General features: G+C 45.1%; 59 protein-coding genes. 43 read left to right on the plus strand and 16 right to left on the minus strand.

Going from position 1 to position 43,632, the window contains the following annotated elements; genetic code table 11:
- Window positions 1–194: 194 nt before the first annotated feature.
- The 4 genes from QT974_RS03035 (at window position 195) to QT974_RS03050 (ending at window position 4,144) form a co-directional block, all read left to right on the plus strand.
- Entirely contained in the window at window positions 195–1,487 is a 1,293-nt protein-coding gene (locus tag QT974_RS03035) for an ABC transporter substrate-binding protein (protein ID WP_333467052.1), read from the plus strand.
- A gap of 99 nt (window positions 1,488–1,586) precedes the next feature.
- Window positions 1,587–2,558 carry a branched-chain amino acid ABC transporter permease gene (locus QT974_RS03040; RefSeq protein ID WP_442933143.1) on the plus strand — a complete coding sequence of 324 codons (972 nt, stop codon included), beginning with the start codon at window positions 1,587–1,589 and terminating at the stop codon, window positions 2,556–2,558.
- A 46-nt stretch (window positions 2,559–2,604) separates the two neighbouring features.
- A complete protein-coding gene (locus QT974_RS03045) occupies window positions 2,605–3,174 on the plus strand; it encodes a GNAT family N-acetyltransferase (RefSeq protein ID WP_333467053.1) in 570 nt (189 codons plus the stop codon).
- A gap of 34 nt (window positions 3,175–3,208) precedes the next feature.
- Entirely contained in the window at window positions 3,209–4,144 is a 936-nt protein-coding gene (locus QT974_RS03050) for a branched-chain amino acid ABC transporter permease (RefSeq protein WP_333467054.1), read from the plus strand.
- Window positions 4,145–4,184: 40 nt separating this feature from the next.
- Here QT974_RS03050 and QT974_RS03055 read toward each other — a convergent pair whose 3' ends face one another.
- Both QT974_RS03055 and QT974_RS03060 read right to left on the minus strand, forming a co-directional pair.
- On the minus strand, window positions 4,185–4,454 hold the full coding sequence (locus tag QT974_RS03055) for a hypothetical protein (RefSeq protein ID WP_333467055.1): 270 nt from the start codon (window positions 4,452–4,454) through the stop codon (window positions 4,185–4,187).
- 16 nt (window positions 4,455–4,470) lie between these two features.
- The gene (locus tag QT974_RS03060; RefSeq protein WP_333467056.1) at window positions 4,471–4,902 is read right to left on the minus strand and encodes a DUF4329 domain-containing protein; all 432 of its coding nucleotides are present in this window, start codon (window positions 4,900–4,902) and stop codon (window positions 4,471–4,473) included.
- Window positions 4,903–4,964: 62 nt separating this feature from the next.
- On the opposite strand from QT974_RS03060, the gene QT974_RS03065 reads away from it, so the two are divergent.
- Genes QT974_RS03065 through QT974_RS03075 form a run of 3 tightly spaced genes read left to right on the plus strand, consistent with a single transcriptional unit; the run spans window position 4,965 to window position 5,683 of the window.
- The gene (locus tag QT974_RS03065; protein ID WP_293354415.1) at window positions 4,965–5,183 is read left to right on the plus strand and encodes a hypothetical protein; all 219 of its coding nucleotides are present in this window, start codon (window positions 4,965–4,967) and stop codon (window positions 5,181–5,183) included.
- 26 nt (window positions 5,184–5,209) lie between these two features.
- A complete protein-coding gene (locus tag QT974_RS03070) occupies window positions 5,210–5,509 on the plus strand; it encodes an aspartyl protease family protein (protein ID WP_333467057.1) in 300 nt (99 codons plus the stop codon).
- Window positions 5,510–5,524: 15 nt separating this feature from the next.
- Window positions 5,525–5,683 (plus strand): hypothetical protein, encoded by a 159-nt coding sequence (locus tag QT974_RS03075; RefSeq protein ID WP_333467058.1) that lies wholly within the window; start codon window positions 5,525–5,527, stop codon window positions 5,681–5,683.
- Here QT974_RS03075 and QT974_RS03080 read toward each other — a convergent pair.
- Window positions 5,668–6,153 carry a hypothetical protein gene (locus QT974_RS03080; protein ID WP_333467059.1) on the minus strand — a complete coding sequence of 162 codons (486 nt, stop codon included), beginning with the start codon at window positions 6,151–6,153 and terminating at the stop codon, window positions 5,668–5,670. The two genes, QT974_RS03075 and QT974_RS03080, sit on opposite strands and share 16 nt — an antisense overlap.
- Before the next feature lie 527 nt (window positions 6,154–6,680).
- Here QT974_RS03080 and QT974_RS03085 point away from each other — a divergent pair.
- Both QT974_RS03085 and QT974_RS03090 read left to right on the plus strand, forming a co-directional pair.
- Window positions 6,681–7,187 carry a hypothetical protein gene (locus tag QT974_RS03085; RefSeq protein ID WP_333467060.1) on the plus strand — a complete coding sequence of 169 codons (507 nt, stop codon included), beginning with the start codon at window positions 6,681–6,683 and terminating at the stop codon, window positions 7,185–7,187.
- 32 nt (window positions 7,188–7,219) lie between these two features.
- Entirely contained in the window at window positions 7,220–7,861 is a 642-nt protein-coding gene (locus QT974_RS03090) for a Uma2 family endonuclease (protein ID WP_333467061.1), read from the plus strand.
- Between the two features lie 139 nt (window positions 7,862–8,000).
- On the opposite strand, the gene QT974_RS03095 is transcribed toward QT974_RS03090, so the two are convergent.
- From QT974_RS03095 to QT974_RS03110, 4 genes are all read right to left on the minus strand, one after another.
- Window positions 8,001–9,872 carry a serine/threonine-protein kinase gene (locus QT974_RS03095; protein WP_333467062.1) on the minus strand — a complete coding sequence of 624 codons (1,872 nt, stop codon included), beginning with the start codon at window positions 9,870–9,872 and terminating at the stop codon, window positions 8,001–8,003.
- Window positions 9,873–10,065: 193 nt separating this feature from the next.
- Window positions 10,066–10,320, minus strand: coding sequence for an aldo/keto reductase (locus QT974_RS03100; RefSeq protein ID WP_333467063.1), 255 nt, complete (start codon window positions 10,318–10,320; stop codon window positions 10,066–10,068).
- Window positions 10,321–10,452: a hypothetical protein gene (locus QT974_RS03105; RefSeq protein WP_333467064.1), complete on the minus strand. Its 132-nt coding sequence runs from the start codon at window positions 10,450–10,452 to the stop codon at window positions 10,321–10,323.
- Window positions 10,449–11,603, minus strand: a complete 1,155-nt coding sequence (locus QT974_RS03110; RefSeq protein WP_333467065.1) for an RNA-guided endonuclease InsQ/TnpB family protein — start codon at window positions 11,601–11,603, stop codon at window positions 10,449–10,451. The genes QT974_RS03105 and QT974_RS03110 overlap by 4 nt, the downstream gene beginning before the upstream one ends.
- A 55-nt stretch (window positions 11,604–11,658) precedes the next feature.
- Between QT974_RS03110 and QT974_RS03115 the strand changes: the two genes are divergently transcribed.
- On the plus strand, window positions 11,659–11,799 hold the full coding sequence (locus QT974_RS03115) for a ribbon-helix-helix protein, CopG family (RefSeq protein ID WP_333467099.1): 141 nt from the start codon (window positions 11,659–11,661) through the stop codon (window positions 11,797–11,799).
- Here QT974_RS03115 and QT974_RS03120 read toward each other — a convergent pair.
- A complete protein-coding gene (locus QT974_RS03120) occupies window positions 11,796–12,449 on the minus strand; it encodes an aldo/keto reductase (RefSeq protein ID WP_442933144.1) in 654 nt (217 codons plus the stop codon). The two genes, QT974_RS03115 and QT974_RS03120, sit on opposite strands and share 4 nt — an antisense overlap.
- Window positions 12,450–12,574: 125 nt before the next feature.
- Here QT974_RS03120 and QT974_RS03125 point away from each other — a divergent pair, with 125 nt between their 5' ends.
- The 3 genes from QT974_RS03125 (at window position 12,575) to QT974_RS03135 (ending at window position 16,798) form a co-directional block, all read left to right on the plus strand.
- The gene (locus tag QT974_RS03125; RefSeq protein ID WP_333467066.1) at window positions 12,575–13,186 is read left to right on the plus strand and encodes a DUF1802 family protein; all 612 of its coding nucleotides are present in this window, start codon (window positions 12,575–12,577) and stop codon (window positions 13,184–13,186) included.
- Window positions 13,187–13,283: 97 nt separating this feature from the next.
- Entirely contained in the window at window positions 13,284–13,481 is a 198-nt protein-coding gene (locus tag QT974_RS03130) for a hypothetical protein (protein ID WP_333467067.1), read from the plus strand.
- Entirely contained in the window at window positions 13,478–16,798 is a 3,321-nt protein-coding gene (locus QT974_RS03135; RefSeq protein ID WP_333467068.1) for a PAS domain-containing protein, read from the plus strand. The genes QT974_RS03130 and QT974_RS03135 overlap by 4 nt, the downstream gene beginning before the upstream one ends.
- A 149-nt stretch (window positions 16,799–16,947) precedes the next feature.
- On the opposite strand, the gene QT974_RS03140 is transcribed toward QT974_RS03135, so the two are convergent.
- The 3 genes from QT974_RS03140 to QT974_RS03150 form a co-directional block, all read right to left on the minus strand.
- Window positions 16,948–17,625 (minus strand): ABC transporter permease, encoded by a 678-nt coding sequence (locus tag QT974_RS03140; protein WP_333467069.1) that lies wholly within the window; start codon window positions 17,623–17,625, stop codon window positions 16,948–16,950.
- Window positions 17,626–17,639: 14 nt separating this feature from the next.
- Entirely contained in the window at window positions 17,640–18,377 is a 738-nt protein-coding gene (locus QT974_RS03145; RefSeq protein WP_333467070.1) for an ATP-binding cassette domain-containing protein, read from the minus strand.
- Between the two features lie 88 nt (window positions 18,378–18,465).
- Entirely contained in the window at window positions 18,466–19,050 is a 585-nt protein-coding gene (locus QT974_RS03150; protein ID WP_333467071.1) for an NUDIX hydrolase, read from the minus strand.
- Between the two features lie 687 nt (window positions 19,051–19,737).
- Here QT974_RS03150 and QT974_RS03155 point away from each other — a divergent pair.
- The gene (locus tag QT974_RS03155) at window positions 19,738–20,004 is read left to right on the plus strand and encodes a hypothetical protein (RefSeq protein WP_333467072.1); all 267 of its coding nucleotides are present in this window, start codon (window positions 19,738–19,740) and stop codon (window positions 20,002–20,004) included.
- 325 nt (window positions 20,005–20,329) lie between these two features.
- Here QT974_RS03155 and QT974_RS03160 read toward each other — a convergent pair whose 3' ends face one another.
- Window positions 20,330–20,749, minus strand: a complete 420-nt coding sequence (locus tag QT974_RS03160; RefSeq protein ID WP_333467073.1) for a hypothetical protein — start codon at window positions 20,747–20,749, stop codon at window positions 20,330–20,332.
- A gap of 158 nt (window positions 20,750–20,907) precedes the next feature.
- Between QT974_RS03160 and QT974_RS03165 the strand changes: the two genes are divergently transcribed.
- The 26 genes from QT974_RS03165 (at window position 20,908) to QT974_RS03285 (ending at window position 33,981) form a co-directional block, all read left to right on the plus strand.
- Entirely contained in the window at window positions 20,908–21,150 is a 243-nt protein-coding gene (locus tag QT974_RS03165) for a hypothetical protein (protein WP_333467074.1), read from the plus strand.
- A gap of 108 nt (window positions 21,151–21,258) precedes the next feature.
- Window positions 21,259–22,170: a GTPase Era gene (gene era / locus QT974_RS03170; protein WP_333467100.1), complete on the plus strand. Its 912-nt coding sequence runs from the start codon at window positions 21,259–21,261 to the stop codon at window positions 22,168–22,170.
- 174 nt (window positions 22,171–22,344) lie between these two features.
- Window positions 22,345–22,632: a type II toxin-antitoxin system Phd/YefM family antitoxin gene (locus QT974_RS03175; RefSeq protein WP_293187165.1), complete on the plus strand. Its 288-nt coding sequence runs from the start codon at window positions 22,345–22,347 to the stop codon at window positions 22,630–22,632.
- Window positions 22,616–22,972, plus strand: a complete 357-nt coding sequence (locus QT974_RS03180) for a type II toxin-antitoxin system RelE/ParE family toxin (protein WP_333467075.1) — start codon at window positions 22,616–22,618, stop codon at window positions 22,970–22,972. The genes QT974_RS03175 and QT974_RS03180 overlap by 17 nt, the downstream gene beginning before the upstream one ends.
- A 33-nt stretch (window positions 22,973–23,005) precedes the next feature.
- Window positions 23,006–23,590, plus strand: coding sequence for a Uma2 family endonuclease (locus QT974_RS03185; RefSeq protein WP_333467076.1), 585 nt, complete (start codon window positions 23,006–23,008; stop codon window positions 23,588–23,590).
- A gap of 82 nt (window positions 23,591–23,672) precedes the next feature.
- Window positions 23,673–24,260, plus strand: a complete 588-nt coding sequence (locus QT974_RS03190) for a Uma2 family endonuclease (RefSeq protein WP_333467077.1) — start codon at window positions 23,673–23,675, stop codon at window positions 24,258–24,260.
- A gap of 102 nt (window positions 24,261–24,362) precedes the next feature.
- Window positions 24,363–24,689, plus strand: coding sequence for a helix-turn-helix domain-containing protein (locus QT974_RS03195; protein WP_333467078.1), 327 nt, complete (start codon window positions 24,363–24,365; stop codon window positions 24,687–24,689).
- Between the two features lie 67 nt (window positions 24,690–24,756).
- Window positions 24,757–25,032, plus strand: a complete 276-nt coding sequence (locus tag QT974_RS03200; protein WP_333467079.1) for a BrnT family toxin — start codon at window positions 24,757–24,759, stop codon at window positions 25,030–25,032.
- Entirely contained in the window at window positions 25,001–25,267 is a 267-nt protein-coding gene (locus tag QT974_RS03205; RefSeq protein WP_333467080.1) for a hypothetical protein, read from the plus strand. The genes QT974_RS03200 and QT974_RS03205 overlap by 32 nt, the downstream gene beginning before the upstream one ends.
- 43 nt (window positions 25,268–25,310) lie before the next feature.
- Window positions 25,311–25,652 carry a type II toxin-antitoxin system VapB family antitoxin gene (locus QT974_RS03210; RefSeq protein ID WP_333467081.1) on the plus strand — a complete coding sequence of 114 codons (342 nt, stop codon included), beginning with the start codon at window positions 25,311–25,313 and terminating at the stop codon, window positions 25,650–25,652.
- Window positions 25,649–25,879, plus strand: a complete 231-nt coding sequence (locus QT974_RS03215) for a DUF433 domain-containing protein (RefSeq protein ID WP_096829650.1) — start codon at window positions 25,649–25,651, stop codon at window positions 25,877–25,879. The genes QT974_RS03210 and QT974_RS03215 overlap by 4 nt, the downstream gene beginning before the upstream one ends.
- Complete coding sequence (locus tag QT974_RS03220) at window positions 25,876–25,962, plus strand: DUF5615 family PIN-like protein (RefSeq protein WP_333467101.1); 87 nt, start codon at window positions 25,876–25,878, stop codon at window positions 25,960–25,962. The genes QT974_RS03215 and QT974_RS03220 overlap by 4 nt, the downstream gene beginning before the upstream one ends.
- A gap of 62 nt (window positions 25,963–26,024) precedes the next feature.
- A complete protein-coding gene (locus tag QT974_RS03225; protein WP_333467082.1) occupies window positions 26,025–26,210 on the plus strand; it encodes a DUF5615 family PIN-like protein in 186 nt (61 codons plus the stop codon).
- A gap of 226 nt (window positions 26,211–26,436) precedes the next feature.
- Window positions 26,437–26,895, plus strand: a complete 459-nt coding sequence (locus tag QT974_RS03230) for a GNAT family N-acetyltransferase (RefSeq protein ID WP_333467083.1) — start codon at window positions 26,437–26,439, stop codon at window positions 26,893–26,895.
- A gap of 482 nt (window positions 26,896–27,377) precedes the next feature.
- Window positions 27,378–28,928 carry an ATP-binding protein gene (locus tag QT974_RS03235; RefSeq protein ID WP_333467084.1) on the plus strand — a complete coding sequence of 517 codons (1,551 nt, stop codon included), beginning with the start codon at window positions 27,378–27,380 and terminating at the stop codon, window positions 28,926–28,928.
- Between the two features lie 81 nt (window positions 28,929–29,009).
- Window positions 29,010–29,765, plus strand: coding sequence for an SDR family oxidoreductase (locus tag QT974_RS03240; RefSeq protein WP_333467085.1), 756 nt, complete (start codon window positions 29,010–29,012; stop codon window positions 29,763–29,765).
- Window positions 29,766–29,997: 232 nt separating this feature from the next.
- Window positions 29,998–30,264: a DUF4258 domain-containing protein gene (locus QT974_RS03245; protein ID WP_255699703.1), complete on the plus strand. Its 267-nt coding sequence runs from the start codon at window positions 29,998–30,000 to the stop codon at window positions 30,262–30,264.
- 2 nt (window positions 30,265–30,266) lie between these two features.
- Window positions 30,267–30,482 (plus strand): YgiT-type zinc finger protein, encoded by a 216-nt coding sequence (locus tag QT974_RS03250; RefSeq protein ID WP_255699702.1) that lies wholly within the window; start codon window positions 30,267–30,269, stop codon window positions 30,480–30,482.
- Between the two features lie 333 nt (window positions 30,483–30,815).
- Window positions 30,816–31,031 carry a hypothetical protein gene (locus QT974_RS03255; protein WP_333467086.1) on the plus strand — a complete coding sequence of 72 codons (216 nt, stop codon included), beginning with the start codon at window positions 30,816–30,818 and terminating at the stop codon, window positions 31,029–31,031.
- Entirely contained in the window at window positions 31,028–31,456 is a 429-nt protein-coding gene (locus QT974_RS03260; RefSeq protein WP_333467087.1) for a type II toxin-antitoxin system VapC family toxin, read from the plus strand. The genes QT974_RS03255 and QT974_RS03260 overlap by 4 nt, the downstream gene beginning before the upstream one ends.
- Before the next feature lie 69 nt (window positions 31,457–31,525).
- Entirely contained in the window at window positions 31,526–31,642 is a 117-nt protein-coding gene (locus QT974_RS34705) for a DUF6888 family protein (RefSeq protein WP_442933145.1), read from the plus strand.
- On the plus strand, window positions 31,642–31,884 hold the full coding sequence (locus QT974_RS03265) for a DUF6887 family protein (protein WP_333467088.1): 243 nt from the start codon (window positions 31,642–31,644) through the stop codon (window positions 31,882–31,884). Before QT974_RS34705 ends, QT974_RS03265 begins: the two co-directional genes overlap by 1 nt.
- 148 nt (window positions 31,885–32,032) lie before the next feature.
- Window positions 32,033–32,254, plus strand: coding sequence for a hypothetical protein (locus QT974_RS03270; protein ID WP_333353752.1), 222 nt, complete (start codon window positions 32,033–32,035; stop codon window positions 32,252–32,254).
- Window positions 32,247–32,669 carry an aspartyl protease family protein gene (locus QT974_RS03275; protein WP_333467089.1) on the plus strand — a complete coding sequence of 141 codons (423 nt, stop codon included), beginning with the start codon at window positions 32,247–32,249 and terminating at the stop codon, window positions 32,667–32,669. The genes QT974_RS03270 and QT974_RS03275 overlap by 8 nt, the downstream gene beginning before the upstream one ends.
- A 219-nt stretch (window positions 32,670–32,888) precedes the next feature.
- Window positions 32,889–33,830 (plus strand): Fic family protein, encoded by a 942-nt coding sequence (locus tag QT974_RS03280; RefSeq protein WP_333467090.1) that lies wholly within the window; start codon window positions 32,889–32,891, stop codon window positions 33,828–33,830.
- Window positions 33,831–33,855: 25 nt separating this feature from the next.
- Window positions 33,856–33,981: a hypothetical protein gene (locus tag QT974_RS03285; RefSeq protein WP_333467091.1), complete on the plus strand. Its 126-nt coding sequence runs from the start codon at window positions 33,856–33,858 to the stop codon at window positions 33,979–33,981.
- Between the two features lie 81 nt (window positions 33,982–34,062).
- Here QT974_RS03285 and QT974_RS03290 read toward each other — a convergent pair whose 3' ends face one another.
- From QT974_RS03290 to petM, 3 genes are all read right to left on the minus strand, one after another.
- Entirely contained in the window at window positions 34,063–34,980 is a 918-nt protein-coding gene (locus tag QT974_RS03290; RefSeq protein ID WP_333467092.1) for an NAD(+) kinase, read from the minus strand.
- A 1-nt stretch (window position 34,981) separates the two neighbouring features.
- Complete coding sequence (locus tag QT974_RS03295) at window positions 34,982–35,959, minus strand: NmrA family NAD(P)-binding protein (RefSeq protein ID WP_333467093.1); 978 nt, start codon at window positions 35,957–35,959, stop codon at window positions 34,982–34,984.
- Between the two features lie 823 nt (window positions 35,960–36,782).
- Window positions 36,783–36,938 carry a cytochrome b6-f complex subunit PetM gene (petM, locus tag QT974_RS03300; protein ID WP_442933146.1) on the minus strand — a complete coding sequence of 52 codons (156 nt, stop codon included), beginning with the start codon at window positions 36,936–36,938 and terminating at the stop codon, window positions 36,783–36,785.
- Window positions 36,939–37,490: 552 nt separating this feature from the next.
- Between petM and pdxA the strand changes: the two genes are divergently transcribed.
- Together pdxA and QT974_RS03310 are read left to right on the plus strand one after the other, a co-directional pair.
- Window positions 37,491–38,555 (plus strand): 4-hydroxythreonine-4-phosphate dehydrogenase PdxA, encoded by a 1,065-nt coding sequence (gene pdxA, locus QT974_RS03305; protein WP_333467094.1) that lies wholly within the window; start codon window positions 37,491–37,493, stop codon window positions 38,553–38,555.
- Between the two features lie 123 nt (window positions 38,556–38,678).
- On the plus strand, window positions 38,679–42,287 hold the full coding sequence (locus QT974_RS03310; RefSeq protein WP_333467095.1) for a BON domain-containing protein: 3,609 nt from the start codon (window positions 38,679–38,681) through the stop codon (window positions 42,285–42,287).
- Window positions 42,288–42,432: 145 nt separating this feature from the next.
- Here the strand turns inward: QT974_RS03310 and QT974_RS03315 are convergent, their stop codons facing one another.
- On the minus strand, window positions 42,433–43,251 hold the full coding sequence (locus QT974_RS03315) for a biotin--[acetyl-CoA-carboxylase] ligase (protein WP_333467096.1): 819 nt from the start codon (window positions 43,249–43,251) through the stop codon (window positions 42,433–42,435).
- A gap of 8 nt (window positions 43,252–43,259) precedes the next feature.
- Here QT974_RS03315 and QT974_RS03320 point away from each other — a divergent pair, with 8 nt between their 5' ends.
- Entirely contained in the window at window positions 43,260–43,397 is a 138-nt protein-coding gene (locus tag QT974_RS03320; protein ID WP_333467097.1) for a hypothetical protein, read from the plus strand.
- Window positions 43,398–43,632: the final 235 nt, after the last annotated feature.

Here is a 43,632-nt window from a genome sequence, read left to right on the forward strand (position 1 = left end):
GTCAAGCTTTTTGCGAAAGTATTTTTGACTTTTTTTGAACCCATACACCGCAAGGGCTCTGGCTGCTGAGACCGACTCTTTCATCCCCTCCCCCCATCTGCTTTTCCGGATTTCACTTGTTTGGGGCGTAATTCTAAGGTTTTTTCTGGGGACTGGGACGCTAATGGGTAGAATATCTCTACAGACACAGACAGATGTTCTATATATATGTGTTCGATCGCCCGCCCATGAAAAAACCTACTGCTCGTCCTACTGCCTTGTTCCTTACCTGCGCCTCACTGCTGCTGGCTTGCAGTCAGACCAATACTCCCCAGACTGGTACTAATACAGTATCTCCAGGTACTTCACCAACTCCCACAGCTACGCCACAGGCTTCGGCTGCGGGGAACTCTACGACTATTCCGGTTGGGGTTGGGGTGGCGCAAACTAGCAATGTGGCTTTACTCGGTCAGGAACAGGTGGCTGGGGCGAAAATTGCTGAGAAGTATTTCAACGATAAGGGCGGTGTGGATGGGACGCCGATTAAACTGGTTTTCCAAGATACGGGTGGAGATGAACAAGGGGCGATTAATGCGTTCAATACTCTGATCAATCAGGATAAGGTGGTGGGGATTGTGGGCCCAACTCTATCACAGCAGGCTTTTGGTGCCGATCCGATCGCCGATCGCGCCAAAGTACCGGTTCTCGCACCGTCCAACACGGCTAAAGGCATTCCCCAGATTGGCGATTATGTAGCCAGAGTCTCCGCGCCTGTCGCCGTGGTGGCACCTAATGCAGTTAAAGCGGCCCTGAAGCAAAATCCCAATATCAAGAAAGTAGCCGTGTTTTTTGCTCAGAATGATGCTTTCAGCAAATCTGAGACTGAAACTTTTCAGAAAACCGTTAAAGAGATGGGGCTGGAATTGGCAACAGTCCAAAAATTCTTGACTACTGATACAGATTTCCAATCTCAAGCCACTAATGGGATCAATGTCAAGCCCGATTTGATAATTATTTCTGGGTTGGCCGCAGATGGAGGCAATTTAATTAAGCAATTGCGGGAGTTGGGCTACAAAGGCGTTATTATTGGCGGCAACGGTTTGAATACTTCCAATGTATTTACTGTTTGCAAGGCTCTTTGCGATGGGGTTTTGATTGCCCAAGCATACAGTCCGGAATATCAGAATGAAATTAATAAGGCTTTCCGCGATGCTTATCGCGCTCAATTTAAGAAGGAACCGCCTCAGTTTAGCGCTCAAGCTTTTACTGGCGTACAAGTTTTTGTGGAGTCATTAAAGGCAATTAATGCTCAGTCTAAGGTTAGCGAAAAGACTTTGGCAGAATTGCGTACAAAGCTTAATGAGCAGTTGTTGACTGGCAAGTATGATACGCCTTTGGGGGAAATTTCTTTTACGCCGGAAGGTGAAATAAATCAAAAAGACTTTTATGTGGCGCAAATTAAAATGGATGCGGGTGGAGTTAATGGGAAGTTTGAATTTTTGAAATAAAGGAAGTTGGGCAATGGATTTTGTACGGATTTAACGGATGCAGTCAAAAAATAGGACAGTAGTTTTTTAGCCTATTTGTAATTGAATGATTTAATTTTGATGCCAAATTCGTTACTGGCTATGGACTTAACTCTGTTTCTGCAACAATTTTTGAATGGTTTGTCGATCGGCAGCGTGTATGCTATTTTTGCTCTGGGATATACGCTGGTGTTTTCGATTCTGGGAATTATTAATTTTGCTCACGGTGCGGTATTTACCTTGGGTGCTTATTTTACTTATGCGCTGATGGGAGGTGCTTTCGGTTTTAATGGGTTGTGGGCTAATGCTCGAATTCCGGTGCAGTTGCCTTTTGCTGCGGCGTTAATTTTGGGAAGTGTGATGGCTGGTTTGGTGGGAGTAATTGTTGAACGAGTTGCTTTTTTGCCTTTGCGCCGCCGACACTCAGATCCTTTGTTGACGGTGGTTTCTAGTTTGGGTGTAGCAGTGGCGATCGCGAATATCATCCAATATCTAGTCGGTGCGGAGATTTACACTTTTCCTGCTAATACTTACGGCTATTTGCCTGCGGCAATTAACTTCGGAACAGCGGATAAACCTATTCCGATTCGGACTGTTCAAATAGTAATTTTTGCGGTATCAGTTGCGATCGTAGCTGTCTTAACTTATTTAATAAATTTTACTAAGTTTGGCAAAGCAATGCAGGCTGTGGCTGAAGATGCTACTACTTCTAGTTTGTTGGGGATTGATACTGACAGGTATATTGTGCTGACGTTTTTTGTGAGTAGTTTTCTGGCTGGTTTGGCGGGGAGTTTGGTGGGTTCTAGCGTGAGTATTGCTGGGCCGTATTTTGGTATTGCTTTTGGTTTGAAGGGTTTGGCGGTGATTGTGCTTGGCGGGTTGGGGAGTATTCCTGGGGCAGTTTTGGGCGGGTTTATCATTGGTTTGGTGGAGGCTTTTGTACCGGGAGATTTTTCGGCTTATAAGGATGCTGTGGCTTTTGCGATATTGTTTATTATGCTATTGGTTAGGCCACAGGGTTTGTTTGGACGACGTTTGATTCAAAAGGTCTAGGATGATTTGTAATAAGTCTAGTGCATGAGTAGCCAAGGGATTTTATATGAAAGTAGAAGTTCCATTAATGGTAAGCGATCGCCTTTTATTGCGATTGGGTAATCAAGACGACATCTGCAAAATTATTAAATTTTACAGTGACAACCAAAGATTTTTCACTCCGTGGCATCGACAATGGGGAGAGGATTTTTTAACTGAAAGTTATTGGCAAAAACAAGTAGAGAAAGATTTCCAAGGATTCGAGTCGGACAAATCTTTAAAGCTGTGGATTTTTGAGAAGGCGAATCCTGAGTATATTGTCGGCAATGTTAACTTTGATAATTTTGTACGAGGTGCCGGTCATTTCTGCTTTTTGGGATATAATCTGGCAGAAGCGCAACAAGGTAAAGGTTATATGACTGAAGCTGTGCGAGTGGCGATTCAATATGTCTTTGAAGAGTTGAATTTACATCGCATTATGGCAAATTATATGCCTCACAATCAACGCAGCGGCAATCTACTTAAAAGATTGGGATTTTTGGTGGAAGGTTACGCTAGAGACTATTTGTTCATAAATGGTCGATGGGAAGACCATATTCAGACTAGCTTAATCAATTCTAATTGGAAACGAAGTTAACCGGATTTTTCCTAATTTTATAATCTAAAATCAAATGGCTGCATTTTTTACTACTTATGGGTTTCTGATTGTCTCGATGTTGCTGGGTGCAATGTTGGGAATGTCGCTTTATTTGCCTTTGATGACTGGTCAGTTGTCTCTGGCTAGCCCGGGTTTTTATGCCTTGGGTGGGTATATTGCGGCGATTTTGTCTACGACGGTGTTTAAGCCGACAGGGGGTTTGTTTCCTCTGCCGTTGCTGTTGGTGGAGATGATAATTGCAGGGGTTGTTTCGGGGTTGTTGGGGATTTTGGTGGGAATTCCGGCGCTGAGGTTGAGTGGGATTTATTTGGCGATCGCAACTATTGCTTTTGTGGAAATTTTGCGGGTATTATCGCTGAATCTGGACATCACTGGCGGGGCTGTGGGGATTTTTGGGATTCCACAACCGTTTGGGACGCCGATCGAGTATTTGTGGATTGTACTGCCTTTACTGTTGGTAAGTATGGCGATCGTCTATCGGCTGGAACGGATTCGGGTGGGGCGGGCTTTTGCGGCGATTCGGGCTGATGAGTTGGCGGCGGATGCGATCGGCATTAACCCAACTTTTTATAAGGTTTTGGCTTTCACGTTAGGTGCTATTTTAGCTGGAGTTGTGGGTGCTGTTAGCGCTCATTTTCTGAATACTTGGAACGCGCGTCAAGGGACTTTTGATGCTAGTATTATTTACTTGACTTCTGTGTTGATTGGTGGTAGTAGAACGTTTTTGGGAGCAGTTTTGGGTGGGATGGTGTTTACTGCTTTACCGGAGGTTTTGAGGGGGATGGCAACTATTTCGGGATTGCCGGTTTGGTTGGCGCAATTTCTGCGGGATGGGCGGTTAATTGTGTTTGGGGTGCTGATTGTTTTGGGGACGATATTTTTTCCGCAAGGTTTGGTGACGCCGGAGTTGTTGAAGAAGTGGAGGAAGGGCGATCGCACTTCTGTTTAAGATTAGATTATTGGTAGATAAAAGTGCGATCGCACTGTACCTATTGCCCCCAAAGCACTCTCTGGATGCTAATATCCTCTGGATTAACTTCAATAATTAAATCCCCACCTCGCCGCCCAATATAATCTCTTGCCCCATAGTTCACTCGCCATACCCAGCTATCATTTTGAGGATGCTGCGTCAGGCTGATGATGCTTTGCATTACATCAATATTCAATTCACGGGCACGTTTATTAGCAGCAGCGATCGCCCGAGCAATTGCAACAGCAATATCATCTTGAAGCACATCTGAACTTAATCTTGCAGTCATAATTAGCCTCCACTTTTCAACCTAGAATGATAGATGTATCGGAAATCTCACTTACTTGTCCATTCTGTGCAATTAGATAGATTTTTGCTTGCGAAATCACAAACTCACCTACATAAGAGGCTTCCTTTAAATCAGGATCATCTCTAACAGCACGCTTATCTGTCTCACTAGGTTCTTGCAAATAATCGCCTCCTGTATTGGGATGAGTGTGAAACGACGCAACAATAGCGCCTTCCCCAATTTTACACTTTGGATGAGCAGGCACAATGATGCTATTCTGATTGCCGACTGACCATCGCACAACACTGAGATTTCCTGCTGAATCTTTCAAAATGAAACCGCCTTCTTCGTGTCCGCCAGTTACTCCAGGTTGAGAATCTTCCCAACCTTGCTTTAATTCTATACGAATTAAAGGGTTGTTTAAGATTTCCGTGTATCCTTGATTCATTATCTCACAGATAGTTTATGATAAATGTATAATGTATTATCCTATGTCTGGGAGTTTAAACTATGTCTCTCGCTGAGTTAATTCCTTTGGTGAACAGTCTGAGCCAGCCAGACAAATTATCACTCTTCAAACTCCTAGCTGTGCAAATCCCAAAGGCTGAACTACAAGTTATCTTTTCTGCATCAGAGTATCCGGTTTGGTCGCCCTACGACGCAACGGAAGCTGCAAACATTCTGATGCAGATGATTCGGGATGACCGAGAGGCATCTACTCATGCCTAGTACGATCGAGTTTCCCTTTTCTGACGATGAAGCATTACCCACGATTCCCATCACTCGCTCGTCATGCAGGCTTTTCTGTCTCCGCGAATGCACTGCTAGATACTGGGTCTGCGGTCAACCTATTACCTTATGACATAGGGCTGCAATTGGGTGCAATTTGGGAGGAACAAACTGTCCGCTTGCCATTGGCTGGAAATCTTGCCAGGGTTGAGGCGCGGGGTGTATTTGTGCACGTTCAAATTGGGAATCTGGAACCAGTTCGTCTAGCATTTGCCTGGGCACAATCCTCTCAGGTGTCCTTAATTATCGGGCAAACGAATTTATGAGCGAGAATTTGATGTTTGTTTTCAGAGATCGCGATGCACGATCGAGATTATCCGCTTCTAATAAGCGTCGATGTCGATCGCCACAATTTTGCCATGATTGCCTTCCTCAACTTGCTGGCGCACCTAAGACTCATAAATCTCATTGCCACTCATAAAGTTTACCTGCAAACATAACTCAGCATATCTTGGATTGCCTGACTTGATGGAGAATACCATTTATCATATTTATTTACATACCATCGATCGCCACCGCAATCAGCCCGTGCAACCAAGACCTCACCTCCAATCCTGTAAGTAAAGTCAATTGCATCGGCTGACTTTTTGATACTGCTACTATCAACGAAAACGCTTTCTCCTGTTGAAGCAGTACCGATAAACTGCCACGTTGATTGCACTGTTCTGTCAACCGATGGTGAAGGCGATAAAGAAACTAATGGCGAGGGTGATGTAGAAACCGATGGCAAGGGTGATACAGTTAATCCCCTGACTACTGGTGAAGCTGCTACAGATGTCGAAGGTTCAGGGGGGAAGAACTTATCCCAATTTGCAATCAAGGCTACGCCTACTGTGCCAAATAGCCCAATGAGAGCCAGAATAATTTGGGTTCGAGAATCTTGATTCTTGTTGCTATTGTCGTCTGGCATTGACTTAGCTCTAAATGCTTACCGATGCCTTCAGATATCTGCCGTAACCGATACCTGAGAGGTCTAACTATTAATTGTCCCGTAGTTGCAGTACAGTAATCTTCCTGGTCGGCTTATCCCACACATCTGCGGTTTAAATCTGAACAGTTTGAACTACTTTTGCTCTGCCTTAACCCAATCAAAACCCAAGACCGATCGCCTTGTCAATCTGATTGAGTCGGAACTTTTCCAGAAAAATTTGCTCAAATGTCGGAAAGATCGGATAATATCGGAAAAACCTGCCTATCTGACCGATCGATAGACATCACACAAGTCTGAAAACTCGTAGATGAAATTCTGTTCACCAATACAGGCGATGAAACTAATTTTTATCTCTTTGCGTATCATAGACCGATCGCCCAAAACTGAAAAGCAAAAAAAGACGGAAAAAGACGGGCATTTCTAAAATCGCTATGCAAGACGGATAAAGGCGGATAAAGGCGGATAAAGTCGGCTATACTAACGATAGTTCTCTGACGCCCCTGCTAATGGACACTACCCATATCTTGCAATTTGTAGATGAAGTAGTCTGCGCGAAGACAGGCAAACGTCTAAATGACTTGCAGCGCGGAATTATCGAGGGAATACTGAAGCGACAAAAGTATTCTGACATTGCAAATACTTATGGTTGTACGGCGGGTCATGCTAAGGATGTAGGTTACAAGCTTTTACATATGTTATCTGATGCTTTTGATGAACCAATTGATAAAGGTAATCTTAAATCTGTCCTCAAACGGCAATCAACTATAAAAATTGCTTTAAATAATAGTAATAATATTGACGGTAATAGCAACACAATTAACTATATCAATGGTTGCTCAGAACTACCCACTTCTACTCCAGATAAAACTCGGTCTGAAACTCCTGACTTCCAGGACGGCACGAATCAAGTTAAAATTGAAATGGTTGGTAAATTACGAAGGTTGGGATTGAAGGATGAGCAAATTGCAGAGGTGGTAGGGTTAGCCTTGGAGGTAGTGAAGCAGATAGATTGATAAATAAAGAGCTTTTTAGAGGTATAAGTTTTATGTTCGCAGTCGTCACTCCAGAAAAAATTCATTTACCGCCAGGAACGCTGATAAAATTTCCCGGTACTTGGCAGGATTACCAAGCACTTGTAGCACAATTGGGAGACCGTCAGATTCCGCGCATCAAATATCGACCAGGAGAGATTTTGTTAATGTCCCCTTTACCCGTACACGGAAAACAAGCAGATATAATTGCTGATGTCGTCAAGGTTCTGCTAGATTACTTGGGGCGAGATTATGAAGCGTTTACGCCAATTACGATGGATTTGCCGGAGGTAAGAGGGATTGAACCAGATTATTGTTTTTATATCGATAATTGCGCCGCAATTCTGGGTAAAGATCGGATTGCTTGGGGTGTTGAACCGCCGCCCGATCTGGTGATCGAAGTGGATGTCACTAGCTACACTAATTTGGATGATTACTTGCCTTATCAAGTGCCGGAAGTGTGGCTGTTTAAGAAAAATAAGCTCATAATTTACTGCTTGCAAAACGATCGATATATCGAAAGTTCCATCAGCCGTTATTTTCCCAATTTTAATGTATCGGAAATTGTGGAGGAATGCTGGCAAATGTCGCGCGATCGCCATACCAGTACAGTAATTCGGGAGTTGCGACGAAAAATTGAGAGGGAGAACGGTTGAATCAGTCCTCTTTCTTCGGTTTGTAGTAAGGACTTCAGTCCTCTTTCTTCGGTTTGTAGTGAAAAATTCCATACTCCACGAAAGCTTTTAGTAAATAAGGACTAAAGTCCTTACTACGAACAAGTTTGATTGTCGGTAATTAAACAAACATAGTATTCTGCCAAATCTTAATAGTTTTATCGCTACTGCCGCTAGCCAAAAACTCTCCTTCCGGGCTAAAATTAACCGAGTAAACCGAATTTGTATGCCCGGAAATATTACAAAGTTCTTGACCATCTTTTACCTCCCAAAGCTTGATAGTTTGATTGCTGCTGCTGGCAATCACCTCGCCATCGGGACTAAACGCGATCGAATCAACGTACCAGGAATGACCGACAATTGTTAAAACTTCTTGCCAATCTTTTGCCCACCATATCTTAATAGTATTGTCGTGACTGCCACTGGCAAGAAACTCTCCATTAGGACTGAAAGCTAGGCAGCGCACGCAGTCTGTATGACCTGTCAGCGTGCGAAGTAGCTTGCCATCTTTGACTCGCCAAATCTTGATGGTTCTGTCCCAACTGCTGCTAGCAATAGTTTCTCCGTCTGGACTGAAGGCGACAAAGTAAACTAAGTTAATGTGACCGGAAAATGTCCGAATTTCTTGCCCGTCTTTCACGCGCCAGAGTTTGATTGTTTTGTCCCAACTGCTGCTAGCAATAGTTTCACCATCGGGACTGAAAGCTAAGCCATAAACGGAGTTAGTGTGACCGGAAAGCGTGCGAATTTCTTGCCCGTCTTTCATTCGCCAAAGTTTGATTGTTTTGTCGTGGCTGCTGCTGGCAAGTGTCTTGCCGTCTGGGCTAAAAACTACTGTATGAACTGAGTTGGCGTGTCCTGTGAGACTCACTATTTCTTGCCCTTCTTGTACCTGCCAAAGCTTGATTGTTTTGTCATCGCTGCCGCTGGCAATAACTTCTCCGTTGGGGCTGAAAGCTACAGATGAAATTAAGTTTTTGTGTCCAGTTAATGTGTGAATACATTGCCATTTATGGCTTTGTTGTGGGGGCGGATTGGGATTTGTGGCGGGTTTGACTGGTTTGGTAATTGTTTGGGGAATAGTGAGTTTAATTGCTGCTTGGGGATTAAGTTGTGTTAATACTTCTACAGCCGTTTGATAGCGGCGGTTGGTAGCATTTTCAATCATTTTATCTAAGATTTCGCCGAGTTCTTTACTCACCGGGTTGTTGCTTAAATACTGGCGCCAAATCCAGGCATCTTCACCGGGATCGAAGAGGTCGAAGGGAGAAACTTGAGTTAGCAAATACAGGCAAGTTACGCCTAAACTGTACAAATCGCTGGTGAAAAATGCTTTGCCTCTGGCTTGTTCGGGGGCGATGTATTCGGGGCTGCCGATGCTGGTTCCGGTTTTGAGTAAGGCTGTACCTGTGGCTATTTTGGCGGCGCCAAAGTCTACTATAACTAATTGTTTGTCGGCGCGACGGATGATGTTTCCGGGTTTGATGTCTCGGTGAATGACGTTGTGTGAGTGGATGAAGTGAATGACTGGTAGTAAGCTATTAAGTAAGTCTTTGATTTGAGTTTCTGTAAATGTGCCTTCTTGTTCGACGATTTGTGCTAGGTTTTGGCCGTCGATGAATTCTTGGACTACGTATTGTCGGTTATCTTGAATGGAATAGGCTAATAGTTCGGGAATTTGGGGGTGTTTGCCCAATTCGTCTAATCGCATTGCTTCTTGTTCAAAAAGTTCGACGGCTTTTTTGCTGTTGCGATTGCTGGCTGATGGGATGAGTTGGCTTTCTGCGGGTAAAAATTGCTTGATGACGCAGCGGGGTTTGGAGGGTTTGTCTTCGTCTACGGCGAGAAATGTTCTGCCAAAGCCGCCTTGTCCGATCGCCTTTATGGCACGGTATCTGTCGCGCAACAGCAGTTTTGACCGACAATTTCGGCAAATTTTGGCTGCATCCGGGTTTTGGGGCTTGGAACAGTTGGGGTTTAGGCAATAACTCATTCGATTTTAGATTTTGGATTTTAGATTTTGGATAGGACGTACGGTTGAAACCGCGTCTACACAAACTTTCGTCTGCCTCCGCAGTGTAAAGAAAATAACAAAATTTTAACCGCCTTTGTCTTCAACCCGCGGAGGCGGGTTTGGTTTGTATAGACGCGGTTTCAACCGCCAGGTCTTCCGATCCCAAGCTATTTTAGAAGTTCCACATGACGGGATTGTCATCTAAATTATCGGTGACTGTTCGCCCGATCGCATCAATCTCTTTTAAGTCCTCCTGACTCAACTTTACCTCAGCAGCTTTAGGGTTATCGGCGGCTTGTTCTGCGTTGCGGGCGCCGACAATTGCATTGGTTTGCGGCTGTGCAATCAACCACGCTAATGCTAAGTTTCCTAAGCTTGTTTGGTGGCGATCGGCAATTGGCCGCAGTTGATTTAATGCTGTTTGCACTCAGGCATAATTTTCTTTGAGGAACAGCTTGTTTTTTGTGCGGTGATCTCCTTCTGCAAATTTGTGTTCTGGCCCGAATTTACCTTTGACATACTCCCCGGCGTGAACGCACGGGGATTCTTTACGCTTCATCGACTGATGCCACCTTTCATGGTCTTACTCTGTCTCGACGTACATTTAGAGTCGTGGCAATGACCTATCCCGACTTTGTTTATATTTCTAGCTGCGTTCTCATCTCTGTCCTGTTCTGTGCCACAATTTAGGCACAGAATTGAACGAATTGAGAGGTCTAGTTTACCCCATTTAAACCCACAGTCTGAGCAGATTTGACTGGTGGGTTCCCAACGACTAATTACTCTAAAATTACGCCCAAATTTCTCAGATTTTGCATCACACAAAGAACGGAATTCATACCATCCTTGTTGGCTAATTGCTCTGGCAAGTTTGCGGTTTTTAACCATTCCTGACACGTTCAAGTCTTCCAAAACAATAGTTTGGTTTTCACTGACTACTTTGGTTGATAATTTATGCAAAAAGTCTTTGCGGATGTCGGCAATCTGATTGTGTGTTTTGGCTATTCTGATTCGAGTTCTATTTCTACGTCTTGAGTCTTTGGGTTGTCGTGCCAGCTTTTTTTGGAGTTTACGGACTTTTCTGTCTAACTTTTTATAGCTAGGACTTTCAGCTTTCTCCCCATTGCTCATCACGGCAAAAGTTTTAATCCCTAAGTCAATACCGATACTTTGGTTTTTGGTGTCAATACTGATGGGTTCAACTTCTACTACAAAACTGAGGAAATAACGGTTGGCACAATCTTTGACGATGGTTACAGAGCTAGGGATAGAGGGTAACTCCCTAGACCAAATTGGCTTAACATTGCCAATTTTTGCCAAGTAGACTTCTTCTCCTTTGATTGAGAACCCTCCGCGAGTAAGTCTCGCTGACTGGGTATTTGTGCGCTTTTTGAATCTAGGGTATCCAACTTTTCGCCCTTTTCTTTTCCCTTTGCAGGACTCGAAAAAGTTTTTAAAAGCTGTTTCTAGATCGGCTACAGATTGCTGCAAGGGGATATTCGATACTTCACTTAACCATTCCCTCTCAAGAGTTTGCTTGGCTTGAGTAATTACCACCTTTTGAAGTTCTGCCGATTTGGGCTTCTTCTCCGACTGTTTGCACAGTGCAAGAGCATCATTCCAGACAACTCGCACGCACCCAAACAGTTGAGCCAAACTTTGGCACTGTTGGTTGGTTGGGTAGAATCTGTACTGGTATCTGGCTTTCACTGGCTTCTGGAGTTTAGTTATGCTACTATTGTATATCAATATGAAATACAATACCATGAACAAAAGTATATTTTTTCGATTAACAGAGGAAGAATTAGCACATCTTGAGGAGCATTGCCAAGCAGCCGAGAGAACAAAGTCTGACGTTCTGAGAGAATTAATTAGAAAACTAAAAATAAATAAAAAGCCGTCCTAGAAGGACGGGGCTTGTATCCCATTATTTTCGGTCAATATTCCTTGAGCTAGAGATGAATAGGCGATGATGGAGATACGATTTTCTTGACAGTAGGGCATGGCGTCTTTTTCTACCGATCGCCAAAACAGAGAATAGGGCGGTTGCAAGCTGTCAATGCGTCCGTATTGGGCGGCTTCTGCTATTTGGGCGCGGGAAAAGTTGGAAACGCCGATCGCCCGAATCTTTCCCTGTTGCTTTAATTTGTTCAGGGCGTCCATGGTTTCGGCAATTGGTACAGCTTCGGAATTCCAAGTGCCGGCGAGCCAGTGGATTTGGTAAAGGTCGATATAATCGGTGTTGAGGTTTTTGAGCGATCGATCGCACGCTGCGACTACCAAATCTGCTCTGAGGTGGTTGGCAAAGACTTTGCTAGCATATACTACTTGCGATCGCACGTCTGAAAGTGCTTGACCGATAATTTGTTCCGAATGCCCTTCTCCGTAAACCTCAGCAGTATCAAAGGTGGTAATACCGGCCTCAAAAGCGACGCGCATGGCTTGGACAGTTTCGGCATCCTCAATTCCCACCCACATCCGCTTCCCGGCTTGCCAAGTCCCCATAATTATCGGGGTAATTTGAATTTCCGATGTCCCCAATTGTCGCTTTTCCATACCCTATGTCCTCATTTTGATTTTTAGCATTCACCCTCAATCTATCTAATTTTAACAGGAAAAAGTAGGTAGAGTTGCTTTGAAGCAGCGATTTTGTTACTATTGTAAAAACTCCAAAAAATCTTATGAAATCAACTACTCGCGCCCTAAAAGAATGGAATGTAGCCGTTAATGCTTTGTTCGGGGGCAGAACGATTGTGCTGTTGCGAAAGGGCGGAATTCGCGAACAAGCAGGACAGTTTAATGTGGCTGATAAGCAAGTTTTGCTGTATCCAACTTTTGAACATCAACAGCCTGATTTATTAAAGCCGGATTTTGCGAATCAGGTACAAACTGTAGAATCTGGTTGGCATCCAGAAACTATTAGAATTGGCAGTTGGGCTGAGATTACTGATGTTTTTTTGGTGGCTTGGGAGCCAGCAATTAATGCGCTGTTTCCTTACCATATTTGGAATGAGAAATTTGTGGGCGACCGCCTGAAATGGAAACAAAATCAACCAATTTATATTTTATTGCTGCGGGCTTATCGATTAGCAGAAACAGCAGAAATTCCGTACATTTCTGACTACGGCGGTTGCCGTTCTTGGATCGATTTGGCAAGTCCTATTTCGCTGGAGGGCAGCGAAGCTGTTTTGAGCGATCGAGAGTACATTGCACGCTCAAATGAAATCCGCAGTCTGATGGCAAATCCTCCGAATGCAGATGGTTTGCAGAAAATCACAACGCTGACGGTTTAAACTTTTCGCGGCTCTAACTTGTGGAAAGCAAATAAAATGTATTAATATTGTTTTTAAGTCGTTAAACGGGGAGTATTCGGTTTTATCGGTGGCAAGGATGATGCTTTTTAAGCCTGTAGAAAAAATATACTCTGTACGTTTGGCTCATGTTTTCCCAGTATCTGTGAAAAATTATAGCTGTACGATCGCTCCGATGAACGATCGGCACTGGCTCGCAAGCACCCAAACGCTACCTGATGGTTGCTGGGAAATTTCTATGCAGCTCGATCGCGCTAGCAAGGAAGGTGTGGAATGAGTCAGATCCAGCGCACCGTCTTGATTGTCGATCGCAGCCCGGAAGACTGCCAGATGTACCGCCGCTATCTGCTGCACGATCGCGAGTACCAATACAAAATAATCGCAGCCCCGTTAGGCAAAGAAGGGTTGGCGCTGTGGGAACGGCACCAGCCAGATCTGGTGTTGCTCGATTATCGGCTGCCAGATATGGACGGTTTGGAATTTATCGCCCAACTACGAAGCAAAATAGTATCGCAGCAATATTTACCTGTAATTGTGGTAGCGGGGTTCGGGAACGAGACGATCGCAGTCCAAGCCATCAAAGCTGGCGCCCAAGACTATCTGATTAAAGGACAAATCACGCCGGAGAATTTGCGGCTGGCGGTGAATGCGACGATCGACAAAGCCCAATTACACGCGAAGCTGCAACAAAACGAAGAACGCTTGCACCTAGCCTTGAAAGCGGCTGGCATGGGTACTTGGGAATGGCAGATTCCCAACAATTGTGTGGTGTGGTCTAATCTGGTAGGGCCGATTTTTGGTCTACCGCTGGGAACTTCTCTGGCAACTTATGAAGATTTTATCCAACTCGTCCATCCCGAAGACCGCGAGATTATTGGCGAGGCTATAACCCGTACCCTTGAGACAGGCATTAACTACGAAGTCGAATTTCGCACTGTCTGGGCCGATGGCTCGCTGCATTGGATAGGCGCGAAAGGGCAACTCTACTATGACTGGGCTGGCAAACCGCTGCGGCTGCTGGGCACAGTAGTAGACCTCACTTTTTCTAAACAGGCAGAAGCAGAACGCCTGCAACAAGTGCAGCGAGAACGGGCGATCGCCCTAATTGCCCAGCAAGTTCACCAATCGCTTGATTTAGAGCGGGTTTTGCACACAACTGTAAACGAAGTGCGACAGTTTCTCGACACGGATCGGGCGATCGTGTTTCGCTTGCAGCCAGATGGCAGCGGGACTGTGGTAGCAGAATCTGTGGGGAGTGCGTGGCGATCGATCCTAGCATCCCAAATTTATGACCCCTGTTTGGCAAGCAATTATCTCGAACCCTACCGTCAAGGATTGGTGACGGCAAAAACAGATATTCATGATGGCTCGATCAACCCTTGTCACGTCGAACTGCTGACTCAATTTCAAGTCAGGGCAAATCTAGTCGTACCGATCCTGCACGAAAATCGGTGTTGGGGACTGCTGATTGTCCATCACTGCGGTGCCCCGCGCCTGTGGCAACCCTTAGAAATAGATTTGCTTCAGCAGTTGGCTCAGCAGGTGAGCATTGCCATCCGGCAGGCCGAGCTTTATCAGCAAGCACAACACGAACTGCAAGAGCGCAAGCGCACCGAAGCAATTTTACGGGACAGCGAAGAACGCTTCCGCCAGTTAGCAGAAAGCATCGATGCTGTGTTCTGGATTTCCGATTATCCTTCCGGGCGAATGCTTTATGTCAGTCCCGCCTACGAACGGCTGTGGGGATTGAATCCCCAATGTTTGTATCATGACTCTCGGGTTTGGAAGGAGTTAGTGCATCCGGAACACCGCGAATCGAACGCCCGAGCGTTTCAGGAGAAAGCTGTTGAGGGCAAGTTCGATGAAGAGTACCGGATTGTTTTGCCCGATCGCACCGTGCGGTGGGTGAGAGACCGCTGTTTTCCGGTCAAAGATGAGGCAGGAAATATTTATCGGTTCACAGGGATTGCTGAGGATATTACCGATCGCAAACAAGCAGAAATCGCTTTGCTCGAAAGCGAAAGCCAGTTTGCAGCTCTAGCAGAAGCCTCTCCCGCTGCCATTTTCCGGTTCGATCTTCAAAATAACTGTCTCTATGTCAACCGCCGTTGGGGCGAAATGACAGGTCGATCGGTAGAAGAGGCGCTGGGGATGGGATGGGTGCAAGCTTTGCATCCCGACGAACACGAGCGTCTGAGGGTGGAATGGCAGGAGTGGTGCCAAAAACCCGAACCCAGAGGAATTTACCAGAACGAGGGCAGGCACGTACACCCAGACGGCAGCATTACCTGGTACTACACCCAGACGCTGCCCTACCTAGACAGTAACGGAACGGTGACGGGCTACGTGGGAACGTTGATCGACATTACCGATCGCAAACAAGCGGAGGAAGAGATCCGTCACAGCGAAGAACGCTATCGATATTTAACCGAATCAATCCCCCAATTGGTATGGACAGCAAACGTTGAGGGAGTATTGCTAGATGTCAACCAACGCTGGTTAGATTTTACGGGGTTGACGCTAGCACAAGCTCAAGCCTCAGGTTGGCCGGCGGTTGTCCATCCTGAGGATGTCTCTACCATGGGCGATCGTTGGATGTCTGCTCAACAACACGGCAGCCCTTATCAAGCCGAAGGTAGAATGCGGCGCTGCGATGGCGTGTATCGCTGGTTTTTGCACCAAGCTATTCCCGTCAAGAATGAATTCGATCGAGTTGTCAAATGGTTTGGTACGGCAACTGATATTGAAGACCAAAAATGCTTGGAACAGCAACGCGAGAGTATATTAGAGCAGGAAAAAGCTTTGCGCGCAGCAGCCGAAAAAGCTAACCGCAGTAAGGACGAATTTCTGGCAGTGCTTTCTCACGAATTGCGATCGCCCTTGAATCCGATCCTGGGGTGGACGCAACTGCTGCAAAGTCAAGCCTTGAATGCGGCTCAAACTGCTAAAGCTTTAGAAACTATCGAACGCAATGCCAAATTGCAGACTCAATTGATTGATGATTTGCTGGATATTGCCGGGATTATGCACGGCAAAATGCGTTTGAACAGAGCTCCGATGAATTTGACTTTGGCTGTGGAAGCTGCTATCGATACTGTCAAAACGGCCGCCGCCACCAAGTCGATCGAGATTCATCCACTGCTGTCGGAGTTCGGGCTGGTGTTGGGCGATCCGGTGCGACTCCAGCAGATTGTCTGGAACTTGCTTTCTAATGCGATTAAGTTTACTCCCAATGGTGGGAAAGTGGAGATTCGGTTGGAGCGATCGGGCGTTAGCGGAGTCCACCCCTACGGGATGCCGATCGACGCAGAGGATCGGGCTATGATTGCCGTCAGCGATACTGGTAAAGGCATCCACCCTGACTTTTTGCTGTCTATTTTTGATTCTTTTTATCAGGAGGATGTGTCTCTGACGCGCAAATATGGCGGGCTGGGATTGGGATTGGCGATCGTCCGCCACTTAGTGGAAGCACACGGCGGGACAATTGCCGCCCAGAGTGAGGGCGAGAATCGGGGTTCTACTTTTACGGTGAGTTTGCCGCTTTTGCGCCCTGAATTACAGATAAATTTAGCAGAGGAAGTGCGATCGGCTTAAACATCTTTCCCCAAGTTTGTAATCAGGACTTCAGTAGACTTGAATTCCATCAATCTTGGATAAATGCGTAAACCGCAGATTCAAGGCTGATCAACACAAATAAACGCTGATGGATTTCCTGATTGGAAAGCTAATGAATGCAATCTTGTCTAGTCCTCATCAACAGTTTTTAATGTACTTTTCGAGAGGCGCGCTTCCACGAAACCCAGCCCAAAATCCGCAGCTAAGGCCATCAAAGCTGCCGGAATTGCCCCAGCCAAAAGTAACTGATTGTTGACTGTCGCAACGCCCCGAAAAATAAACACTCCTAAGCCACCTGCACCAATTGCCGCTGCAATGGTTGCTAGCCCGATCGCAATTACCGCAGCCACTCGCACGCCCGCCAAAATCACGCCCAGCGCCAGGGGAAGTTCCACCTGCCACAACAGTTGCATATCCGTCATTCCCATGCCTGTCCCGGCCGCCACAATCGCCCGATCGACGCCGACAATGCCCGTGTAAGTGTTGCGGATAATCGGCAGTAGGGAATAGAGTGTGAGGGCGATGATTGCCGTGCGATCGCCTATTCCGCCCAAAACTGGCACCGGAATTAGCAAGCCAAACAAAGCTAAACTGGGAATTGTTTGCATAATATTCGCAAAGCCCAAAATCGGCTTTTTCAATTTTGGTTTTCTAGTAACTAAAATCCCCAGGGGAATTCCCACAATCGTAGATATAACAATCGCGACTATTACTAAATATAAGTGTTCCATCGACCTCTGAATCATCTCAGGGCCATAGCGGTTAATAAAATTGATCGTTGGGTAATTCATGATTGCTAACAGCATTCCAATTTAGCTAATTAAAAAGATTCCAAAAAGGCGAGAGCTTCTGGATGCTGAGATTTCCTAAAATCCTCAGGCGATGCCAATTCAACCAACCTTCCGTCTTGCATCAAACCAATTCTAGAGGCTAAAAAAAAAGCTTCTTGAATGCCGTGAGTCACAAAAATCACAGTTTTCCCTAGTTGCTGCTGCAATTGACGGAATTCCCGCTGTAATTCCAGGCGAGTAATGGGGTCTAAAGCACCAAACGGTTCGTCCATTAATAGTAGCGGAGGGTCTGCTGCAAGTGCTCTGGCGACGCCTACACGCTGCCGCTGTCCGCCGGATAACTGATGGGGATAGCGTTTGGCGAAGTGCTGGGGGTCGAGGTTGACTAATTCTAACAGTTGGTGGACGCGAGATTTTATACGATCGCCCTCCCAGCCTTCCAATTTCGGCACTAAACCCACGTTTTGCTCGACGGTAAAATGGGGAAACAAACCGATTTCTTGAATTACGTAGCCAATTTTTCGCCGCAGTTGAATTGGATTCCACTGAGTTGTCGGTTTTCCCATGACAAGCACTTCGCCGCTGCTGGGCGTTAGTAAATTGTTAATCAATTTCATGGTAGTAGTTTTGCCGCTACCGCTGCGTCCCAGCAATACTAATACTTCTCCTTGCAGAACTTTAAAATTGAGTTTGTCTACTAAATGTCTGCGGTTGATCTGATATGTAACGTCGAGGCATTCGACAGCAACTTCATTGTTGAGAGCCATGATTATTTTGGGTGATATTGGTTTTAATAAATCGTCAATCGGCGAGTGTTGCGGGATAATTCAAAATCCCAAATCCCAAATCCCAAATCTACAATCTAAAATTATCTTGGTTTTGCCATTCTAGCAACAATGCTCGACATTGGAGGCAAGTTAATTTTTTGAGCAAGTCGCGAATTCCGTCGGGTGTGACAGGATATGCAGCACCGATGAGTTCGGGGTTTACTGTGGCTGTCGGGTGCAATTCTGCTACAAAGCCGTAGAGTTTTTGATTGGAAAATGAGCTGTTAATTGCCCAGCCTGTGGTGTTGATTGGTTGAATGCGGGCGATCGCACTTTCGGTCACTCCTAACTCTTTTTTAATTATAGCTGGAACTGCGGCTGCTGGCGTTGTGGCTTCTGGTACGCGACCGCCGGGAAAATCTAGGGTTGCGGATGCGACGCCGGGGCGATACATCGGTGGGGGAAACAGCAATTTGTCAGCTTGAATTGTTAAGATTACAACTGAATCTGCTCTTTCTACTCGCCAATATTCGACTATTTGTCCTTCGGTTGTTTCGAGATGTTCGCCAATTAGTTTTACCCAATGAGAGTTGATTTCTACAAATCTATCTAGGGTTTTCCAGTTGGATTTTTCGGTTGGGTTCATGCTGACAGTTGACAGTTGATAGTTCACAGTTGACAGTTGACAGTTGACAGTTGACAGTTCACAGTTGACAGTTGACAGTTGACAGTTGACAGTTAACAGTTGACAGTTGACTGTTGATAGTTGACAGTTGATAGTTGATCAAAGGAAGGGGGAAGTTCGGCAACGGATTGTGAAACGGATGTAACGGATTTCAACAGTTGATAGTTGATAGTTGATAGTTGACAGTTGATCGAAGTCCGAGGGAAGTTCGGCCTTACTTGAAATGTACGGGATCTAACGGATGTAAGGAATTAGGAATAGGGTATCTCATAACCGTCTTGGCGGTTGCTGTGAATTAGATGTTTTTACCAGAAAGAATTGGTTGAAAGCCCGCCCGCCTTTTCGGGAGAAATTCAGATCGGACTATTGATTACTCCAATCCTCTGACTTAAGGGTAGAGGTCTCTCTCAAACTGTCAACTGTCAACTGTCAACTGTCAACTGTCAACTGTTTAACGATCGTAATTGATAATTGTCGATCGCCCAAATAGTCGATCGGTCTTTTCACCTTTGACCCGATTTTTCGATCTAGATTGTAAATTTTTGATACAATACTACACAGAACCCAATAAAATTCAGTAGCATAGACTACATAATCCAAGTTAATCTGCGCCTTTGCTGATGAGTTGTTGAAACCCCGCAAGGCGTGCTGACTTTTAGCTCTACAGGAGTAGTTATGCAACTGCAAACAGATATTCGTAGTTGGGAACCGCAAGCAACGCTAGCCAGCGCCGCGAGTGCCTTCGACTGGGCAAAATTTGGCTGCGCGGTACCTGCACCAAAATTGGCTCCTTCGATGTGGGTCAAATTGTTCAATCCGCCCACAGCATTCAGTTTTGACGAAGCGTGGTTGTTGTGTCAGTGCTCCGACCAAAAGTGGCTGGCTTGGATTCCTGATTATGGGGAAATTTTGCTGAGTACGAATGAATTTTGCGCTACTTAATCGAAAATTATAGTTGGAAATCCATATCCTTCGGGTTTCACAGCATATTTTGGGAATTATCACGTTTGATCGTTCGGACTTTAGGGAGCATCTCATTTTTGCAAAAAGCATTTTTTCTTTCAGTGCGAGCTCTTAAGCTCGCACTACTATAAATGCAAAACTGAGATGCTCCCGGACTTTAGTCCTCAGAAATTAAGAAGGACTAAAGTCCGAACGATCAAACCAATTGACTTTTTGCCAACAAAAAGAGCAATAGGTTTTCTATTGCTCTTTTTGTGTAAAAACACTCTTTAGTTTTTGTCTTTAGATAGCGGAACTTACTCGCTTATTTGCAAACTGCACGGTTATTTGCATTTCTGACAATCGTGCCTACTTTACCGTTAATCTGAATCGGGTTCTTGGTGCTCGCCCGGATCAAGCGAGGCTGTTTACCCAGACATTCTCTGATTGATTCTGACCAGGTGGTGAGAGCGCTGGTGTATTCTGTACGAGTCGCGGGGGCGCGAAACTGCTCGGTAATTAGGTGATCTGTGGTGATGCTAGTGTCAGTAGCAACATTGGTAATAATTGGAAAGTCAAAGGCTCTGGGTAAGGTTCTGTCAGGAATTTTGCCCGGTATTGTTTGGTACTTCATTGAGCCACCTTTGTAGTCAATACCTGCTTGGGGGGCTGTTTGAGCTAGGGCGGGAATAGGCAAGCTGGCTACCAATACGGTGCAGCAACTCCAAAATAATTTCGATTTCATCCGATTCATCTCCTCAACTTTATGACGGTTAGCATTAATTAGGTAGGAACAAAAAACATTAGCTTTGATTCATTAAAAATCTGATGCTAATGAACTTTTTATCGGGAATTTAACCCACCTAATTTATTACCAGACATTCTCAAAAATCTTAAAACTGGTTGGTCAGAAAAACTGTAGAATTGTTTCAGTTGAGTGAGACATTTACACATCTGAAGTTGTTACAGCGTTGGGGACTCGGTTTTACCAGAAGAATTCATTTTCGATCGATGTCATTGGAACTTTATCAAATTTTGTCTCAGATATCAAGTTTTGTCGATCGCCTGTGGCGTTTTAAGACTGTCCGAGTCGCTCGATCGCGCGATCGAGTGTTACGAGCGATACCAGCGCTAGAAAGATGCTAGAGTAAGCGATGGGCGTTTGAGTGTTTTCAAGCGACAATAGGCAGAGAAGGGGCTTGAAAATAGGTGATTTTAGTGGAAGATAGCAAGATTATAGACTTATCGGAAATCATGGGTGTTCCCGCGGCTCCTGCGGGCTACAAGTCGGGCTTCGTGGGTATTATCGGGCGCCCGAATGTCGGCAAATCGACGCTGATGAATCAGTTGGTGGGGCAGAAAATTGCCATTACTTCCCCGGTGTCTCAGACGACGCGCAACAGGCTGCGGGGAATCCTGACGACGCCGGAAGCACAAATTATTTTTGTCGATACTCCCGGAATTCACAAGCCGCACCACCAACTGGGTAAGGTTTTGGTGCAGAATGCGCGCGCGGCGATTCAGTCGGTGGATGTGGTGCTGTTTGTGGTGGATGGTTCGGTAGAATCGGGAGGGGGCGATCGATATATTATCGAAATTCTCAGCAATTGCAAAATTCCGGTGATTTTGGGGATGAATAAGCTGGACGAACAACCGGAGGATTCCGTGTTGATCGATCGAACTTACGAGCAAATTGTCAATCCCGAGTGGCCGGTGGTGAAGTTCTCCGCTCTCACGGGCGAGGGTGTCGAGCCGCTGCAAAAATTATTAATCGAACATCTGGAGGTTGGGCCTTATTATTACCCGCCAGATTTGGTGACTGACCAGCCGGAACGGTTTATTATGGGCGAGTTGATTCGGGAACAGATTTTGCTGCTGACTCGGGAAGAAGTGCCGCATTCAGTCGCAATCGCGATCGACATTGTTCAAGAAGAAGCGAAGATTACCCGCATTCTGGCGACGATTCACGTCGAACGGGATTCCCAAAAAGGTATTTTAATCGGTAAAAGCGGCAGTATGCTCAAGTCGATCGGCAGTGCGGCCCGCGAACAGATTCAAAAGTTGATCGAGGGTAAAGTATATTTGGAGCTCTTTGTCAAGGTGCAGCCGAAATGGCGGCAGTCTCGGACTCGTTTGGCAGAATTGGGCTATCGCGTGGAAGAGTAAAACTTTGGCGGTTGGCGGGATGTTCGCGATTATACTGAAAGTGGCGGCTGGTGGTAGCGATCGGGTGATTCGGGGGTTTTGTGAGGAGTTGGGGATTGAGGTGCCTTTATAACTTAGGCAATAAAAAATAATATTTTGCTAAATTGTTAACAACACTCAAAAAAAGTGAACACCATGCTTAACCTCTCCCATAGCCGTCCCCTGAATCAATTTCAACAGGAAGCTCCTGAGTTGCTTCATCAGTTTGAAACAGATAAAACACCAATCGTAATTACCATTAATGGTAAAGCGGTTGCTGTGCTTCAGGATGCGGAAAGTTATGAAAAACTACTTAATCGGTTAGAAATTCTTGAAACTCTTGCAGGTATTCGTCAAAGCTTAGGGGAATTTGATCAAGGTAAAGGGGTTTCTATTCATCAAGCTTTTGAAGAGCTTCAAAAAAAATATGACCTACCGAGTTGAGATATCTCCTACTGCTATTCATGACATAGAAAATATATTTTTGTGGCTCAAGCTCAATGCTCCTGAAAAATCCTATCGTTGGGTTAGGGGCTGTTATGAAATAATGCTCAAACTGGAAAGCTTTCCTAGTCGTTGTCCCTTAGCATTAGAAAGTGAGTATTTGGATTTAGAAATACGTCAAATTTTATATGAGAAGAAATATCGTATTTTATTTAGTATCGTAGAAGATGAAAATACTAGAATGGTTAAAATTCACCGCGTTCGCCACAGTTCTCAACAAAATTTTGATTCTTTAAAACAGCTTTTGGATAATGATGAAACAGATACGGAAGAATCATAAGCGCTAAACGATTTCACAAGGAGCCAACCAACCATGATCGCCGCCAAAGAAAACTTTCCTCACATAACCCCAGAAGAATACTTTGGTTGGGAAGAAAAGCAGCTAGAAAAGCATGAGTATATCGACGGTCAAGTGTACCCCATGAGCGGCGGCAGCGTCAATCACGGTCGCATTGCGGTCAGACTCACAACTCTGTTCTCCAATCATCTAGAAAACAGCAGTTACGAAACCGGAAACTCCGATCTGAGAGTCAACATTGTCGGAACCAAAAACTATATCCACCCCGATGCCAGCGTCACCTGCGACGATCGCGATAAAACCACAACCCAATATATTACCTATCCCTGCCTAATCGTTGAAGTTCTTTCGCCTAGCACTGAATCCTATGACAGAGGTGGCAAATTTAGAATGTACCGCAAAAATCCAGTATTACAAGATTATTTATTAGTCAGTTCCACCAGCATCGAAATGGACTTGTATCATAAAAATGATGCTGGTGAATGGCTCATTATTAACTACCAAGCAGGCGACACTATAGAACTCAAAAGCATCAATCTCAGTTTTGCGATCGAGCAAATTTATCGCAACCTCGACCTCACCCCAGAAACAACACCTTAAAAGTTGACATACATCATAAAACTAAGGTGATTTACGTCCAGTAAGCGTGTTGGTATTACTACTTTTAAATTAGGAGATTGTGATGATTGCAGCTAGAGAGCAGGAGCGGTACTTTACGCCTGAAGAGTATTTTGCTTGGGAAGAGAAACAATTAGAAAAACATGAGCTAATCGATGGTCGGGTGTATGCGATGAGTGGGGGCACGCAAAATCATAGTGCGATCGCTATCAATTTCTTATTATCGATTAAATCTCACTTGCGAGGAAATCAATGTAAAGTTTTTAATTCGGATTTAAAGGTTAATATCCTCAATACTCGCAACTATACCTATCCCGATCTGAGTGTCACTTGCGATCGGCGAGATAATTCTAGCCCTCAATATATTACCTATCCCTGCTTAATTGTTGAGGTTTTATCGGATAGTACCGAGGCTTACGATCGTGGCAAGAAGTTTGAAAAATATCGCCGCAATCCGAATTTAATTGATTATGTGTTGGTGAGTTCTGATGAGATGGCGATCGATATTTATCACAGAAATGATGCGGGGGATTGGTTGATTCTGAGCTATCGAGCGGGCGATCGCGTTGAGCTTAAAAGTATTGGATTGAGTTTGGCGATCGAGCAATTCTATGAAGAAATTGTTTTCGACCCATTGCCTGATGCGGTTTAGTAAAGCACATAGATAAAGTTCCTTCATAAGAAATCCTCTCTACTCTCTGAGGTAATTATCTACAGCCTAAAACCTATTAGAAGCCAAGAAGATTACAAAGCATTGCTGAAAGAAATAGAGCGTTTGTTTGAAGCTCCTCAAGGAACTCCAGAATTCGATCGATTAGAAATATTAGTCACCTTAGTTGAAGCCTACGAAAACAAACATGAGCCGATCGTGATGCCTGATCCAATCGAAGCAATTCTTTATTATCTAGAAAGTCGAGGTTTAACTCAACAGCATCTAGAAACCGTAATAGGTAGTCACGATCGAGCGATCGAAATTCTCAATCGTAAAGCTCCGCTCACCCTTGAAATAATCCGGCAGTTAAATCAGAAGTTAGGTATTTCAGCACAAGTTCTCATTCAACCTTACGCATTGGCATATTAGCTTGCCTCGATCGTTTAAATTTGATATTAAACTTAACTCTTGAAGCAGAGTAGCAAGTGTTGTTTAGATGCAATTTGAATGGAATCAAGACAAAGCAAACTTAAACTTGAAAAAGCATGGTGTTTCATTCAATGAGGCATCTACCGTTTTCAACGATACCTTATCTGTGACATTCCCTGACCCCGATCATTCCTATGGTGAGGAGCGTTACGTTATCATTGAATTATCCAGTGCTAGTCGCATCCTAATAGTTCCTCACACAGATCGAGGAGATCGCGTTCGGATTATCAGTGCGCGAGAGGCAACCCGAAATGAGCGGAGATTTTATGAAGATGGAGAATAATCAAGAGCTAGAGGACGAGTTACGTCCTGAGTATAATTTTAGTAAGATGAAGGGTGGCGTTAGAGGAAAATATGTCGATCGCTACAGGGCAGGAACGAATGTAGTGTTGCTCGATCCTGATGTTGCTCAGGCATTTCCAACAAGTGACGCGGTTAATGAAGCACTTCGGCTGCTCATGCAAATCGCGCAAAGACAGAAGCCTAACAATGCGTTGGAGCCGACAGAACGATTATAATCGGATGAAAGCGCGATCGATAAAACTCACCCCAAAAACACCTATGAAAAGCACGATCGAAATCGATAGCTCCCTCATCACTAATGCGCTTCAGGCGACTGGACTCACAGCACAACAAGAAGTTGTCGAACTGGCTCTGAACCTGTTGATCCAAATGAAAAACCAACAGAACCTCCGGGCGCTACGGGGTAAACTCGCCTGGGACGGCGACCTCGATTGCATGAGAACGGATGATGACTCCGATCGAGAACAATCCTTTTTTGAGGTAGCCGGAATCTGGGAAGAAAAAAATATCACCCTAGACGACATTCGCAAAGACGCATGGGGTAAGGATACATTCTATGTAGCTTCACAGAAAAATAGTATTACCGAGTGTTTCTTATGAACTACCGAGACCACATCACGATCGAAGCAAATAAACGCGGTGGTAAGCCTTGTGTACGCGGCTTGCGAATTACGGTTTATGAAGTGCTTGAGTACCTGGCTTCCGAGATGACTGAAGCAGAAATTCTCGACGATTTTCCCGATTTGACGCGAGAAGATTTAAAAGCTTGTATAGCTTATGCTGCTGACCGCGAGCGTCGGTTTATGACTGCGACCTTATCCGCATGAAATTACTTTTTGATGAAAACTTGTCGCCCAAGTTGCCGAATCGTTTGAGCGATGTTTTCCCAAATTCGCTTCACGTCCTTTGATGTGGGAATGAAAGCAACGATCGACCCAATAGTTTGGGATTATGCATTCATACAATAATTTGATGATTGTCTCGAAAGATGCGGATATGCACGACCTGAGCTTAGTATTTGGGAATCCACCGAAAGTTATTTGGCTTCGCCTTGGAAACTGTTCGACATTGCAAATTGAAAATTTGCTGCGTCGGGAGTTCAACGCGATCGAGTTATTTTATGAAGACGAGAATTTATCGCTGCTTGCTTTATCATAATGTAATCTAAAATATAATAAAAATAGCTTTTTTCGGTACGACGGGTCATATGTTTGAGCCGAAGTGTGCGGCGAACTTGCTGTAGGAAAGGAGATTCTGATGGGGAGTAAGAAGGAGTTGAAATACATCCTCAATCTGCGGTATTATACGGCTATACTCAGTATTGTACCGCAAGTGCGATATAATTATTATAAGTTAGACCTTAATCCTGTTCTTTTCCTATACAATGATCAAACCTTTAACAAGAATTGCTACATCAAAGGACATCGAAGCAGTTGCCATGCTTTTCGATGCATATCGCCAATTTTACGATCGAGACGCTGATCCTCAATTAGCCACAAAATTTATTCATGACCGAATTGAAAAGAATGAGTCAGTTATTCTTGTCGCAGAAAATGAGGCTTTTGAATTATTAGGTTTTTGCCAGTTGTATTCAACATTTTGCTCTGTCATTGCTGCGCCAATCTGTATCTTGTACGACCTGTTTGTTCAGCCTAAAGCTCGAAAGTCTGGGGTCGGTGAAGCATTGCTTCGCACGGCCCAAAGATATGCCACCCAGAATGGTTTTGCTCGGATGGATCTGACAACTGCAAAAACCAATTTTCCAGCCCAGTCGCTTTACGAGTCTCTGGGTTGGGAACGAGATGAGATTTTTTATACCTATAGCAAGCAACTTCATGGCTAACCACTTGCTCAAGAGGAACGCTCCGCCAGCGGTTTCCAGTTTTTTGTCCAGTCCATTTTTAATTTTATTGCTTATTTAAGTGGTGTGTTTTTTGGTATGCGGTTGTACAGTTTTGTTGCTGGGGTGGTGGGGCCATCGCCCTCATCAAGTTATTCAAAAGACATCACACTGGCAGTAAAATAGCAACAATAGTTTAGGTCGCTGTACCGCACTGGTCTAACTATTCATTGGAGCGGAACGGAGGCTTACACGATCAGTTTTGCTTCAAAATGCAAGTCCGTCCGCTCAATTCAAGTCCGTTATCTCGCAAACGCTGTTTGACTTTGGAGATGATTCGGAAGCTCGATCGAGAATTAATAATTCCGCCTAAGATTCTCATTTCCACCCGATGAGTCGGTACAAACCCCACTTAACAACAATAGAACGCCATTCCAACAACAGTAAAGTAAACTGAGAGCAGCCCCATTCGCCCCAGTTGACCTATGCCGCGCCACTTCAATACCGCAGGCCCGTGCCAAGAAGACATTCATTACGCACTGTCCCCCACGGTGCGCTTACCCGGTTTAGAACGATTAATCGCTCAACGCAGCTATTTCGTCATCCATGCACCCCGACAAGTAGGAAAAACCACGGCCATGCTGGCTTTAGCCAAGCAACTCACCGATAGCGGACAGTACACTGCGATCGTGGTTTCAGTAGAGTTAGGTTCGCCCTTTAATGACAATCCACAACAAGCCCAAGCGGCAATCTTAAGTTCTTGGCGAAGTGAGGCGCGAGTCTATTTGCCACCGGAACTCCAGCCACCACCAAAACAAGAAATGGAGGTGGGACAAGGAATTGAAGAAACCTTGCGGCAGTGGGCACAAACTTCACCTCGCCCTTTAGCAATCTTCATCGATGAAATTGATTCGCTCCAAAATGAAGTATTGCTATCGGTTTTGCGTCAATTACGCAATGGTTATCCCTCTCGTCCTCGTGCGTTTCCGCAATCGGTGGGCTTAATCGGTTTGCGGGATGTTCGCGATTACAAAGTGGCTGCGGGTGGTAGCGATCGCCTAAATACATCCAGTCCGTTTAATATTAAAGTGCGATCGATTACGCTGAGAGATTTTAATGCCTCAGAAGTCGCAGAACTCTACGCGCAACATACCCAAGATACCGGACAAGTTTTTACACCTGAAGCCGTAGCCTTAGCTTTTGAACTGACTCAAGGACAACCTTGGTTGGTGAATGCTTTAGCTAAGGAAATTGTAGAAGAATTAGTGACCGATGAATCTATAGAAATTACCACAGAACATATTTTAGAAGCTAAAGAGATTTTAATCAAACGGCAAGATACGCATTTGGATAGTTTAGCTGAACGACTTAGAGAAAATCGAGTCAAAGCCATTATCGAGCCGATGTTGGCGGGTTTGGAACTGGGCAATATCCCCAATGATGATATTCAGTTTTTAATCGATTTGGGTTTGTGCAAGATGGATGTTCAGGGTGGATTGACGATCGCTAATCCAATTTATCGGGAAGTTTTGCCGCGCGTGCTCACCGTAACGCCAATGGCTTCTTTACCACAAATTGCACCGAGTTGGTTGACTGAGGTCGGCAAATTAGACACGCAAGCGTTACTCAAAACTTTTCTGGAATTTTGGCTGCAACATGGCGAACCGTTACTCAAAAGTGCGTCTTATCCCGAAATTGCACCGCATTTAGTGTTGATGGCGTTTCTGCATCGGGTGATTAATGGTGGGGGAACATTGGAGCGGGAATATGCGATCGGGCGCGATCGCATGGATTTGTGTTTGCGTTATGGTGAGGTCACATTAGGCATTGAACTGAAAGTTTGGCGGACTCGGAAAGTCGATCCCTTGAGTAAAGGGTTGGAACAGTTGGATGGGTATTTGGCTCGATTGGGACAAGATTCGGGTTGGTTGATGATATTCGATCGGCGCGAGAATGCGCTTGAATTAGAAGAACGACTGAAAACTGAAATTCAGACTAGCCCGATGGGTCGGTTAATTACAGTGATTCGTGCGTGAAGAAGTTATAATGAGTGTCTCGATTTTGCCGATCGTCCAGGGTGTGCGATCGACTTATCATTCTTACTTGTGGAGAAATGTATGACCCAGCGACCAATAGTTCTTATAACTGGTGCAAGTCGGACTATTGGCATCGGATCATCAATTGCCGAAGAATTAGCAAAATCAGGCTGGGATGTCGCTCTGACCTATTGGCAGCCATACGATGCGTCAATGCCTTGGGGCAGCGATCCGAAAGAGGTTCAGTCACTTTGCCACAAACTTGAGCAATTCGGTGTGCGATCGACAGCGATCGAGGTTGATTTATCCTTGACTGATTCTGCTTCGCGCATATTCGATATTGTTGAACACGACCTGGGAGACGTTACGGCAATGGTTATTGCTCATTGCCATTCAGTTGATAGTGATATTCTATCCACATCAGTTGAGAGCTTTGACTTACACTTTGCGGTCAATGCCCGTGCTACTTGGCTATTGATAAAAGAGTTTGGTCAGAGATTCCGAGGGGAAACTGGATCTGGTCGTATTGTTGCGATCACCAGCGACCATACGGCAGGCAATCTCCCCTATGGTGCCAGCAAGGGTGCTATGGATCGGATCGTACTTGCTTCGGCGCAGGAATTTAGGTCGCTGGGCATCACTGCGAACGTGATAAATCCAGGTGCGACTGATACTGGCTGGATGTCTGAAGCACTCAAAACTGATGTGCAATCCATAACTCTATTGGATCGTGTAGGTATGCCACAGGACTGCGCTAATCTAGTCAGATTTCTCTGTTCCAAAGAAGGGGGATGGATCAACAGGCAACTGCTTTACAGTAATGGTGGTCTTCAGTAACCTTGAGAACGTGAGGTTTCTTAGGCTGGTGCTTAAGGCAATGCCCAAGCTAAAAGGAGGTCGTTATCTCGCAAATGCTGTATGACTTTGGAGATGATTCGGAACCTCGATCGCGAGTTTGACAAATCAGAAAATTGGTAAAATAAATAGATATACTTCGATCTAATTGGGTAAATAGAAATTGGCTGATGACATCTTGGAGCAGGTACGAGAAGCGGCAAGTAAGCGCTTATTGTTTCTACCTCATACGATCCGGCAAATGTCCCGCCCAGATCGAATGATTGCAACTACTGAGGTTGAAGCGGTGGTTAGGACAGGCGAAGCGATCGAAGATTACCCAGAGGATGCAAGAGGTCATAGTTGTCTCATGTTAGGGCTTGGGCGAGATGATCGAGCAATTCATGTGGTGTGTGCCCCGAAAGACGAATATTTAGCTATCATTACGGCATATCTGCCCGATCCCAGCCAATGGACACCGGATTTTAGAGGGAGACTGTAAGAATGGAATGCTTGTGCTGTAGAGCTAAAATGCGACGCGGAACCGCCCCATTCACGATCGATCGAAATGGTTATCGTGTGTCATGGGACAACATTCCAGCGTGGGTTTGCGATCAATGTGGCGAGGTTTTATTTGAAGCCCGCGAAGTTGATTTGATCCAGGAAGCATTAGTCGGTTTAGATCGAGAGACTGCGACGTTAGTTGGTCAGTTATCGTAGTAAGCTGTTACGCATTTAAACCACTAACGAGGCTTGTATGGTGCGTCAGCTAGATAGCCCCAAAGACCAAGGAAAACGCTGCCGGCTGACGCACCCTACAATACCATTTTAAATGCGTAACAGCTTAGCTATATAACAATCGCGCTGCACTGGAACGTTCTAATATGGTGGGTTAATGGCAAAGGTTATTTACGTCCGGTGAGCGCGAACGTTATCTCGTAAACATTGCCTGACTTTGGAGATGATTCGGAAGGTCGATTTGGTAGAATAAACAAATGCTAGCGATCGCTCCCATGCGACAAGCCAGCATCTCCAACTTTTTAGGAAACGCAAATGGCAACTAACACTTCTTTAGAGGAACGGCTTGCAGCAGTGGAAGCAGCGATCGCCCAGTTGCAGAAGCAAATTGTGGCATCTGGACCGACGAATTGGTTGCAACAAATTATAGGGTCTTTCAAAGATGAACCTGCCTTTGAGGAGCTACTTGCCTATGGACGAGCGATTCGCGAAGGGGATGAGTCTCTCCTCGAAGCTCAAGATGAGCTATGAAATATTTACTGGATACAGATCATCTGAGTATTCTTCAACGTCAAGCAGGGATAGATTTTAGCAACCTTTCGACGCGCATGGCGACGTACCCGCTATCAGATTTTGCCGTATCGACTGTAACGTTTCACGAACAGATGCTTGGCTGTCACGCTTATATTAATCGTGCTCGTAACCCGGATGACGTAGTGAAAGGGTATACAATGATGGCGCGGCTCGTTAGTGACTTCAAAGTGTTGCCCCTTGTCTCATTCGATGCAGGTGCCGCTACAACATTCGATCGATTGCAGTCACAACGGATTCAACTGGCAAAAATGGATGCTCGGATCGCGGCAATTGCAATGTTCCGTGGGTTGATTTTGTTAACCCGTAATCATAGAGATTTTGGTAAAGTAACAGGGTTATCGATCGAAGATTGGACAGTTTAAAGCGTCAGTAGAAATAGTCGTCAATCCCGTTGCCTCTCGAATATTCATGCCTTCATACAAACGTTCATCATGTTGCAACCGATTCATCTGGTTTGTATCGATCGTCGTACTCGAAATGTATACGTTCTAGCTGGATATGGTGAAGACCTTGAGTTTGAAATTGTACCGAATGGGGAGGTATTCTGATGAGCCAAGTGAATTTTGAGGCTATGAGCGATGCCGAATTGAGACGGTACTTTCTGGAAAATCGCCAAGATCGAGCTGCTTGTCAGGCATATTTAGACAGGTTCAGTCAGCGTCCGAAATCAATAATTGCAAGCCCAAGCGATCCCGATTTTGACGCAAAAATTCAGGCCGCAATTCGGCAGAAATTAGAAGCATCGCGTAGTAGCCAGCCAGCTAACAGCACAGTGGAACGGACGGAATAGAGTCACCTTGGAGATGATTCGGAAGCTCGATCGAGAGTTTGACAAATCAGAAAATTGGTAGAATCAATAGATACGCTGCGATCGCACACCATGCAACAAGCTAGTAGATCCAATCTTTTCACCAAACCTCAAACGAGGAGATTTTCAAATGCCATTGACTGAACTTATGTCACAAGTCCAGGAACTTTCAAAAATTGACAAGCTGCGGCTGATGCAGTTTCTGGCAACAGAACTGGTCAAAGAAGAAGATGCAACAAACTTTTTTGTTGCCGATCGAGAGTATCCGGTCTGGTCGCCTTACAATTGCTCTGAGGCTGCCAATGTTTTAATGAATCTTCTGGCAACAAAACAACAAGAACAGAATGATTGACGCTGAGAGATTTCCCTACAAAATCATTGACAGCAGTCTTGGCATGGTCGATCGAATGCCGTATCTGCCATTGAAACTCAGCCTGAACGATCGATCCTTGAACGTTGAGGGCTTATTAGATACAGGCGCAAGCGTTAATGTTTTGCCCTACGAGTTAGGACTACAACTGGGCTTAGTCTGGGAAAATGAGACACTCTCAGTCGTATTGGCTGGGAATTTGGCTCGATTTGAAGCCCGCGCAGTCGTTGTCAAAGGTCGAGTTAGCTCATTCCCAACGCTTAACCTGGCATTTGCCTGGACACAAGCAACCAATGTACCTTTGATTTTGGGGCAAGCTAATTTCTTCTTCGAGTTTGAGGTCTGTTTCTTCCGGGCGCGTTCAGAATTTGAAATCCGTCCCAAGCACAGTGAATAGAAATGAAGGCACTCCCACTATATCGTTATCTCCCAAACGCTTCCTGACCTTGGAGATGATTCGGAAGCTCGATCGCGAGTTTGACAAATCAGAAAATTGGTAGAATAAATAGAGACGCTTCGATCGCACAATGCAGGAGAACGATCGCCTGATTCGTGGATTTTATGAGGAGTTGGTGATTGAAGTGTCGTTTGAGGGAATGGGGGAGTATTTTCAAAGATGGAAACTCAACTATACGAGAAATTCATTCAAAAGGTAATTATTTTAGGTCAACAAAAGGAATTTTCATTAACCTCTTCGATCGACAACTATTTAATCATGAATTATCGGCTGAAATTAGAACGAATCGATAAACTAAAAGCTTGGCTAGATGGGTTTAAACCGTTCGATTCCACCCTCGTCGCCGAACTCAAAAAGCTCTATGATGTTCGCTTTACTTATAATTCAAATGCTATTGAGGGTAATACTTTAACCCAAAGTGAAACGGAATTAGTTTTAACGAAGGGCATTACTGTGGGGGGCAAAACCCTTGACGAACATTTAGAAGTTATTGGACATAAGGAGGCGATCGATTATATTGAAAATTTAGCCCAAAGGGCTACGGAGATTAATGAATGGGAAATTAAGCAAATTCACAATCTGATTCTTCGCAAAATTAACCCTGATGAAGCGGGTAGTTATCGCACTCTGGATGTAATGGCGGCAGGAACGAATTATCGTTATCCTGCCCATTATTTACTATCTCAATTAATGAGAGATTTTGCGATATGGCTGAATTCAGAATCTGCCTTAAATCTGCATCCAGTCGAATATGCGACTATGGCTCATTATCGTTTTGTTTCTATCCATCCTTTTCGCGATGGGAATGGTCGAAGCGCTAGATTATTAATGAATTTACTCTTAATCCGTGCAGGCTATCCGATTGTGGTGATTGACAACCAAATCCGCAATGATTATATTAATGCTTTAGCCTACGGGCAACAAAACCAAGATGATTTAAGCCAGCTTTTTGCATTGATTTTTGATGCTACGATTAGTTCGCTTGTGGAAGTTTTAAGATTATTGGTGACTGCAAGTAGCAGCAGGGGAAAGGGACAGGCTTTTTATCAGGAGATTACTGATTTTCTCGATCGCAGCGGTGGTTTAGGGAATGGGGAATAGGTAATGGGTGGGATGTTAAACAAAAATGTTGCTGCGTACCAACACTATCTCGCAAACGCTGCCTGAGTTTGGAAATGGTTCGGAATCTCGATCGAGAATTAAGGATTCCGTAGGAGATTCCGATCGAGCCTTATGGTGCATAAAAGCTTAGAAACCTGAACGCGAAGAAAAAGCCGCCCTAAAAGGACGGGACTTTAATCCTCCGCTACACTCCGCTAATTACCAACAACTATTAAGGCAATTCAACCGAACTGGGTTTAGCAATGTGAGGCAAGCCCCAACCTAATTTTTCCCGCAAAATGTGGAAATATTCAAAAGGCTGCACCCTCACGAAGCGGGCTTTGTAGGGCGATCGCTCTATTTGTACCCAATCTTCCGGCAGAACGTAACATCCGCCGTTCCCGTCTACCACCATTACCAGGCGGTTCGGACTCGCAGGCAAAATCTTCACCGGCTCGGTGTTGCTAAACACCAAGGCGCGCGAAGCCATTGAATGCGGGCAAAGAGGGACTAACTGCAACACTGGCACTCCCGGAATAATTACAGGGCCGCCGGCAGAAAGGGCGTAAGCCGTCGATCCTGTCGGAGTTGAGATAATTACCCCATCTGCGGCAATGTCCACAGATGCGTGCTGCCCGATCGCCACTTCAAAATGACACATACAAGTCAGCGGTTCGCGGTGCAGCACCATTTCATTGAGACAAAGCGCTTCCCAGAGACAGTCGTTTTCTCGAAACAGCCGCACCGCCAGCATTGACCTTTCTTCGATTTCGTATTCTCCGGCGATCGCCTTTTCCAAAGCTTGCGGCAGCAAGTTCAGGTAAGTTTCTGTTAAAAAGCCCATGTGACCGGTATTGACAGTCAGCAGCGGCACTCCGATCGGAGCAACTTGGCGAAATGCCGACAGCACCGTACCGTCGCCGCCCAAAACCACTGCAAACTCCATGTCGCTGTCAAAACCGGGGGGGACGAGTTGGTCGATCGGGGTATGGCACATCGGGCGATCGGGGCTAGAATAGCCGAGAATTCCTCCTGAACCAGAAACCGAGCAGACCTCCCAGCCGCGGGCTGTCAGCTTGTCTTGCAACTCTGCGGCAATGCGACAAGCCACAGGTTTAACATCGTTGTATATAATTCCAGCTTTCGGCACTTTAAAAAGTAAAGGGCATTTTTTGTTTACTCCGTTTTTTAGTCTTAAGCTGCTCGTACTCTATTTCCTTGAGCTTCTTCATAATCAGATTAAAGTATTCTTCGAGATAAGACTCCAAAGTAGTAGTTTCTTTGGGGTCGATTCCGAAGACGCTGTAAACCTCATCCATCGGAGCTTTCAAGGGTTTTCCGGCTGCTAAAACTTCTGAAAAAGCCAATCTGTCAGCTACGTTCCAACTCCACTGAAAGAACTTAGCAAATTGACGAGTAGCCTGCAACAAGGCATCAGGGGTGCGCGTAATTTTGGCTGTCTTCCCGGATAGCCGCTCGCACAAACGCACTATTTCCTCAGCATCCCAAGCGCGATTTCCCACCACCGGAAAGGTTTTCTTGACGGTTTCGGGAACAGAAAGAGCTCGGACGGCAAATTTAGCAACGTCCTGAGTGTTCATGTAAGCAAGGGCTGACGGCTTGTTGGGGAGCCAGACTCCCTGACCGTCCAAAATCGGCATTGCGTACAGGCTTAGCAGTCCTTGCAAAAATCCGCAAGGTCTCAAGATTGTGTAATCTAAACCTGATTCTGCTAAAAACAGCTCGGTACAGCGCTTAATTTCCAACAAGGGGACTTGGGTATATTTCTCGGCGTCGAGAAATGAGAAGAAGATGTAACGCTTGACACCTGCTGCTGCTGCTGCTTGAATCAGCGATACTTTTCCGTCCCAGTCTACTCTTTTGATGCTGACAGAATCGGCTGCACTGGCTGTTGCTGCATCAATGATAGCAGTGACGCCTTCTAGTGCCGGAATCAAGCTGTCTGGCTGACAAAGGTTCCCCGGTACAAGTTCAGCGCCCCATTCTTTCAAAAAGGCAGCTTTTCGGTAACTTCTGACTAAGCAGCGCACCTGGTAGCCCTCGTCTAGGGCGCGGCGGGCTATTTGGCGGCCGAGAGTGCCGGTGGCACCTACAATCAATAAAGTCATCTAGGGATTTATTTATGAATCTTAAACTTTCTATACAATAGTATCAGGTGTTTCTCAGTTTTTTATAAAAACTTAACAAAAACCTGAAATCGTCTCATTAAGCGATCGCCCCGCCAACAGGCATCAGGTCGAAGGCCCGAGGTGTCCGGCGCCCGCCAGACAAAAGTCAAGAAAAAATTTCGGAACACTCTACGTATTCAACATCTGCTGGTAAAAATTTTGCTTTGGGGCTTGATACTTTTTCTGTCTTAGCCAACTTGTGTTTAACAAAGCAGACGGGAATTCCCCCACTATACCCTACTCGGTTAGTGGGGGATCAAAGGCCTGTGAGTCGTACCCGACGAACAAATACATTACAAACATTTCGAGAATTGGTATAATAGGTTTGGAGGTTGATAACCTTGTGGAGCGTCTAAAAGGCCGTTGCAATTGAGCAAGCGTCAGCACTAGCGCACTATCCACTAAATGAAATCCGCCACTGGACAAATCAAACGCCAAGTAAGTTTCCGAATAAAACATTTCTGCCTTCGGAAGGAGGGCTGCTGCCTGGACATCGTGCAAGCGGTGTGAGAGTCAGGGCAAGACGGCTTGTCAAACCTCGCTTACGCAGCGTAAGACCGAAACATAAGCACCGCTTGTGTCGAGGCGGCGGCGGTTGAAACAGGAAGCCTCCGTCATAGCGGTAATCCGCTTGACGGTGGGTACTTCACATCACTCAGTTGATGCGGCACCAAATTTGCAGAAACTGGGTTTTTCCGATCTAGCCCGTGCTGCGCCAGATTTTTTGTGAGACCAACCCGGTTTCTGCGTCCGGAATGATAACTTACTCTTCGCCGCCTTGGAGTTTCAGCAGCAGGAAGCCTCCACCGATACCGACGAAAATTAGGGAAAAAGACAAAAATGCAGCAGTGATAAATTCAGGATTCATTTGTTTTAGAGTTCCTTGACGATTGCAAATTAAATAAACATAATTTGACATTACCCGCTATCTCATCAACGGGGATTCTTAATTGAGCGCGACTTACATTAAAATTAGCTGTCTCTTGCGAGCAATTTATCAACTATTTAACCGTACCCAAGTACCAATCAAACAGTCTAGTTCAGACAATCTGTGCAGGTTCATCTCAATCAAGCTTACTAGGATACAAGCCTAGAGTTTGGGCGTGTCCCGCCCTACTTTTGGCTCGAAAATTTTAGTTGTGCTGGTTTCTGGGTCAGGCGCAAGCTCGACCTAACACAGTTGATACTGGCTGGGTATCCCATTTGAGATTACTACTTCTTGACCAATCGTTCCACTTGTCGATCGCGCTTTAACGTATCAACAGTGTTACAGGTTATGCCATGTTAGGTATTTTACTGTATCAAGTTACCTTCGATCAACGATCGCCATCGCAAAACTTCACAGCCTGTGTTAATCTGGCTGCTTTGACGTTCGCCAGTCACCGATACGCGGGGTTTTCGGCATTTTTAGGCGATTTAGGAGAAATTTGTCGGCGAAATGCTAAAATTTTAGTGCCCAAATTCCTGTATTTTGTGGGAGAGAACTGCCTTGAGTCTCGATCGGGAATCAAAACTAGCTGTCACTCTGGGAGATCCGGCGGGAATAGGCCCGGAAGTGATTCTCAAGGCTTTGGCCGATCCCGCTGCTGCTTTGATGGTGACGGTTTTCGGCTCCTCGACGATTTTGCAGCAAACTTACGACAAATTGCGATCGACATCGACGGCGGCTGCGGCGGCAAATCCGGCAACATTAAATATTGTTGATATCGAACCAGACAGCAAGTGGGGAGCAATTGTCCCGGGTATCGGGAGTGCTGCTAGCGGGGCGGCTAGCTTTGAGTATATGGAAAAGGCGATCGCCCGTACCCTTGCGGGTGAATTCTCGGCGATCGTCACCGGCCCAATTTCCAAGACTTGTTGGCAGGCGGCCGGTTACAACTATCCCGGACAAACAGAACTTCTGGCAGAAAGAGCGAAATCTGAGCGTTTCGGAATGCTGTTTGCCGCCACATCTCCACACAGCGGCTGGACGCTGGTAACTTTACTCGCCACCACACATATTTCCCTGCGCCAAGTACCGGATGCTTTGAATCCAGAATTGCTGAGCGAAAAACTCGAATTGCTGGTAGAGTGTTTGCGGGAAGATTTTGGACTGGAAAGACCGAAAATTGCGATTTCTGGCTTAAATCCTCACAGCGGTGAAAATGGCAAACTGGGAAAGGAAGAGCTTTCCTGGATGATACCTTGGTTGGAAACGCAGCGCGATCGTTTTCCTCAAGTGCAGTTAGACGGGCCAATACCCCCAGATACCATGTGGGTAAAACCAGCTAAAGTTTGGTACGGTTTAGCCAAACAAGCTCACGACGGTTACTTGGCAATGTATCACGACCAAGGCTTGATTCCTGTAAAATTGATGGCTTTCGATCGAGCAGTCAACACTACAATTGGCTTGCCTTTTGTACGCACATCTCCGGATCACGGCACAGCTTTTGATATTGTAGGTCAAGGAATTGCCGATGCCTCCAGCATGAAAGCAGCATTGCAGTTGGCGGCCCAGTTGGCTAGTCGCAGAGCAGCAGTTAAAATAGGGCCATAGCTTTAGTACGCCTGATGCTGCGCAAAATTTCTGTTATTTCTATCGATATTCGCACACGCGCAAAGGGACAAGCAAGCTGGTCATTTTAGTCGATCGGTTAAAATCAGATTTTGGTAACACACTATGACAGCATCTAATGATAATCCAAGCCAAATATATCAATCACAAAAACAGGTTTCCGATCCAAATATGCCAATTCCTAAAGCTGGAGATCAACTTCAGGAATTGCTAGTCATACTGACAGAATTACAGTTATTGAAAAAATCAAAAAAGGGATCGGTTGAGCTAAAATTACCGCTATCAGAAAAGTCTACCGAGCGAGTTGAAGACGAAGAAAATCAGCGCAACCAATTGTCTTTTCGGATAGAATCACCTGCGATTGTACCGGAAATATTGAACAACAATGAAGAGATACCATCTCAAACACGAGAAAGCAACGTTCAGGAACCTAGTTTATCTACAACAGCGAATGCTGCAAATAATTATCGACCCTCCGAGGAACAGTTAGAACAAGCAGTCGAGGAATTTAAGCGGTTGCAGCAACTGCTGTTTGAAAGAGATTTGCCCGAATTTTACAGTAATATTTTTAGCGTGGAAAAAAGGTTAGAAGACTTTGAAAATCTGATGTCTGAACCAAAAGAGTTGATGAATTTACTTAAACCGTTAATTCCGGAATTGGTGAAGGAAGAATTAGAACGGTTGAAGTCGGAATTAAATAAGGCGATCGAACTAGCAAGCAACAATCAAATTAATCGCCTAGAATTGCAGGGAAAATTAGCGGAGTTGGAAAATCAAATTGCTGAGTTCCACCAGCAACTGCCGCAGCCAGAACAGTTAATGAAGCGGCTGATGCCAGTGGTAGGCGAGCTGCTCAACCGCAGGCTAGAGGAGTCGAAGTCAGAAATAGCTTCGGCGATCGCACCGACAGTCAATCAAGTAATTCACAATCAAAACGGACTGGAAGCAAAAGTAGTAAAAATTGAAGATAAAGTTGCAAATATTCAGCACCGCTATCAACAGCAGCCTGAAGATTTAATCAAGCAGCTAGTGCCGATAGTTAGCGACTTGCTCAGCCGCAAAATTAGTGAATTAAAATTAGAGGTTGTAGAAGCTGTCGCACCGTCAGTACAAGTCAGAATAGCTTGGGTAGAAATAGAAGAAAAAGTATTGAGCATCATCGAGCGCCGACTGGCGGTGCAACAGTCGCCAATCCAGACGCCAGAAGAGATTAGGGGAATGGTAATCCCAGCAATCACTGATTTGCTGAGCCGGAAAATTGATGAATCAAGATTAGAGGTAGCAGCGGCGATCGAACCTTTGATTCAATCAGCAATTCTGCAAAGAGAAGTTCAAGGAAAATTCAGCGACGTAGAAAGCAGGCTAAATAATCTTCAGCGACAGCAAAAATCTCAACCCGAAGAAATTCTGGCAAGGTTGATGCCGTTAATGATTGAGTCGCTGAATCGGAAAGTTGACGAGACAAAGTTAGAGGTGAAAGAGGCGATCGCCCCGTTGGTCAACACCGCTCTTCAAAACAGCGGTATTGCAGCACAACTATTAAATAATGAAAATAAAATTGTCGAACTTCAGCAACAATTTTTAGCCGAAATCGAAGGATTGATGGCAAGAATCATGCCCGCGATTGTAGAGATGCTGTCCCGAAACATCCAGGAAGCTAAGCTAGAGATAGAATCTGCGATCGCCCCCGCTGTAGATGCCATTATTCAGGATAAAAGGATCGAGATCAGACTCGGGAATATCGAACAAAAGATTGTGGCGATCGAACACCGAATTTATGAATCGACAGACTTGTTTACCGATTTACTTAAACCTTTGATTGACGAGCTGATGGTTAGCCATCACGCTCAACTAGAAAAATCAGTAATCGAATCTATTTTACCATTGTTAGATGAAATGGTAGGTTATAATTACAAACTAAACGGTAAAGTAGAGGAACTGGAACGCAAAATAACCAATACAGAATGGGGAACCAATCGGGAACAATTAGCATCCGCAATCAAACAGATTTTTCCCGAAATGATGATGCAAACAATAAATGAGTCGAAAGCATCATTTAGCGAAACAATAGCGCCGATTATTGATGAAGTAATTAATACCCGAACCCGAGAAAACAGGCAATCGATGGGAATAGCGATCGCCCCGGCTATTCCTACAGGAATCAGCCACAGCATAAGTGAATCGCCCGATGAAATTGCGATGGCGCTTGCACCGGAAATGGCCTCGGCTATCAAACAACAAATTGTGCTCAAGCAAGAAGCGATGTCAGATGCGCTCTATCCTATCATCGGTAGCACAATTTTAAAATACATGGCTGAGACGATGCGCGAGATCAATGAAAAACTCGAATCATCTTTAAGTCCTGAGGGAATTACTCGCAAAATAAAAGCCAAAGTCCAGGGAATTTCTGAAGCAGAATTGCTGATGAAAGAAACAACACCGCTGCTGGTTAAAGCTGTCTTTTTAATTCAAACAGCATCCGGCTTAATAATTGCAGAAGTGCAGCAGTCTGAACGCGAACAGCTAGAATCAGATATGGTAGCGGGGATGCTGACTGCTATTCGATCTTTTGTCAACGATTGTATAGTTCAGTCGGGAAATATTGCCGAAATAGATGCTATAGAATATGGCACATCTACGATTGTATTGGAAGTAGCGGGTTCGTGTTACCTAGCAGTAGTGATGCAAGGAGAAACGCGCCAGTGGTTTAAGTACAAAATGCGAGCCATCTTCAAAAATATTATTGAAGAATACGGCAATCAAATTCAGTCATTTAACGGCGATCCCACCAGTGTGCCGGCAGAAGTAAACTCAAATTTGCAAAAATTAATAGTCGAGACAGACGTTAAAGTAAAATCTGCTAAATTACCAATTTTACCAATTATCGGTTTAGCAGCCCTAGGTTTAATTGGCGTACCTTGGGGCATTCATCAGTATCGGAGCGACATTGCAGCAAGGTTAGAAGCAGATACAAATTTAGCTTTACAATCTGCTCCGGAGTTATCGGTTTATCGCCTCGCAGCAGATGTTAAAGATCGAGTGCTGGAGCTTTCAGGACGCGTTCCGAATCAAAAACTGCGGTCTAAAGCTGGAAAAATCGCTCAGGATACAGCTCCCAAATTAAGAATTGACAATAAAATTGTAGCAGTTGAAGTACCTCCAGATCCGGTTTTAGCTGAAGCCGATGTCAAGCGCACGGCGGCTCTTTTGAATAAGCTAGAAAACATTGATGTCTCGGCTCGCTATGCAGAGGGAAAAGTCACCGTTGCAGGTAGCGTTAGTCAAGCGGCAGATGCTCTAAAAATAACTCAAGCATTTGAGAAAATCCCGGGGGTAAAGTCTGTAACAAATACAGTGACAGTAGAAACTGAACCACCGTTAAAGTCAATGGCAATTAAGCTTTATTTCAGTACGGGTTCAGCTATTTTGCCGCCTAAAGACCTAGCAGAAAAGGTGAGCAAAATCAAGGAATATATGGAAAAAAATAGCACGAAGAATTTGAGGATAATTGGCTACAGCGATTTTAAAAGTAGTCCTGCGGAAAATCAAAAATTGGCGCTAGAAAGGGCGACAAATGTGAAAGCTGCTTTGGTTAAACAAGGGATAAACGGCAGTAGAATACAAGTTGCTTCAACTAAGGGCCGTCCTGAAGGTGTAGAGGTAAATCAATCGCTGTCGCTCAGCAGATTGGTTATATTTGAGGTGGTAAATTAAATTGGGAATGGGGAATGGGGAATTGGGCATCGGCCAAAGAGGGCAAAGAGGGCAAAGAGGCTAAAGAGGAAATTGGGAATTGCTAGCAAATAACAAATAACCAATAACTAACAACCAATAACTAATAACTAATTACTAATGACTCTTAAATTAATCGAACTCGGCCGGAGGTAAATGCTTGTATTCGATCGCCCGCCAAGCATACTAACAAGCGGCCGCATCCGTCAATCCCGGCTGCTTCTCCGCAGATAGTTTCCGACGCAAGCTCGATCGCCACATTACAACCAATCAGTGCATCGCGGCGGCGCAATTGGGGCAAAAGCGGGGCTAAACCGGACTTGGAGGCGGGCCTGTCGGCGGTGGAAAACATATCGGCTAGTTCGAGTAAATAGTGGCGCAGCCTCGCAAGCAAACAGAGTTCATCGGGCACATTACTGGCAATAGAATGCAAGCTTACCGCATTGCCGATCGTCCTTGCATCCAGTCCCGCAGCCGCGAAATCTACGCAGCGGTTGAGTCCAATTCCCACAACGGCGCGAGTGCCGAAAGTCTTGCCAGAAGAGGCTTCACAGAGAATTCCGGCTAATTTTTGGCGATCGATCCAGACATCGTTTGGCCATTTCAGGCGCAGCATATCGCGACATTCGGGTACCAAATCCTCCATCGCGAAAATCACGGCCAAACCGACGGCTAAACTAAGTCCCGGTAACAAATTGGGATTGAGGTTGTCGAGTACAAAACTCGCAGTCAAAACACCGCTTGGGGAGTGCCAGGTGCGATCGTGTTGGCCGCGCCCGCTGGTTTGCTGCTTAGTAAATATTACATCTCCGTGGTGCAGTTGGTCTGCACGGGCATGAGCCCAGGTATTGGTACTCGCACAGGTATCTAAGGTGTGTAACCAGTGACGGGGATTTGGGTACGGTTGTGGGGATGCGGGCACGGAAATTAAGGGTAATTCAGACAAGGTTTGATTTGAATCGTGCAGAAGTCGGGGAACATTCGGATTATATATCTAGGGCTTGGGCGCGATCGACAATTATTTACGATGGTGCAATTTCACTCTTCGGGCGATCGTACTTCTTTCCTACTTTGTTTTTATTACATCTGTAAGAATCTTATAATAAAATAAACAACATTTAGCTGGCATTTTGAAAAATCTTAAAATTATTGTGGGGCGATGCTCCTAGCCCGCCCCAAATATGCAGGTTAAATGTGGAACAGCTTAATTAAAATCTTGTTCCAGTTTTTATTATATTTTCAACTTTTCAATCTTAACTGTGGAAATATTAAAAGTAAAGACAGACCAGGTGAGTTTGCGGTAGACCCCGATTTAAATAGTTCCTTT

The organism is Microcoleus sp. BM001215392 (assembly GCF_036700185.1).
Lineage (GTDB): Bacteria > Cyanobacteriota > Cyanobacteriia > Cyanobacteriales > Microcoleaceae > Microcoleus.

Coding starts and splice junctions, on each gene's coding strand:
- QT974_RS03035 (WP_333467052.1), top strand. CDS start 195: ATGTTCTATATATATGTGTTCGATCGCCCGCCCATGAAAAAACCTACT.
- QT974_RS03040 (WP_442933143.1), top strand. CDS start 1,587: ATGCCAAATTCGTTACTGGCTATGGACTTAACTCTGTTTCTGCAACAA.
- QT974_RS03045 (WP_333467053.1), top strand. CDS start 2,605: ATGAAAGTAGAAGTTCCATTAATGGTAAGCGATCGCCTTTTATTGCGA.
- QT974_RS03050 (WP_333467054.1), top strand. CDS start 3,209: ATGGCTGCATTTTTTACTACTTATGGGTTTCTGATTGTCTCGATGTTG.
- QT974_RS03055 (WP_333467055.1), bottom strand. CDS start 4,454: ATGACTGCAAGATTAAGTTCAGATGTGCTTCAAGATGATATTGCTGTT.
- QT974_RS03060 (WP_333467056.1), bottom strand. CDS start 4,902: ATGAATCAAGGATACACGGAAATCTTAAACAACCCTTTAATTCGTATA.
- QT974_RS03065 (WP_293354415.1), top strand. CDS start 4,965: ATGTCTCTCGCTGAGTTAATTCCTTTGGTGAACAGTCTGAGCCAGCCA.
- QT974_RS03070 (WP_333467057.1), top strand. CDS start 5,210: ATGAAGCATTACCCACGATTCCCATCACTCGCTCGTCATGCAGGCTTT.
- QT974_RS03080 (WP_333467059.1), bottom strand. CDS start 6,153: ATGCCAGACGACAATAGCAACAAGAATCAAGATTCTCGAACCCAAATT.
- QT974_RS03085 (WP_333467060.1), top strand. CDS start 6,681: ATGGACACTACCCATATCTTGCAATTTGTAGATGAAGTAGTCTGCGCG.
- QT974_RS03090 (WP_333467061.1), top strand. CDS start 7,220: ATGTTCGCAGTCGTCACTCCAGAAAAAATTCATTTACCGCCAGGAACG.
- QT974_RS03095 (WP_333467062.1), bottom strand. CDS start 9,872: ATGAGTTATTGCCTAAACCCCAACTGTTCCAAGCCCCAAAACCCGGAT.
- QT974_RS03105 (WP_333467064.1), bottom strand. CDS start 10,452: ATGAAGCGTAAAGAATCCCCGTGCGTTCACGCCGGGGAGTATGTCAAA.
- QT974_RS03115 (WP_333467099.1), top strand. CDS start 11,659: ATGAACAAAAGTATATTTTTTCGATTAACAGAGGAAGAATTAGCACAT.
- QT974_RS03120 (WP_442933144.1), bottom strand. CDS start 12,449: ATGGAAAAGCGACAATTGGGGACATCGGAAATTCAAATTACCCCGATA.
- QT974_RS03125 (WP_333467066.1), top strand. CDS start 12,575: ATGAAATCAACTACTCGCGCCCTAAAAGAATGGAATGTAGCCGTTAAT.
- QT974_RS03130 (WP_333467067.1), top strand. CDS start 13,284: ATGATGCTTTTTAAGCCTGTAGAAAAAATATACTCTGTACGTTTGGCT.
- QT974_RS03135 (WP_333467068.1), top strand. CDS start 13,478: ATGAGTCAGATCCAGCGCACCGTCTTGATTGTCGATCGCAGCCCGGAA.
- QT974_RS03140 (WP_333467069.1), bottom strand. CDS start 17,625: ATGCTGTTAGCAATCATGAATTACCCAACGATCAATTTTATTAACCGC.
- QT974_RS03145 (WP_333467070.1), bottom strand. CDS start 18,377: ATGGCTCTCAACAATGAAGTTGCTGTCGAATGCCTCGACGTTACATAT.
- QT974_RS03155 (WP_333467072.1), top strand. CDS start 19,738: ATGCAACTGCAAACAGATATTCGTAGTTGGGAACCGCAAGCAACGCTA.
- QT974_RS03160 (WP_333467073.1), bottom strand. CDS start 20,749: ATGAAATCGAAATTATTTTGGAGTTGCTGCACCGTATTGGTAGCCAGC.
- era (WP_333467100.1), top strand. CDS start 21,259: ATGGGTGTTCCCGCGGCTCCTGCGGGCTACAAGTCGGGCTTCGTGGGT.
- QT974_RS03175 (WP_293187165.1), top strand. CDS start 22,345: ATGCTTAACCTCTCCCATAGCCGTCCCCTGAATCAATTTCAACAGGAA.
- QT974_RS03180 (WP_333467075.1), top strand. CDS start 22,616: ATGACCTACCGAGTTGAGATATCTCCTACTGCTATTCATGACATAGAA.
- QT974_RS03185 (WP_333467076.1), top strand. CDS start 23,006: ATGATCGCCGCCAAAGAAAACTTTCCTCACATAACCCCAGAAGAATAC.
- QT974_RS03190 (WP_333467077.1), top strand. CDS start 23,673: ATGATTGCAGCTAGAGAGCAGGAGCGGTACTTTACGCCTGAAGAGTAT.
- QT974_RS03200 (WP_333467079.1), top strand. CDS start 24,757: ATGCAATTTGAATGGAATCAAGACAAAGCAAACTTAAACTTGAAAAAG.
- QT974_RS03205 (WP_333467080.1), top strand. CDS start 25,001: ATGAGCGGAGATTTTATGAAGATGGAGAATAATCAAGAGCTAGAGGAC.
- QT974_RS03210 (WP_333467081.1), top strand. CDS start 25,311: ATGAAAAGCACGATCGAAATCGATAGCTCCCTCATCACTAATGCGCTT.
- QT974_RS03215 (WP_096829650.1), top strand. CDS start 25,649: ATGAACTACCGAGACCACATCACGATCGAAGCAAATAAACGCGGTGGT.
- QT974_RS03220 (WP_333467101.1), top strand. CDS start 25,876: ATGAAATTACTTTTTGATGAAAACTTGTCGCCCAAGTTGCCGAATCGT.
- QT974_RS03225 (WP_333467082.1), top strand. CDS start 26,025: ATGATTGTCTCGAAAGATGCGGATATGCACGACCTGAGCTTAGTATTT.
- QT974_RS03230 (WP_333467083.1), top strand. CDS start 26,437: ATGATCAAACCTTTAACAAGAATTGCTACATCAAAGGACATCGAAGCA.
- QT974_RS03235 (WP_333467084.1), top strand. CDS start 27,378: ATGCCGCGCCACTTCAATACCGCAGGCCCGTGCCAAGAAGACATTCAT.
- QT974_RS03240 (WP_333467085.1), top strand. CDS start 29,010: ATGACCCAGCGACCAATAGTTCTTATAACTGGTGCAAGTCGGACTATT.
- QT974_RS03250 (WP_255699702.1), top strand. CDS start 30,267: ATGGAATGCTTGTGCTGTAGAGCTAAAATGCGACGCGGAACCGCCCCA.
- QT974_RS03255 (WP_333467086.1), top strand. CDS start 30,816: ATGGCAACTAACACTTCTTTAGAGGAACGGCTTGCAGCAGTGGAAGCA.
- QT974_RS03260 (WP_333467087.1), top strand. CDS start 31,028: ATGAAATATTTACTGGATACAGATCATCTGAGTATTCTTCAACGTCAA.
- QT974_RS34705 (WP_442933145.1), top strand. CDS start 31,526: ATGTTGCAACCGATTCATCTGGTTTGTATCGATCGTCGTACTCGAAAT.
- QT974_RS03265 (WP_333467088.1), top strand. CDS start 31,642: ATGAGCCAAGTGAATTTTGAGGCTATGAGCGATGCCGAATTGAGACGG.
- QT974_RS03270 (WP_333353752.1), top strand. CDS start 32,033: ATGCCATTGACTGAACTTATGTCACAAGTCCAGGAACTTTCAAAAATT.
- QT974_RS03275 (WP_333467089.1), top strand. CDS start 32,247: ATGATTGACGCTGAGAGATTTCCCTACAAAATCATTGACAGCAGTCTT.
- QT974_RS03280 (WP_333467090.1), top strand. CDS start 32,889: ATGGAAACTCAACTATACGAGAAATTCATTCAAAAGGTAATTATTTTA.
- QT974_RS03285 (WP_333467091.1), top strand. CDS start 33,856: ATGTTGCTGCGTACCAACACTATCTCGCAAACGCTGCCTGAGTTTGGA.
- QT974_RS03295 (WP_333467093.1), bottom strand. CDS start 35,959: ATGACTTTATTGATTGTAGGTGCCACCGGCACTCTCGGCCGCCAAATA.
- petM (WP_442933146.1), bottom strand. CDS start 36,938: ATGTCAAATTATGTTTATTTAATTTGCAATCGTCAAGGAACTCTAAAA.
- QT974_RS03310 (WP_333467095.1), top strand. CDS start 38,679: ATGACAGCATCTAATGATAATCCAAGCCAAATATATCAATCACAAAAA.